Genomic DNA, 55,738 nt, shown 5'->3' on the forward strand with positions numbered 1-55,738 from the left:
CCTGCACCCACCGCGGCAACCACTGAAACACCCGCGCCACAACCCCACCCCTTCAACAAAGCGGTGTTGCAACAACCCCATGACCCCAAGGAACCTTGAGGGAATCTGATTCCCTCAAGGTGGCCCTCACGGACCGAAAACTGCCCCACCGCGAGCCCGTGAAGCGCTTCCGCCGCCTCAGCCGGTTTCGGCGACGCGGCACAGGATTTCCCCGTGCGGGATCGCGAACCAGCCGTCTGGGTCGGCCGCCCACGCGCGCCACCCCTCGGAGATGTCGCGGAGGTCTTCGGCGGTCGCGTGCCCGCCCGCCACGGCCTGCTCGGCGATCTTGGAATCCAGGATCCGTTCCGCCCACATTCCGCCCCACCACGCACGTTCCCCGGGCGTGGAATGACACCAGATGGAAGCACTCGGCTTGACGTCGCGGGCACCCGCGGCGTGCGCCCAGGCCAGCAGCCTCCGCCCGGCGTCCGGCTCGGAGCCGTTGGCGTGCGCGACCGCGCGGTAGACCTCCCGCCATCGGTCCAGTCGCGAGTCCGCCGGCCACCAGAACGCGGCGGCGTAATCGGTGTCGCGGGCGGCGACAATCCCGCCGGGCTTGGCCAGTTCGAGCATGTGCCGCAACGCTTTCACCGGCTCGGTCAGGTGCAGGAGCACCTGGTGCGCGTGCACGACGTCGAATCGGCCGATCGCGGCCGCCTCCGTGATGTCGGCGCGCTCGAACCGGACGTTGGACACGCCTTCGCGCCGCGCGTTAGCCCGCGCCTGCTCCAGAACGGCCTCCGACACGTCGATGCCGACCACCTCGCCAGGGGCCACTCGACGGGCGATGTCCACCGTGATCGTCCCGGGACCGCAGCCGACGTCCAGCACGCTGCGCCCGGGAAGCAGTTCCGGTGCTAGGTAGGCCGCCGAGTTGTCGACGGTGCGCCAGCGTTGAGACCGCACAACGCTTTCCGCGTGCCCCTGTCCGTACGCGCTCTCCGGAGACATAGTTCGAGACTAGGAGGCGATTCCCAAATACTGCAACGGCCTTCTCAGCGATTGGGAATTGCTGAGGCTCAGCAGACCCGGCGGCGCGGCCTGCCCAGCAGCCGCCTGCCCACCCGGACCAGTTCCCGGCGCAGGGTTTCGTCGTCCACCTCTGCCAGGTCGGGCGCTCCCCCCGCCATCGCGATGCCGGTGAACGCCACGATCGCCGTCACGCGGGCGGTCACGTCCAGTTCCGGCCCTCCGGCCACGATCGAGATCAGCGCCTGCTTGAACCCTTCGACGCCGTGCGCCGATTTCGCGAGGGCCGCGTCGATGCCCGGATCGCTGGAGAACAGCGCGACCAGCACCCGGTGCCGCACCACGAGATCGACGAAACCGTCCAGGAGATGGTCTACTCGCGCGCCGTGTCGCGGGTGCTTCGCGGCCTCGACGACCAGCTGGTCCAGCTCCCGGATGCCCGGCTCCGCGACCGCCTCGGTGATCTCCGCCTTCGTCTTGAAGTGGTAGTAGACCGCGGCCTTGGTGACACCCAGCTCGTCGGCGATCATCTGCAGCGACGTGCCCTCCACGCCGTGCTCGGCGAACAGCCGCAGCGCAGTGGCGAGCAGCCTGGTGCGGGTGTCCGCGACCGGTTCGACGGTCGTCATCGCGCCCTCCTCCTCAAGCGGAGTGCGCTGCTCCGCAGCACATCATGGTACTAGCCGAGCGACTAGGCCGACACTTGCCGTGCGGCTAGTCACATCCTAGCCGATCGGCTTGGCAGCTCCTTGCCGAACGGCTAGCTTCGAAAGGGCGATTCCAGTGCGGAGAGCCCGCTTCGGGCGCGAAACGGAGACGACTCGTGGCACCCTTCCTGTACCGGCTCGGCAGGCTGTCGTTCCGCCGCCGGGCCCTCGTGGCGGCGGTCTGGGCGCTTGTTCTCATGGCGTTGGGCGCGGGCGCGCTCACGCTGTCGGGCAAGCTGTCGGATTCGGTGACCATTCCCGGCACCGAATCGCAGCAGGCGATCGACCGGCTGACCGAGCACTTCCCGCAGGCCGCGGCGGGCGGCGGCACCGCGCGCGTGGCGATCGCCGCGCCGGACGGGCGGAAGATCACCGACCCGGCTGGCCAGGCGGCCGTCGAGGGCGTGGTCGGCAAGCTGAAGTCCGCGCCGAAGGTGGCCGCGGTCGTCGACCCGTTCCAGGCGAAGTCCGTCTCCCCCGACGGCCGGGTCGCGCTCGCGCAGGTGAGCTACCGGGTCAAGGGCTTCGAGCTCGGCGACACCGACCGTGAAGCGCTGCTCGCCACCGGCGACCACGCGAAGCAGCTGGGATACCAGGTCGAGTACGGCGGCGACGCGGTGCAGGGCGTCCCGGCGACCGGGGCCACCGAAGGGCTCGGCGTCGCGGTCGCGGCGGTCGTCCTGATCATCACCTTCGGTTCGCTGCTGGCCGCCGGCATCCCGCTGCTCACCGCGTTGATCGGGGTCGGCGTCGGGATGGCGGGCATCATGCTGGCGTCCGGTTCGATGGAGCTGAACTCCAACACCCCGGTGCTGGCGTTGATGATCGGGCTCGCGGTCGGCATCGACTACGCGCTCTTCATCGTCTCCCGTTACCGGCACGAACTGGCCGAGGGCCGAGAACCCGAGGAGGCCGCCGGTCGCGCGGTCGGCACCGCCGGTTCCGCCGTGGTGTTCGCCGGGCTCACCGTGATCATCGCGCTCGCCGGGCTCACCGTGGTCGGCATTCCGTTCCTCGGCCAGATGGGCGTCGCCGCCGCGGCGACCGTCGTGGTCGCCGTGCTCATCGCGTTGACGCTGCTGCCCGCGGTGCTCGGCTTCGCCGGTGCTCGCGTCGGCAACAGCAAGATCCGGGTGCGCCGCCGCACCGAAGACCCGACGCACGGCGAGCGCTGGGCGCGTTTCGTTGCGCGGCACCGGGTTCCGGTCCTGCTGGCCGCGCTCGTCGGGCTGGCCGTCGTCGCGATTCCCGCGCTGAGCATGCAGCTCGGCCTGCCCAACGACAGCACCGCCGCGCCGGACACCACCCAGCGCAAGGCGTACGACCTGGTCAGCAAGGGCTTCGGCGAGGGCGCGAACGGACCGCTGCTGGTCGTCGTCGACACCGGCCCGAACCACAACCCGGCCGCGCTGAAGCAGGCCGCCGCCGACATCGGCAAGCTGCCGGACGTCGCCGCGGTGACGCCGCCGAAGGTCAACCCGGCCGGAGACACCGCTGTGCTCACGGTGATCCCGAAGAGCGGTCCGAGCAGCACGCAGACCGAGGACCTCGTGTCGGCGATCCGCGCGCAATCGCCTCCGCTGAAGGAAAACACCGGCGGCAGCCTCGCGGTGACCGGCCAGACCGCGGCCAACATCGACGTGTCGCAGAAGCTGTCCGACGCGATGCTGCCCTACCTCGCGCTGATCGTCGGACTGGCGTTTTTGTTGCTGATGCTGGTGTTCCGGTCGGTCGTGGTGCCGCTGAAGGCGACGCTCGGGTTCCTCGGCTCGGTGGTCGCGACGTTCGGTGCGGTGGTCGCGGTGTTCCAGTGGGGCTGGCTCACCGATCTGCTCGGCGTCGCCTCGACCGGCCCGATCATGAGCATGCTGCCGATCCTGCTGATCGGCGTCCTGTTCGGACTCGCGATGGACTACCAGGTGTTCCTGGTGACCCGGATGCGCGAGGAACACGTGCACGGAGCCGAGCCGCAGGAGGCGATGGTGACCGGGTTCCGGCACGGGGCGCGAGTCGTCGTGGCGGCCGCGCTGATCATGATCTCGGTGTTCGCCGGGTTCGTGCTGGCCGAGTCGACGCTGATCCAGTCGATCGGGTTCGCGCTGGCCTTCGGCGTGCTGGTGGACGCGTTCGTGATCCGGATGACCATCGTGCCCGCGGTGATGTCGCTGCTCGGGCGCGGCGCGTGGTGGCTGCCGAAGTGGCTCGACCGGATCCTGCCGAACGTCGACGTCGAGGGCGAGGGCCTGGTCCGCGAACTCGGCGCCCCCGGCGACGACGAGCGCGAACTGACGCGGGTCTGATTTTTGTCGGTGCTGGTTCGTACCATCGGTTCATGACCGCTGGGGGCATGATGATCGAGGACACGGTACGGACCTGGGTAGCGGGATGGGCGTTGTCGCGGCAGACACCGCCGCCGGTCGAGAAGCCATGGGGGCTTTTCGTCGAGGTCCCGGACAATCCCGCCGAGGTGGGCAGGCACGTCCTGCCGGAGCCTGAGGAATCGCTGGTCCGCGCCGCCGTGGGCGCGGTCAGCGAACCTCGGACGTGGCTGAAAACGCCTGCCGAGCCGGAGACCCTCGAGCCGTGGATGCCGGAGGGATGGGTCGTCGCCTGGCAGGACACCGGGCATCTGATGGCGACGGATCTGCTGGCCACGAACCCGGTCGCGCCGGAGGGCTACACCGTGACGGCGGAGATCAGCGGAGCCGTCACGTTCCTCCGGGTGCTGGACGCGACGGGCGAACAGGCGGCGAAGGGCCAGATGGCGAGGGTTGGCGACGCGGTGATCGTGGACCGGGTGGCCACCGAGGAGACACACCGGCGACGCGGACTGGGCGGGTTCGTGATGCGCACCCTCGCCGACCGCGCACTCGCGGACGGTGCGATGCTCGGCATTCTCGGGGGTACGGATGCCGGGCGGGCGCTGTACGAGACGTTGGGGTGGAAGAAGCACGCGACGCTGGCCGAGTGCATTTATCAGCCGCTGGAGTCTTCTTGATGGGGATGGGCGCGGTTAGGTGAGGAGAGGTTCGCCCTTGGTCGCGGGGGGGTTCGCGTTGGTCGCGGGAAGGGCGCGCATTGGCGGCGGGATGGCCTGAGTTAGGCGCATCGGCGGTGGGAAGGTCGTTAGGGTGCGTAGGGGCGCGCGTTGGGGGCGGGAAGACCCGCCTCAGATGCGGAGAAGCGCATTAGCGGCGGCAAGATCGACCCTAGGCGTGGAGCGGCACGCATTGGGGGCGGAAAGCTCCGTTCGATGCGGGGAGATCCGCGTTAGTCGCGGGGAGGCGCAGGTCAGGCGGGGACGCGGCATTAGCCTCGGAGAAACGCGCGTCAGGTGGGGGCCCCGTGAGTCGCGGAGAAGCGCGTCAGGTCGGGAGGCCAGCGTGAGTCGCCGAGAAACGCGCGTCAGCTTCGGGAAGCTGCGGGGAGATCCGGGCCGGTCAGCTGACGAGCCAGGCGATGGCCCCGCCGATCGCCAGCACCGCCGCGATGCCCAGCACCACGGCGAAGAACTTCGCGGTCTTCCACAGCGAGTAGACCCCGCCGGCCAGGAAGCCGCCGAGGGCCAGCAGCAGGACCGCGATCAGCTCTTTGCTCACAGGGGTTAGCGTGCCACATGGCCTTCACCGTGACGGTACTGGGCAGCGCGACGCCGTACCCGCGCCCGGACGCTCCGTGCTCCGGGTACCTGGTGCGCCACGAGGACACCGCGATCTGGCTCGACGCCGGGCCCGGCACCCTCGCTGCGCTGCAGGAACACGCCTCGCCGGCGGAGCTGGACGCGATCTGGATCTCGCATCTGCACGCGGACCACGTCGCGGATCTGTTACCGGCGGTGTACGCGCTGTTGTTCGCGGATCTGCGCCTGCGACGGCCGATCCCGTTGTACGGCCCGCCCGGGACGGCGGCGCGGATCTCCGCGTTCCTCAGCAACACGGGACGCGCGCCGATCGAGGAGGCGTTCGCGGTCCGGGAACTGCACGACGGGCATCAGATCCGGGTCGGCGGCCTGCGACTGGAGACGGTGGCCGTGTCACACGGGTTTCCGGCGTTCGGGGTGCGGATCACTGACGGGGCACGGACTTTCGCGTACTCCGGGGATACCGGACCGTGCGAGGCGCTTTCGACGTTGGCGGAGGGGACGGATCTGTTCCTGTGCGAGGCGGACAGCATCGAGCCGTCCACGGAACATCTGACGCCTGCGGAAGCGGGCCGCGCGGCGGCGGGAGCGGCACGGCTGGTGCTCACGCATCTCGGCCACACAGTCACCGCGCGCGACGCGGTTCGCCTTGCGGCGGAACACTTTCCCGGGCCGGTGGCTTACGCCGCGCCGCGTACGGTGTTCCGCGTGTGAACCGCTGAAGCACGGGCCACAACCACGTGACGGTTCGGCGACGAGGCCGGGGTCGGTCATGGCCAGTGCCGCGCGGGAGAGGCGGCGAGGTGAAAGGCGCGGATTTGCTTGTCGGTGGACAGTGCCTCGGCCAGGAACGCTCGCGGCGGCACGGGTCGGGCAGTGCGGCGATCTCGAAGTAGTACTGCACCGGGCGCAGTGACACGTCGGCTTCGTCGGCGACCGCGCGCATGGTGACCGCGTGCAGGCCGTCGTGGGCGGCGATGCGGACGGGAGCGTCGGCGAGCTGTGCACGGCGTTCTGCGTGGTCGGCAGTTCGCGGCACGACGTGATCTTTTCCCGGATGGCGGCGACGTCATTGTGATACAGCTGTATATGGGAAATGGGGGCAACTGGTTTATGAGCCGCTGGGGTGGGACTGTCGCGCCGAGCGTGCGGGACGGCGCGGCGTCACGGATCGTGTTGCCGCTGGCGTGCGCGGCGCAGTTCATGGTGGTGCTGGACATTTCGGTGGTGAACGTCGCGCTGCCCTCGATCCAGCGGGCGCTGGAGCTGAGCTCGGCCGGGCAGCAGTGGGTGGCCAACGCCTACGCCCTGGTCTTCGCCGGACTGCTGCTGCTGGGCGGGCGGCTGGCGGATCTGTTCGGCCGCAAGCGAGTGTTCGTCGCCGGGCTGGCGGTGTTCGCCGCGGCGAGCCTGGCCGGCGGCCTGGCGGGCTCGGCCGGGCTGCTGATCGCGGCCCGCGCGGGACAGGGGCTGGGCGCGGCGGTGCTGGCTCCGGCGACGTTGACGCTCCTCACCGCGACCTTCCCCGAAGGAGCCGCACGCACACGCGCACTGGCCACCTGGACCGCGGTCGGGGTCGCCGGCGGAACGGCCGGGAACCTGCTCAGCGGGGTGCTGACCGAGTACCTGTCGTGGCGGTCCACGCTGCTGATCAACGTCCCGATCGGCCTGGTCGCGATCGCGCTGGCGGTCCGGTTCGTGCCCCGCGACCGCGACCGCGACGGCGCGCGGCGGCGGAAGCTCGATGTCCCCGGCGCGGTCCTGGCCACGACCGGCCTGGCGGCGCTGGCCTACGGCGTCTCCCGGGCGGGCAGCGCCGGCTGGGCCGAACCGTCCACAGTGGCCGGCCTCGCCGTCGGGGCGGTTCTGCTGGGGCTGTTCGTGCTCGTCGAGGCACGGTTCGCGGAGACTCCGCTGATTCCGTTGCGATTGTTCCGGATTCGCGCGGTTTCCGGCGGGAATGCCGTGATGCTGCTGGTCGGCGCGTGCCTGAATCCGTTGTGGTACTTCCTCACCCTGTCCATGCAGAACGTGCTGCGATACTCGCCGGTGCAGACCGGGCTCGCGTTCCTTCCGCACACCCTGGTGGCCATTCTCGTGGGCGCGCGGCTGACTCCGCGGCTGATGCGGCGGGTCGACGGGCGGATCCTGATCGCGGCGGGCGCGCTGCTCGCCGCGGCCGGGTTCGCCTGGCAGACCCTGCTGATGCCCGGCAGCGGTTATCCCGCCGGGATTCTGGGTCCGGCCGTCGTGTTCGCGATCGGCGGCGGGCTGCTCACCACCCCGATCACGGCCGCGGTCACCTCGGGCGTGGCCCCGTCCGAGGCCGGGGCGGCTTCCGGGCTGATGAACACCGCGAAACAGGTCGGCGGAGCCCTCAGTCTCGCCGTGCTGGTCACCGTCGCCGCACCGCGCAGCCCGGCCCCGGAAGCCCTCGCCGCCGACTACGGACGCGCGTTCCTGGTGATCGCCGTGCTCATGGTGATCGTCGCCGCGCTGGCGTTCCTCCTGCCCGCACAACGGGACCAGCCGCGGCGCGCCTAGCGATTCGGCGGGCCCGGCTGTCGTCGCAGGCCGGATCCGGTACGCGTGGCACGAGCCGAACCGGTCGCCCAGATCGCAGCCGCGCGAACGAGCCGGTGAAGTCCGGCGGCACGTCGAACATGCCCAGGCGGGTCACGAACAAAGATCCAGATGCTCGGCGGTGGGTGGCTCCGGGACCCAGTCGGCACTGCTTCAGCGTCATCGTTTTCGACAAAGCTCGGCGAGCACACCGGCCAATCGCCGCAGACTCGCGGGGTCGAGGTCGGGGACCACGTCGAGAACAGCGGAACCGCAGGCACTCAGCCGGGACCACCCGGCGGGACAGGCGGGCGACGACGGTCGTTCAGGCGTCCTGATCTGTTGTCGCCGCGCCGCGTGTTCCGCGCGCGAACCGCTAAAGCACGCCCTTCGTGGACGGAATCCCGCCAGCACGCGGATCCGGCTCCGTCGCCGCCCGCAGTGCTCGCGCCACGGCCTTGTACTCCGCCTCCGCGATGTGGTGCGGGTCGCGGCCGTGGACGACCCGGACGTGCAGTGCGATCTGCGCGTGGAACGCCAGCGAGTCGAAGACGTGCCGGGTCAGGACGAACGGGTAGTTGTTGCCGATGGTGAACGTGTTGTACTGCTCCGGTTCCCCGACGTGCACGCAGTACGGGCGGCCGGAGACGTCGATCGCGGCGTGGGCGAGCGTTTCGTCCATCGGGATCCACGCGTCGCCGAATCGGCGGATGCCGCTTTTGTCGCCTAGGGCCTGGCGCAGCGCCTGGCCGAGCACGATCGCGGTGTCCTCGACGGTGTGGTGCGCGTCGATGTGGACGTCGCCGGTCGCCTCGACCTTCAGGTCCAGCGAGCCGTGCACGCCGAACGCGGTGAGCATGTGGTCGTAGAACGGCACGCCGGTGGCGATGTCCACCTGCCCGGTCCCGTCGAGGTCCAGCTGGACCAGGATGGACGATTCCTTGGTGGTGCGCTCGATCTTGCCGACGCGGCTCATCGCTTGATTTCCTTACTCGCCTCGAGGAAGGCGTCGTTCTCCTCCGGGGTGCCGATGGTCACCCGCAGGTGTCCCTCGATGCCCACGTCCCGGATCAGCACGCCGTGGTCCAAATAGGACTGCCAGCTGGCAGGCGCGTCGCTGAACTGTCCGAAAAGGACGAAGTTGGCGTCGCTCGGAACCGGGGTGAAACCCAGTCCCAGCAAGGCTTCCACGACGCGGTCGCGTTCGGCGGAGAGCCGGTGCACCGACGCGAGGGTGGCGTCGGCGTGCCGGAGGGCGGCGCGGGCGGCCGCCTGGGTGATCTTGGAAAGGTGATACGGCAACCGGACGAGCTGCAGTGCGTCCACAATGGCCGGTGCGGCGGCGAGGTAGCCCAGCCGTCCGCCGGCGAAGGCGAACGCCTTGCTCATCGTGCGCGACACGATCAGCTTCGCCGGGTACTCCGCGATCAGCTCGATCGCGCTGGCCTGCGAGGAAAACTCCGCGTACGCCTCGTCCACCACCACGATCCCCGGGGCCGCGTCGAGCACGCCGCGCAGCTGGTCCAGCGGGATCGACCCGCCGGTCGGGTTGTTCGGGCTGGTCACGAACACGATGTCCGGCTTGCGCTCGGCGACCGCTTCGGCCGCTCGCGCGGTGTCGAGCGTGAAGTCCGCGCGGCGCGGCACCGGCAGCCAGTCGGTGCGCGTTCCGGTCGCGATGATCGGGTGCATCGAGTACGACGGCTCGAAGCCCAGCGCGGTGCGGCCGGGACCGCCGAACGCCTGCAGGATCTGCTGCAGGATCTCGTTCGACCCGTTCGCCGCCCACACGTTGGACTCCGACAGCACCACTCGCGTGGACACCGTCAGGTAGTCCGCCAGATCGGTGCGCAGCGCCACCGCGTCGCGGTCCGGGTACCGGTGCAGCGACGCCGCTTCGGCACGCACGGCCTCGGCGACGTCGTCGACCAGCTCGGGCGGCGGCGGGTACGGGTTTTCGTTGGTGTTGAGCCGGATCGGGACGTCCAGCTGCGGCGCGCCGTACGGGGTGCGGCCACGCAGGTCCTCGCGCAGCGGGAGTTCGGCGAGAGTGACCTCGCCGCCCGGGATCGCTTCGTTCATCGGCCGTCTCCTTCGAAACGCGCGGTGACGGCTTCGCCGTGCGCGGGCAGGTCTTCGGCGTCCGCGAGGGCTACGACGCGGGGGGCGATCTCGCGCAGGGCGTCCTCGGAGTAGTCCACGACGTGGATCCCCTTCAGGAAGCTCTGCACCGACAGACCCGAGGAGTGCCGGGCGAACCCGCCGGTGGGCAGCACGTGGTTCGAGCCCGCGCAGTAGTCGCCCAGCGAAACCGGGGCGTACGCGCCGACGAAAACCGCCCCGGCGTTGCGCACCCGCGCGGCCACTTCGCGGGCGTTCGCGGTCTGGATTTCCAGGTGCTCGGCGGCATACGCGTCCACGACGCGCAGTCCGTCGTCCACAGTGGACACCAGGATGATGCCGGACTGCTTGCCGCCCAGCGCCTGGCCGACCCGTTCGGAGTGCTTCGTCGCGGCGACGCGGGCGACGAGCTCGGCCTCGACCGCGTCGGCCAGCTCCTCGGAAGTGGTCACCAGGACACTCGCGGCCAGCGGGTCGTGTTCGGCCTGGCTGATCAGGTCGGCGGCGACGTGCACCGGGTCGGCCGTCTCGTCGGCGAGGATCGCGATCTCGGTGGGACCGGCCTCGGAATCGATGCCGATCACGCCGCGGACCAGGCGCTTGGCCGCGGTGAGGTAGATGTTGCCCGGCCCGGTCACGATGTCCACCGGGGCCAGCTCGGCGCCGTCGGTGTCGACGCCGCCGTACGCGACCAAGGCGACCGCCTGCGCGCCGCCGACCGCCCAGACCTCGTCCACGCCGAGCAGCGCGGCGGCAGCCAGGATCGTCGGGTGCGGCCGCCCGCCGAACGCGGCCTGCGGCGGCGAGCACACGACCAGCGAGCGCACGCCGGCCAGCTGCGCCGGGACGACGTTCATCACCACGGTCGACGGGTACACCGCCAGCCCGCCCGGCGCGTACAGGCCGACGCGGTCGACCGGCACCCAGCGCTCGGTGACCGTGCCGCCGGGGACGACCTGCGTCGTGACGTCCCGGCGGCGCTGGTCCGAGTGCACCTTCCGGGCGCGCTTGATGGACTCCTCCAGCGCGGCGCGGACCTGCGGGTCCAGCTCGGACAGCGCCTTGGCCAGCTCCTCGGCGGGCACCCGGACCGTCTCCGGGCGCACCTTGTCGAACCGCTCGGTGAACTCGAGGACCGCCTCGACCCCGCGGTCCCGGACGGCCTCGACCACCGGCCGGACCTGATGCAGGGCCGCGTCCACGTCGTACTCGGCGCGCGGAAGCGCGGCACGGAGCTCGGCAGCGGAGGGGACCTGCCCGCGCAGGTCGGTGCGGTTCAACATGGACACCAGGGTACGAGGTGGCCCGCGAGCTCCCGGCAGGGATACTCGGTGACGACCCGCTGTCCCCGGACCAGGGAGGCTCGTGTGCCCCGGATCGCGTTGTGCCAGCTCAACTCGGGCGACGACCCGGAAGAAAACCTGAAAACGGTTCGCTCCGGCGTGGAGGCCGCGGCGGCCGCCGGAGCCCGGGTGGTGGTGTTCCCGGAGGCGACGATGGCCCGCTTCGGCCGTCCGCTGGCCCCGGTGGCCCAGGCGCTGGACGGCCCGTGGGCGTCGGCGGTGGCCTCGATCGCGGCGGAACACGACGTGCTGGTGATCGCGGGAATGTTCACGCCCGCCGATGACGGACGGGTGCGGAACACGCTGCTGGTCACCGGGCTGGGGCAGCATCTCGGATACGACAAGATCCACCTGTACGACGCGTTCGGGTTCGCCGAATCGGACACTGTCGCGCCGGGGTCGGAGGTCGTGACGTTCTCGGCGGAGGGGACGGTGTTCGGCGTCGCCACCTGCTATGACCTGCGGTTCCCGGAGCTGTTCCGGCGACTGGCCGACGACGGCGCGGACGTGGTGGCGGTTCCGGCTTCGTGGGGCGCGGGGGCCGGGAAGCGGGAGCAGTGGGAGGTGCTGGTGCGCGCGCGGGCGCTGGACTCCGGCTGCTGGGTGGCGGCTTGCGGGCAGGCTGATCCGTCGGCGACCGGGGCGGAGGTCAATCCGAAGGCGCCTACCGGGATCGGATACTCGCTGGTGGCGGACGGTTTCGGACGGGTGGCGGAGCAGGCCGGGGCCGGGGTGGAGATGCTGGTGGTGGAGGTGGAGCCGGAGGTGGCGGGGAAGGCTCGGACGGCTACTGGGGCGTTGGCGAACCGGCGGCTCTGACCAGGTCGTCAGGAGGGCCCCGCACTGATGGAGATCAACCCAGCAGGTGCCGATTAAAGGCTTCAAGCGCCCGGGAAAACCGCGCTGAGTCCTCGGAGGAAATGTCCAGCTTAATGGTTGTCTCGATTTCGATCTGCTCGCCGTTGGCGAGCTTTTCGTGCATGAACAATCCGCGGCACGTCCCCGCACGTCGCCGGGCGATCCGAACGCCGTCGCTTGAGATTCTCCGGAAAAAGCGCGGAAAAATTCCTCGCCGCGCTGATAACTAATGCCCGCTCTCGCAATGAGGCACGCTTCGGCGCTCGAATCTCGTCCACGGCTTGGCCGCCTAATGCCGGGAAACGAACATCACGACGAAGCGCGTTCCTCGTAAATCTTCGGCAGGTACTCGGTCAAGTCTTCCCCGGCGAACGACACCGCGACGTCGTAGTCGAACACCGCCGTGTCCCGAACCGTCAGCGGAGCAACCCTTCCCGAATCGCCACCCGCACAAACCCAGCCCGCCGCCGCTCCCCCGTCTTGTCCCGGATCCGGTCCAGGTACGACCGCACCGTCCGGACGCTGATGTCCAGGATCTCCGCCACGTCGACGTCCCGCTCCCCCGCCGCGACCAGGCGCAGGACCTGTTTTTCCCGCTCCGACAGCACGATCTTCGGTCCCGCGTGCCGTTCGTCGCTGTCCTGGATGATCATTCCGGCCAGCGTCGGCGAGACGTACGCGTTGTCCTCCGCGATAGTCCGGATCGCGCGCAGCAGTTCGTCCCCGTCGACGTCCTTCGACAAGAACCCCTTGGCCCCGGCTTGCATCGCGCCGAGGACCTCGGGCTGTTCCGCGTGCGCGGACACCACGAGCACCTTGTGCCCCATCTGCCCCACCTCGAGCACTGCCGCCGCGTCCTGGACGCCGCGCAGTTTCAGGTCGAGCACCACCACGCTGCCCGGCGGCTGGTCCTGTACCGCGAACCGCGCCACGGAGTCGGCTACCGCGCCCAGTTCGATGTCCGGGGCCTCGTACAGGACCCTGGCGACCGCGTCCCGGTACAGCGGGTGGTCTTCGATCACCCCGACCTGGATGGGTCCGCTCCGGCGCCGCCCCTCGTCGGCTTTCACGTCACTGTTTCCTTCCCCACCAGCCCGCGGCGGATCGCTTCCTTCACGAGGCCGGGGCGCCGCCGTTCGCCGGTCTTGTCGCGGATCCGGTCGAGGTAGCCGCGCACGGTGCGGACGCCGATGCCGAGGATCCGCGCGATGTCGACGTCCCGCTCCCCCGCCGCGACGAGCCGCAGCACCTGCACTTCGCGCGGCGACAGCTCCATTTCCGGCCGCGTGACCGGGCGGTCGGTGTTGTCCTTGATGATCATTCCGGCGACGACGGCCGACACGTACGCGCCGCCGCCCGCGACCGCGCGGATGGCGATCAGCAGCTCGTCTACGTCGACGTCTTTCGACAGGAATCCCTTGGCGCCGGCGGCGATCGCGGCGAGCACCGTCTCCGGTTCGGCTTGCGCGGACACGACCAGCACGTGATGGCCCAGCTCCGCGACCTCGAGCACCGCCGCCGCCCCGGCGACGCCGGGCAGGCCGAGATCGAGGAGGACGACGCTTCCGGCCGGCTGGCGCGCGACGTGGAAGCGGGCGACCGAATCGACCACCGCGCCCAGTTCCACGTCCGGGGCCTCGAGGAGGACGCGTTCCACCGAGCGGCGGTAGAGGGGGTGGTCTTCGATGACGGCCACCGGGATGTTGCCCGGGGCCCAGGAATCCGGCTGTTCCGGGTCTCCCGCGTCGCCGATCCGCTGCGCTGTCGTGGTCACCGGCTCGCTCACCCCGTTCCCGCAGGCTGCCCGGCCGCGGCGGGATCGAGCGCGGGACCGGTCGGCATCAGCGCGAGAAGCCCGCCCGCGACCGGATGCCCGGACCCAGAACCGTAGCCCAGCGACGTGAGCGCCGTCCCGTTCGCCACCGGATATTTTCGGCCTGTGTCCGTGACGAGATAAATCGTTCCGGACCCGGCGTCCGTCGCGACCGCGCCGCGCGAGGGCGGAACGTAGACGACGTCCGCGACCCGGGCGTCCGTCCGGCTCTGCACCGGCAGCGCGCGGCCGCCGGACGGGACCGGCAGATCCGCCGAGACGGTCACGCGGCCGTTCTGCGCGCACAGGGTCACCGCACTGCCGGTGATCGGCGCTTTGCCGGGGATCCGGTCCGGATAGGCCGCCGGATCCGCGCCGCCGGAGCGGGATTCGCTCACCTTCTTCACCGCCGCGACGTCCGCGGCGCGCACCCGCGCCGGTTCCGGACGGCCCGAGTACGCCGATTCGTTCGCCGGGGTCGTGACGAGCAGCGCGGCCTGGGTCTGGCCGACGGGTTCGAGACCGTCCGGGCGGACGAGGTAGTACGTCGAGGCGGTGGCCGCCCCGGCCATCGGGTCGACGACCGACAGCACCTGGCCGACGCGCGTCTCCTGCGTCCCGACGCGCGGGCCGCGGTTTCCGGCGCCGTCGACTGGTATCTCGCCGAGGTCGCGTCCGGCGGGCACGGTGTCGATCCAGCGCGCGGACACGGTGATCGTCGGGTAGCTGTCGAATTGCAGTGCCGCCGCGGCTTCGTCGCTCAGCCGGTACCGGTGGCCGCCAGCGAGCAGGAACCGGCCGCCCTGCGGGACGCGGACGATCACGCCCGAATCGCGCGGCAGCTCGACCCCGGACGCCGCCGCTTCCAGCAGCACGGCGACGAGCGGTTCCGCCGAGGCGGGCGCGTCCTGGGTGGTGCGGCTGCAACTGGTCCACGGGGTGGTGATCAGCGTGCTGGGCAACGAATCCGGCGCGCCGACGATGCCGATCTGCGTGCCGCGCGGGGCGGTGCCGAGCTTCTCGGCGGGCACCGTGACGGTCTCATGTCCGTTGCCGCCGGCCAGCAGCCGCGCGGACGCGTAGTTGAGCACCGGGTGCACCGCGCCGTCCGCGCCGAGCACGAACCTCGCCCCGCTGTCCGCTTCCACGATCACTTTGCCGCCGGCCAGCCAGTCCTTCCCGCCGGACGGGCTGACCAGGCCGATCACCCCGAACACCGCGGTCACGAGCAGGGCCGCGCCGACGCCGAGCACCGTGCCGAGCACGAGGCGGCGGCTGGGCGACACCGGATGGTTGGCGTCCGCGGCGACGAGCGCGGACACGAGACGGCGGCGCAGGAATTGGTATGCCTGGATCTGGTCCCGCTGCGTCCACACGCTGTCCCGGCCCCCTGGAGATCACATCCGCTTCTCGCGCAGGCTAGACAGCTCCTCCGGCGCGCACGAGGGTAATTTTTACGCCCACGCGCCCGCGCGGGGACGCTAGCGTTCGCGGGGCCGGGTCGCTGCCCGGGGAAGAGGGGAATGCGTTGTCCGTGTCCGCGCCGCCTGCCCCGGCTCACGCCCGCGCTCCCGGGACCCCCGGGATTTCGGGCACCGCGCCGTGGCCGTGGCTGCTGCCGATCCGTCCGCTGCAGGCGGCCGGGTGGGAGATCGCCGCGCTGGCGATCCTGCTGGCGTTCACCGTGCACGGTCTGGCCCAGCCGGTGCGGATCACCGTCGCCGCGCTGGCCGGGCTGCTGGTGGTGACGACGTCGGTGCGCGTCGCCGGACGGCATTTCGCGGGCTGGGCGTGGACGTGGCTCGCACATCGCCTGCGTCGCCACGACAGCCGCCGCTACAGCCCGGACGCGCTGCTTCGCGTCGCCGGTCCGGTGAAGGTCCGCCAGCACGTCGACCGCGCGGGCAACCGGTTCGGCGTCGCCGAGGTCGACGGCGACTGGAGCGCGATCGTCCGCCTCACCCCTGGCGCCGGCGAGCCGTCGACCGACGAGCTGCTGGCGATCCTCCGCACGACGTTCCAGAACACGGACATCCCGCTGGCCGCCGTGCAGTTGCTGACTTGGGCGGTGCCAAGGGATTCGCGGGTGTACCGGGTGCGCTGGCTCGCGGTGCGCTACCGGCCGGAAGACGCGCCGATCGCCGCCCTCGCCCGGGGCGGCGGTGAGCTGGGTGCGTTGCGGAGCACGGCGAGTGCGGCGTTGAGCTTGATGGTGGCGCTGGCGGAGACGGGGTATCCGTCGACCGTGCTGGAGGCCGGCGAGCTGACCAACGAGCTTCGGGTGGCGCTGGGTGTTTCGACCGGTGCCCCGGAGTCCGACGGGGATTTGTGGCGCGCGTGGAAGTGGGGCGGGCTCACGCAGACGTGCTACTCGCCGCGGTCTGCGCGAGGTCTTGCCCGCACGCTCGGGGTGGCGGTGCCGGGGGCGGCGTTCACCGCTACGTCCGCGACGTTGCGGCGGACTCCGGGCGGGCGGGAGAAGCTGGAGCTGACCATCCGGGTGGGGGCTCGGGCGGAGGAAGCGCCGGTGCCGCAGGGGGTTTCGGTGGTTCCGTTGCATGGGGAGCACGGGGCCGCGGTGCGGAGGACGTTGCCTCTCGCGCTGACCTGAGCGCACCCGACGCCCGACGGCTGGCTTCCGCGGCTGCCAGCCGTGCGGGCAACGGGTGACTCAGCGCGAAGAAGTTCATTCCCCCTGGCGAAGCAGCCGCTCCAGTTCGCTCTCCGCCGCACCGCTCCCCGCGTCCGAAAGCCGCTGCAGCTCCCGCAGATCGCGCTTCTCCACCGCCCGCCGGGTCAGCAACCGGCCCGCGCGTTCGCTGCCCTCGTCCAGCAGCTCCGACAGCTCGGCCAGGTCGTCGCGGCCGTCGGCGAGGTCGGCGAGGCGGTCCAGTGCGGTCTCGTTCCCCTCGTCGGCAAGCGCGCGCAGGGTGTCGTAATCAGCCATGCCGCCAGCTTCCAACCTTGCCCCAGGGACAAGGTCAAGCGCGATACTGGAGCATGCTCACCATCGGCCAGCTCGCTCGCCACGCCGGGGTTTCGGCCAAGGCTGTCCGCGTCTACCACGCCAAAGGGCTCCTCCCCGAGCCGGAACGCGACGCCTCCGGGTACCGCCGTTACGACGCGCAGGCGGTCATCGACCTGGCCCGCATCGTCACGCTCGCCCAGGCCGGCGTCCCGCTGGCGCGCATTCCCCAGGTGCTGAACGCCGACGAGACCTCCGCCCAGCTGGACCGGATCGACGCCGAGTTGCGCGAGAAGATCCGGCAGCTCGAACAACGCCGCGTCCGGCTGCGGGACCTCGATCGACCTGATCGGCTCTGCCTCCCGCCCGAAGCCGTCGCGTTCATGGAGCGGTTGAAACCGGTCGGGCTGTCCGAACGCCACGAGCGCGCGATCCGCGACGGCTGGATCCTCGCCTGCGCGCTGGCCCCGGACATCAGCCGCGCCATCCTCGCCAGCCGCGTCGCGCTGCTGGACGACCCGGAGTACGTCGAAGTCCTGCGCGGCTACGACGAGGCGATCGACTGGAGTCCCGACGACCCGAGGCTGGCCGCGATCGCCGGCACCGCCGCGGCACTCGCGCAGCGGATGACGTTGCCGTCTGATCTGCCGGGCTTCCGGGAAGTGCCCCGCCAGGTCGTCGAGCTTCTCGCCGGGCATCTCGACAGCCCCGCGTGGAACCGCCTCGATCAGCTGGTCGCCCAGCGGGTCAGCGAAGCGAAGAACGCGCCGTCGGAGCCAAGCGAAGCCGCTGCACGCCAGGCATAGCCAACCTGCGTTCGAACGTCCGCAGTGCGGCGAGGTCGGGGAAAACCCAGACCCCCACGCGGACGTTCTCCCCTTCCCGCACCGGCAGCGCGCGGAAGGTGTTCTCCGCTGGCTCGGTGACGAAGGAAGCGAACGGCTCAGGGAAGTCGCTAGAAGCCGGGCCGATGAGGACCAAGATTCGCGATGCCGGTGCCGCCGCGTCGAGCGGCCGGGACAACGGCGGGAAGTCGGCTTCGGGGCGGAGCAGCAGGACGTTGTCGCTGTCGAGCATGGTGGCGTTCGCGGCGTCGCGGTGTTTCCGCCAGGCCTCGCCTTCGAGATAGAACGCGGTCAGCGCGGCGTGCCGGGCCGCCAGGTCCGGGAAGGAACGGAACCACACGAACCGGTCCGGGTCGTCCTCGTCGCGGAATTGGCCGACGACCGCGCAGCCCGCGGCCTCCTGCGGTTCCAGCAGCTCGCGGTCGAACAGGTCGATCAGGACGTCCCGGTGCCCGGGCCGGAGGGTGTACTGGCGGAGTTCCACGGCGGTCACCGCAGCGAATCTGCCATCCGGCCGGAATCAGAGCGAGTGGCAGGACTGACTCCTTTCGCAAAATTCCTACCGTATCCTCGAACCCATGCGAACCGTCGCGGTCGCGCTGGTCGACGACATGCCGCTGTTCGAGCTGGCCATCGCGGCGGAGGTGTTCGGGCCGTCCCGGACCGACCTCGCCGACCCCTGGTACGAGCTGCGGTTCTGCGCGGCGAAGCCGGAAACCCGCACCGAGTTCGGCTTCCGGCACCACACCAGTCACGGTCTCGACGCGCTCAAGGACGCCGACACCGTGCTGGTCCCCGCCTTGCCGTACACGTATGTCCAAACTGGACAGACCATCCCAGCGGCTCTGGTCAACGCCGTCCAAGACGCGGCGGAGGCGGGTGCGCGGATCGTTTCTCTGTGCACCGGCGCGTTCGCACTCGCGGCGGCGGGGCTGCTGGACGGCCGGCGCGCGGCGACGCATTGGATGTACGCCGCCACGCTCGCCATGCTGCATCCGCGGGTCCAGGTCGACGCGTCGGTGCTGTACGTGGACGACGGGCAGGTGCTCACCAGCGCCGGGCGCAGCGCGGGAATCGACCTCTGCCTGCACGTCGTGCGCAGCGACCTCGGCGCGCACGTCGCCAACGAGGTCGCGCGCCGGATGGTGCTGCCCGCGCATCGCGGCGGCGGCCAGGCGCAGTACGTCTCCGCGACAGTGCCGGAGACCGACGACGCCGGGCTCGGCCCGGTGTTGCACTGGGCGACGCGGCACCTCGACCAGCCGCTGACCGTCGAGCAACTGGCCCGCCAAGCCGGAGTCAGCCCGCGCACGTTCGTCCGCCGGTTCCACGAGGCCACCGGGACCACGCCGCTGCAATGGCTGCTCGACCAGCGCGTCCTGCACGCTCGCAGCCTGCTGGAATCCACCGACCTGCCGATCGGCCTGATCGGCGAACGCAGCGGCCTCGGCTCGGCGGCCAACCTCCGCCGCCATTTCACACTCCGGCTCGGGACGGCTCCGACGGACTACCGGCGCGCGTTCCGCGAATGAGCCCGATCGCGGTCAACCCGGCCGCGACGGTCAGGCCGACCGCCGTCCAGCACGCGGCTTTCAGGTCCGTGGCAAGGAAAACCGTGGTCAGCACCGCGACTCCGATGGTTCCGCCGAGTTGCTGCACGGCGTTCAGCAGCCCGGCCGCCGAACCCGTCTCCGAGGGGCGGACCAGCGCCAGCGCGGCGGTGAAGAACGGCACGGTGAACAGCCCGGTCCCGGTTCCGGCGACCGCGAGCGGGAGCGGGAGCGGGAGCGACAGCGGCCAACCCAGCGCGATCCCGGCAATGCCGACGGCCAGAAAACCCACGCCAGCAAAGAGAATCCGGGTGCCATGGCGCGGGACGAGCCAGCGTCCGGCCACAAAGGACGATACGGCCAAGCCGCCTGACCACGGCAGCAACGAGAGTCCGGCGGTCCGGGCGTCGGCGTGCTGGGTCAGTTGCAGGAACAGGACGACAACCTGGGTGAGGCCGGTCATCACGGCGAAGAACAGCACTGACGTGACCAGCCCAGCGGGGAATCCCAGGCCGTGCAACAGGCTGCGCTCGATCAAGTTGCCGTGAAAGCGTTGCTGTAGAGCAAAAATAACGAGCACCACCACTCCGGCGGCGACGAGGTAGCCGTTCCGGCGGGTGAGCAGCGGGTAGACCACGAGCCCGGCGCCCACGACGACCAGGCCGGTCCCGAGCAGGTCGAGCCGCGGCCGGGCGGCGGACCGGTCTTCGGCGAGCAGCCCGGACGCGGCGAGCACGGCGAGTCCGAGCGGGACGTTCACCAGGAACACCGACCGCCACGTCCAGGCGTCGGTCAGCAGTCCGCCCAGGACCGGACCGCTCACCGCGGCCAGTCCCATCACCGGGCCGATCATGCCGAGCGCCCGCGCCCGGGCCGCGCCGTCGAACAGGACGCGGATCAGCCCGATCGTCTGCGGGATCACCAAGGCCGCCGAAGCTCCTTGCAGCGCGCGGAAAACCAGCAGGAACCCTGGCGTGGTGGCGGCCGCGCACAAAGCCGAGGCGACTACGAAACCGGCGACGCCGAGCTGGAACGTGCGGCGGCGGCCGAGGATGTCGCCGAGGCGTCCGCCGGTGATCAGCAGGAGCGCGAAGGGCAGCGTGTACCCGGCGGTGGAGAAGGAGATCATGCTGGGCGCGCCGCCCAGTTCGGCGTGCACCGCGGGCGCGGCGACCTGGACGATAGTGGTGTCGAGGAGGTTCATCGCTTCCGCGACGAGCAGGACCGCGAGCGCGGCCCAGCGGCGTGAATCGTTCGGCATGCGGCCAGCCTGGGCAGCTTCCCCACCGGATTCCAGCCACCGGGCATAACGAGCGAAAATCTTCCACCCAGGACAGTCTGGTGCAGAATCAAGCCATGCTCGACGACCTCGATCACGCCCTCGTCCACGCGCTCCAGCTCGACGGCCGCGCCCCGTTCGCGCGGATCGGCACCGTCCTGGGCGTCTCGACGCAAACCGTCGCCCGCCGCTACCGACGGTTGCGCGCCGAAGCCGGACTGCGCGTCGTCGGGCTGGCCGCACCGCATCGCGCCGGACAGACGCAGTGGCTCGTGCGGCTCACCGTGGTCCCGGCAGTCGCGCAACGGGTCGCCGACGCGCTCGTCCGGCGCACCGATACGACCTGGGTCAAACTGGCCGGTGGCGGTACGGAAATCTGCGTCATCGTCCACGCTGCCAACGACTCCACGCCGGAACACGGCCTACTGCTGCACGACATCCCGCGCACGACCGGCATCACCGCGGTCTCCGCGCACCAGCTGCTGCACCTGTACCACGGCGGCCCCACCGCCTGGCAAGGCCGCGCCGACGTCCTGACCGACGCCCAGCGCCGCCAGCTGGAACCGGAAACCCGCGCGACCCACACAAACGCGACCCCGGCCGACGAACCGCTGCTCACCGCGCTGCAGCGGGACGGCCGCCTCGGGCAAACCGAACTGGCGGCCGTCACCGGCTGGTCCGCCGCGACCGTCGCGCGCCGGATCGCCGACCTGCGCGCGGCGGAAGCCCTTTATTTCGACGTGGAAATCGACGCCCGGCTCTTCGGCGCGACCACGCAAGCTCTGCTGTGGATGGCCGTAGCCCCCGCCGATCTCGACGCCGTCGCCACCGAACTCGCCACCCACCGCGAACTAGCTATCGTCGCCGCGACCACCGGGCCGACGAACCTGCTCGCGCACGCGCTCTGCGCCGATCCCCCAGCGCTGCACCGGTATCTCACGCACCGACTCGGCGCGCTGCCCGGCATCCGGTCCTGCGAAACCGCACCGGTCCTGCGCACGCTGAAAGCCGCCAGCCCGCTCAGCCGCTGACCGCCTCGTACACCCCGGCGATCAACGCCACGAACGGCACCAGCGACAGCAGCACCAGGAATTCCGAGATATCCAGCAACCGCGACCAATACGGCGACCGCACCCCACGCGCGACCCGCGTCGCGTAGAACAGCGACACCACCGCGGCCAGCACCAGCGCCAGCCCGACGGCGAGCAGCGCGATCCGCTGGTTGTCCGCGATCAGCCAGAAACCCGCGATCAGCAGGGTGACGAGGCCGAAACCGACCAGCACCAGCCGTTGCGTGCGGCCCGCGTACGAGCGCGACCGCTGGATCCACGCCGTCCCCAGCAGCGCGGCCAGCCCGGCTTCCCACGCCCCGCCGGTGGCGAGCACGATCGACGAACCGATCACCACCAGCCCGAGCGCCACCAGCAGGCTGGTGAGCAACGCCTGCGCATACGTGGTCCGCCCGGCCATTTCCACGCCGAGCGACGGTTGTTCGTTGGCACGGAAGGATTCCATGTCGTCCGGCACGCGCGGGAGCGGCATCCGGCCCAGCCGCAGCGCGAGCATCGGCGCGACAGCCGCCAACGCCGTCGCGAGCACTGCCGCGACAGCCGCGGCGGCAACCGGCTTCGCACCAGTCAGCAACACCACGCCGGTCGCGATCGCGCCGATCCCGGCCGAACCGACGACCGCGACGAAGAACGGCAACCGATCCGCGACCGAAACCGCCGCCAGAACACCGTAAACAGTCACCGCGGCCAGCCCGGCGGCAAGCGGCCCGGCGGAGAGCGAGAACATCGAATGCGGTGGCAGCAAAGACATTCCGGCCAGGAACGCCACCCCGACCCCGGCCAGCGCACCGGCCGCGCCCGCGCCCGAATCGCCGTACGCCCGGCTCAACGCGCCGCCGCCGAGCAGCAGCACGATCGCGAGCAGCCCGGTGCCGATCGGCGCGAGCACGCTGCCCGCCAGCGAGGCCTGGATCAGCAAACCGCCCGCGAACAAGAGCACCGCGGCCGCCGTGATCCCGGCCCGCCGGGCGATTTTCGGCCCCCACGCGGTCGACGCGGATTCCCCGACGCTCGCGATCGAGTCCACCACGTCGTCGAACAGCAGCGGACCCCGCGGACGTTCCCGCGGGGTCAGGTGCAGCACCTCTCCGTCGCGCACCTGCGCGGCGGCCACGGTGAGCCCGAGCGCGAGCGGCGCGCCGCCGAGCCGCGACAGCACCCAGCCCGGATGCTCGGCCGACGCCTGCCCGGCCGCCCCGGCGAGCCGGACCAGCTGCGGCACCAGTTCGGCGAACGTGCTCTGCTGCGGCAGCGCGACGTCCACCCTGGCGCGCGGGGTGACGATCGTGACGCGCCGGGTCGACCCGGCGACGGCCGGCGCGCTCACTGCTGGGACCTGGACGCCTCGATCACCGGGGCGAACTTCGCGCTGCTCGCCTCGGCAAGCTTCCGCAGGCCCGCGTTCACCGCTTCGAGGACGATCTCCGACAGCGTGCGCGCGTCGTACTCGCGGATCGCGCGCTGGTCGATGTCGACCGAGGTGAACCGGCCGTCGCCGCGCAGCGTCACGGTCACCTCGTTCTGCCGCGAGGCGGCCTTGACCTCCATCGCCTCGACCGTGCGCTGGATCCGCTGCACCTCTTCGGTCTGCTTGCGGACCTGCGCGAGCAGTTCGTCCATGTCCGGCACGGCATACGGTTCAGTCACCGTCGTTCTCCTTCTCCTGCGGGGTTTCCCGGCGGACGTGCACGCTGGCGACGAACTTCCGGAAATCGGGGACGAGCGTGCGCGCGTCCTGCGGATCGGCCGTGCAGACCAGCTCCAGCACGACCCGCCCGGCCGGACCGGGCACGGTCAGGAACACCTGGATCTGCAGCAGGTCCTGGCCCTCGCCGGTACGCATCCGCACCGTCTGGGTGCAGCCGGGCGCGGCGGGACTGCCGACCTCCTTGCGGTCGAGGACGTCCAGCAGCGCCATCGTCCGGCCGAGCCGTTCGACCGCCTCCTCGGCGATGTCCTTCATCGGCGGGGAATCCTGGCGCTGCTGGATGCCGAGCGTGATGTTCGGCGTGAAGTCCGCGACCGGTTTCGGGTGCACCGCGACGAAAACCAGGCCGGGCGCGATCGGCGGCACCGGCGTCCAGCCCTCGGGGACGTCGAAGCCCAGCGGAAGCGTCACCAGGTCCGCCATGGCGCTCACCACGAACCCACATACTGCACGGCGTCGTCCCAAGCCCCGCCCAGCGCGTCCGCCGCCTCGCTCGCCGTGTGGCCGACCGCGTCGACCGCCGCGCCGCCGTATTCGCTGACCGCCGCACCGACCTTCGGCAGGTCGATGTCGATCTTCGCGCCGAGCCCGGCGCCGAGCCCCAGCGCGGCACCGGCCTTGAAGTTCATCTTCAGATGGCCGTTGTCATACACGAACTGCCCGTCGAGCTGAGCGCCGATTCCATACTGGACACTCCCGCTCGCGCCGACGCCGACACCCGCGACATCCGCGGCGACCTGCCCCTCCAGCTTGCCGCCGGCGAACGCGTTGGCATGCACGCCAAGCCCGTGCACCCCAAGCTGTCCCGAAGCGCTGACCTCGCCGCCGGCGAACGCGGAACCGCGAGCACTGCCGTGCGCGACGCCGTAGCTTCCGCTGGTCCCGATGTCTTCGCGGAAGCCCAGTTCGGCATGGCCGGACGCCTTCGCGTCCCAGCCCTGCGAGGAGATTTTCCCGTCGTACTCCGGAATGAAGCCGTCTTGCTCGTGCGCCGTCTTGTAGTAGGTGATCTCGGTGGCGCGGGCGATCTCGCTCTTCTGCTTCGGCTGCCCGAAGGGCGTGTCGGCCTTCTTCGGCGCGCGAGTGCCTTCCAGCCCGTTCCAGGTCAGCTTCTTCCAGCCGGAATTGCCGAACCACGACGGCGCCGACCGTGGCCGCTTCCGTCCGTCGAGCGTGTCGCCGTTGACCCAGGACAGCGGACCGTAATTGCGTTTGCCCAGCTTGCCCGGCTTGCTCATCGGCCCGGCCCACGGCGCGGGTAACAGCTCCGCCAACGCGTCCGACAGTTCGTCGGCGACCTGACCGGCCGCCGCGACCGCCTGCTCGCCCAAATCCCTTGCCGCGGCGATAAAAGCGCCCACCGCGTTCGGATCCGCCGAGCGCGCCTGGTTGATGAGCTGCGTGCCGTACTGCTCGAACTGCGAGAGAACCGAGTCAACGCCAGAGCGCGCCCACCGCAACAGTTGTCCGGCCATCGACAACCGCTTGCCCTGATCGGCCAGCTTCGTGCCGTCCTCCGTCAGCGCGTGCGCGACATCGGATGCCGCTGTCGCGTATGCGGTGTACGCAGCGCCGTCCCAGTCTGCGTGCAATGCCGTGGCAGCGTCCGCGATTTCAGTGGCTTTGCCGGTAATCGTGGACGCGTTGGTGCCGCAGCGGTTCGCCGCCGCTTCAAGCGCCGCCGGGTCGCCAGTGACCCGGCGCTGGTATTCGACCAGCACCTGCCGGTAGTTCGACAGCACCGAGCTGACGACTCCGGACGCGTCCACGGCCATCGGCTACGCGCCCTTCGCGTCGATGTCGACGTGCTGCTGGAAGTGCTTGCCCTGGTAGGTGACGTCGACATCGATGTCCACGTCCTGCCCGGCCGGAGCTTCGACAGTCGACTGGCCGGTGTTCAGGTCGGTGTGGATCACGACCTCGTGCGCGCCGGTCGACTGTCCCGGCACCGACGGCACGGAAGGCACCGAAGGCGCGGGAGCCGGGGCCGGAGCCGGGTGGTCCACGGGGATCCAGCTGTTCCCCGGATTCGCCCCCGTCCCGGCACCGCCGCCGGACGGCCAACCGCCTGCGCCAGTGCCGCTGCCCGACGGCCAGCCGCCGTTGGACAGCGCGGGCGGCGTGTAGTTCGTGAACGACGGGTTGCCTCCAGGCACTCCCCCGCCGCTGCCGCCGATCGCCGCCTGCCCGGACGCGCTCGCGACCGGCGCGGGCATCTGCGGCGCGGTGACCGGAGTGCCGGACACCGCCGCGTTGCCCGCCGCGCCGTTGGCGTCGGAAGAACCGTGGTGGAACAGCTTTTCGAGGTCGCCGATGATCGTCGCGACCTGGGTGATCTGGTTGGCGAGGTCGCCAGCGCCGAGCGCCTTCAGCAGACCGCCCACCGCGGTGATGAATCCGCGCAGCGTGGCGCTGGTGGCAGTGGAAAGCGCGACCGCGGCACCGTAGGTCCACCAGTTCGACATCAGCGACGCGACGGTCGGGTTCACCGCCGCGACCACCGACCGGTACGCCTCCTGTGCCGTCTTCACCAGCGTGCCCGAGACGCCGAGCAGCTCAGCGCCCTTCTCGATCACGTTGATGATCTTGGTGAGCTGCTCGAGCGAATGGGAGATCTTCCGCAGCGCCGATTCCGACGCCCCGCCGGACCAGACCTTGCCGAGCTGGTCGGCGGCCTTGCTCAGCTCGGTGTAGAGAGAGGTCAGCTCGGCGGCCTTGTGCAGCAGGTCGAGGACGTGCTTGGCGATCTGCTCGGGCTGGCCGGTGACGATCTGCGGCAGCACGGTGATCGGGCCGCCGCTGGTCGCGGTGGCGTCCATCGCGCTGGAGTTCGGGAAGAACATCGGCTTCGGACCTCACTTGGTCGGGGGGTCGGGGTCAGACGGAGGCGGGCCGGTACACGCTGACCTTGGCCAGTCCGCCGAGGCCCGGGTCGAGCAGGCCGTGGTTGTAGAGGGCGCCGCCGTCCCCGGCGACTCCGATCACGGGGTGGTGGTCGGGCAGCAGAAGCGGCTCCACCACGACGACGTCGCCGCTGTGCACGCCGCCGGGCACGTCGCCGAAGGTGCGCGCGGTGCCCGAATACACCTCGATCAGGCCGACGCGCGCCTGATTGTCGGCGTCGCCGGCGAGCCAGTCGTTGAAATCCGCGACGCTGTGGAACCGGGCGTCGGTCAGCGGATGCTCGGCGAGCCTGCCGAGCTCCGCGTCGCCGAGGTAGCGCAGCACGTTGCCGACCGAAGACGGTTCGCCGTGTGCGCCGGTGCTGTCGGTGATGGCCGCCGCGGCCAGGTGCGCGGCGTGCGGGGCTCCCCAGATCGACGTCAGCGATGACGTAGAAGACCCAGCAGACCGACCGCCGCCATAGCCGTCGGAAACTGCTTCGTCGGCGCTTTGGTAAGCGTCCGCGCTGTGCTTGACCAGGCCGTTGATCTCCTGCAGCAGCTGCAGCAGCGAACGCACCGCGGTCACCTGTTGCGAGTGCAGCGCCTCGTTCGCCGCCGCGACGACGCTGCCGAAACTGGCGAACGTCGTCGGCTGCAGGACGAGTTTTTCCAGGTCCGCGACGGCGTTGATGCCGTGGGCGATGACGGCGCCCACGTTGCCGACGGTGGAGCGCATGGCCTCCGGCTCGGCCCGGTACTCGCCGGTCGTGCCCATGGCTCTCCCTCCCGGTCTGCTGCGAACGACGCACCGGTGCGGGGCGTCTGCGCAGAGCGTAAGTTCGCGCCGCCGGGCGAGCGGACGGCAAAAGTACCCACCGCGACCGGACAACCGGCGGCCAAAATACGGGGCATGAGTTCCACGCGCGACCGCCTTGGCCTGCTCGGCGAGCAGCCCGGGGAGATCATGCTGCAGTCGCCGCCGATGCTGCCCAAGAGCGGCTCCGGCGGCGTGATGCAGCTCATGATGTTCCTGCCGATGATGCTCGGCATGGGCGCGATGTCGTTCGTCTACATCGGACGCGACGGCGGGGTGATGACCTGGATCTTCGGCGCGCTGTTCGTCACCGCGATGGGCGGCATGATCGTGATGTCGCTCGGCCGCGGCGGCATGGCGAAGAAGGCGCAGATCAACGAGGAGCGCCGCGACTACCAGCGGTATCTCGCCGGACTTCGCACGCGCGTGCGCGCGGTGGCCGACTCCCAGCGCGCCACGCTGATCGCGCAGCAGCCGGATCCGGCGGACCTGTGGGCGTACGTCGAAACCGACCAGCACTGGGACCGCCGCCGCGGCGACCGCTCGTTCGCGATGGTGCGCGCGGCCACCGGTCCGCAGCCGCTCGCGACGCCGTTGCGCGCTCCGCAGATCGCGCCGCTGGAGGAGCTGGACCCGGTTTCCTCCACCAACCTCAAGCACTTCATCCAGACCTTCTCGACCGTCGAAGGACTGCCGGTTTCGGTGTCGCTGCGCTCGTACGCGGCCGCGACGCTGTCCGGCCGCCGCTTCGACGTGCTCGGGATGACCCGCGCGGTGCTGGCGCAGCTGGTCACTTTCCACTCCCCGACCGACCTGCGCGTCGCGTTCTGCGTCGCCCCGGACCGTTCGCACGACTGGGAATGGGCGAAGTGGCTGCCGCACGCCACCGCGCCGGTGCTCGCCGACGCGACCGGCCCGCGGCGGCTGTTCGCCGACAACGCCGCGGAACTGGCCAAGCTGCTCGGCCCGGATCTCGGCGACCGCCCGGCGTTCTCGCGGCGCGGCAACGCGGCGGACCTGCCGCACATCGTCCTCGTCGTCGACGGCGGCGACTCCCACGGCGAACCGCGGCTGCTGGCCGAAGAAGGCCGGCTGGGCGTGACTGTGCTGGAAGTCGGCGGCGACCAGCCGCGCGCGACGTCGTCCGAACGGTTGCTGAGCCTGCACATCGCACCTGACCAGCTGGGCATGGTGGTGCTCGACGGCACCGAAGCGCGGCTCGGGTTCCTCGGCATGCCGGACCGGCTCGACCACGGCGCGGCCGAAACGCTGGCCCGGATGCTGACGCCGCTGCACCACGGCGGCGCGGTGGTCAGCGAACAACCGATGTCCTCGACGTTCGGCCTGGCCGGGCTGCTCGGCATCGGCGACCCGCGCGACACCGACACGACCGTCACCTGGGCCCCGCGCCCGGCGCGCGACCGGCTGCGGATCCCGTTGGGCGTGAACCCCGACGGCCGCCCGGTCGACCTCGACCTCAAGGAATCCGCCGAGGGCGGCATGGGCCCGCACGGGCTGGTGATCGGCGCGACCGGGTCCGGCAAGAGCGAACTGCTGCGCACGCTGGTCACCGCGCTGGCCGTCACGCATTCGTCGGAGAAGCTGAACCTCGCGCTGATCGACTTCAAGGGCGGCGCGACGTTCGCCGGCATGACCAACCTGCCGCACACCTGCGCGGTGATCACGAACCTGTCCGACGACCTCGCGCTCGTCGACCGCATGGCGGACGCGTTGAACGGCGAATTGCTGCGGCGGCAGGAACTCCTGCACTCAGCCGGGAATTACGCGTCGGTGCGCGACTATGAGAAGGCGCGCGCGGACGGTACTCCGCTGCAGCCGTTGCCGTCGCTGCTGGTGATCATCGACGAGTTCTCCGAGTTGCTGTCTTCGCGGCCGGAGTTCATCGACCTGTTCGTCGCTATTGGACGGCTAGGCCGCTCCCTGGGAATCCACCTGCTTTTGGCGTCGCAACGTCTTGAGGAAGGACGCCTGCGCGGACTCGACTCGCACCTGTCGTACCGGATCGGCCTGCGGACGTTCTCCGCCGCGGAAAGCCGCGCGGTGCTGGGTGTCGCGGACGCCTACCAGCTGCCGCCGGTGCCGGGTTCGGCGTATCTGAAGTCCGACAACGACACCCTGATCCGGCTGAAGGCCGCGTACGTCTCCGGCGAACTCCCGCCACGCAGCCGGATTGTCCGCTCGGACGGACAACAACTGGGCGTTCTGCCGTTCACCCTGGGACCGGTTGAAATACCAGTCTCCGAACAACCCGCCGCCGAGGCCCCGGCGAAGGGCACCGGCGAAACGATCATCGGCGCGATGCTGTCCCGTTTGGAGGGACGAGGCCCGGCCGCGCACCAGATCTGGCTGCCGCCGCTGGCCGAACCGCCCACTTTGGACCAGCTGCTGCCCCCGATCGGCGAAGACCCCCGCCGCGGTTTGTGCCCGCTCGGCTGGGGAGGCAACGGAAAGCTGACCATCCCGGTCGCGTTGGTGGACAAGCCTTTCGAACAGCGCCGCGACATGCTGTGGGCGGATTTCTCCGGCGCCGCGGGCAACGCGGTGATCGTCGGCGCACCGCAAAGCGGCAAGTCGACATTGATGAAGGACATCGCGGCGATGCTCGCGCTGACCCACACCCCCGCCGAGGTGCAGTTCTTCATCCTGGACATGGGCGGCGGCGCGCTGGCCCCGATCGCCGGCCTCCCGCACGTCTCGGGCTACGCCACCCGCCGGGACCCGCAACGCTGCCGCCGGGTCGTCGCGGAACTGGTCACCTTGCTGGAACAGCGGGAAGAATTCTTCGCCGCCCACGGGATCGAGTCGATGGCCGCCTTCCGCAGCCGGCGCGACGAATTCACCGAAAGCAGCGACGACCGCGAGTTCGGCGATGTGTTCCTCTTCGTGGACAACTGGACCACCATCCGCTCGGAGTACGAACGCCTCGAAGAGCAAATCACCGCGCTCGCCCAGCGGGGTCTGGGCTTCGGCATCCACGTCCTGGTCTCGCTGAACCAGTGGATCGGCGCCCGCGCCCAGCTCCGCGACGCCATCAGCACCCGCTTCGAACTGCGCCTGGGCGACCCGGCGGATTCCTCCATCGACCGCAAGGTGGCCCAAAACGTCCCCGCCGACCGCCCCGGACGGGGTCTCACCGCGGACAAACTGCACTTCCTCGCGGCCCTCCCGCGCATCGACTCAGACCAACGCCCGGAAACCGTCGGCGCCGGCGGCCTGGACCTGGTCCGCCGGGTCTCCGCGTCCTGGACCGGCCCCCGAGCCCCTCAGGTCCGCCTCCTTCCCCCGGAGGTCCCGCTGGACTCCTTCCCCGTTGCCCCGCGCGGCCGGATCACCCTGGGGCTGGCGGAATCGACCCTGCGCCCCGTCCACCTGGACTTCCGGACCGACCCGCACTTCCTGGCCTTCGGCGACGTCGAATCGGGCAAGAGCTCGCTGCTGCGCGCCCTCGTCACCGGCATCTGCCAAACCCACACCCCCGACGAAGCCCTGATCCTGGTCGGCGACTACCGCCGGGGCCTGCTGGGCGTCGTGGACCAACCGCACCTGCTCGGCTACGCCGGTGCGGAGAACACGCTGACGGACTTGGTGAACCAATGCGCGACCGCGATGCGCAACCGGCTCCCCGGTCCCGATGTCACCCCCGACCAACTGCGAAACCGCTCCTGGTGGCGCGGCCCGGACCTGTACGTGGTCATCGACGACTACGAACTGGTCGCCACTGCCGGACGGAACCCGGTGCTGCCGTTGCTGGAATTCCTGCCGCAGGCCCGGGATATCGGCCTGCACCTGATCCTGGCCCGGTCCTCCGGCGGTGCCGGGCGGGGCTTGTACGAGGCGGTGATCCAGCGGGTGCGGGAGCTGGGGTCGCCTGGCCTGGTCATGTCCGGCGGGAAGGAGGAGGGCGCGCTGATGGGCGATGTGAAGCCTTCGCCGCAACCCGCCGGGCGCGGGACGTTGGTGTCCCGACGACATGGGACGGAATTGGTGCAGGTTGCGTGGACTAAGCCGGTGGAGGACTGAGCGGGCTCACGGGATTTCGATTTCGGTGTTGGACAGGCAGCTGAAGTAGCTCACGTCCCATTCCTCGGGGACTTCGCTCCGGAGCCGCCGGGCCAGTGCCCAGCCGCGCTCGTCGAAGCGACGTTCGGCCTCGTCCGACGGGAACGCGGACGAGGCCGGGTCGGCCCAGTTCATGGTGGCTTCCCATTCGTCCTGCCACGCGGAGAGGTCGCGAGCCAGTTCCGCGCTCAATCCCAGCTCCGGCGAAGCCGGGTCGACAGGGGTGGGCACGTCGTGGGTGTACGGATTGAAGTACCACAGCGGGCCGGCGCTCCATTCCGCCATGACCTTGATCGACCGCCACTGGATCTCCGGCCGTTCCGCGGGAAGCGACTTCCGGCGAGTGGGCCAGGAGAACATGTCCGAGATCCGGTGCCAATCCCAGAAACTGACGGGCCGCTGAGGCTCCCGCGCATTCACTCCGGCAGGCCTTCCTCGCCGATGTGCTCGTGCGGGAAGAATTGGCGCTGCGGAGGAGGGGGAGGCGGCGGGAGCGTCAGCTGCCGTGCCTCGGCCAGGAATTTCCTCACCGGCACGAAGAACTCATCGGTCTTGCCTGTTTCGTCTTCCCCGGGACGCGACCATTTTCGGCACTTGATCGGACCAGCCGAGGAAGTGAACGCGTCGGCCACGCGTTCGTGCTGACTCAGCGTTCCGGCCTTTCTCAGGGCAGTTTCGGAACAGCGGGTCCCAGCTGAGCACGACGGCGCGCATCTCCGGATCGACGAGGTGCTCCCGCACCTCCCCGGCGAGCTTGATCAGCTGCCTGACCCGATGCGGCCGGGCGATCTCCGGAGTGGACAACCTCGTCCATCCCGGACTCAGCCGCTCGCACTCCTCGATCCGCGCGGGCGTGAGCACAGCCGCGATCCGCCGGATGGCGTCCTCCGGAGCATACCCGTTGCCCGGAAAGGGGAATCCGGATCCCGCGAGCCCGATCGACAGGAACAACTGCCGGTTCAGCAGCTCGTCCGCCTCGATCAGGCTGTGTTCCTCCACGTGCGAAAGCACGTCGCGGGCCGCGCGCAGATACCGTTCTTTCTCCTCCTCCGACCAGGGCGGGTGGTCGAGCCCGTGCCCATCGGAACCGAGGAGGCTCCACAGCCCGTCGAACAGCAGCGTGAGCAACCCGCTCCAGCCCCAAGGATGTGTTCCGTCCGGCAGCCGTCCCCCGCCGATCCGCCACTCGAACCGCTCCCGCGACGACAACCGGCTCAACCGCGGGAGCTCCGGCCAGCTCAACTCGGGATGTTCCGCATCGAATCCCGGCAGCCGGCCACGTCCGGCGGCACGTCGTCGACCGGCAGGCCGGACCGCTCCAGCAGAACCAGGCAGACCCCGAGAAACCCGCGCGCCAACTCCCGGTACACATGATGAGTCATCACCGAGCCGTCGAGCTCGTCCGGACGAACACGGCGAGCCGGGGCGGATCGACGTAGTAGTAATCGGCGGCCATCGCACTCAGCCCGGCATCGCTGATGTTCAGATCGAAGTTGTCCGCGAGCGTCACCGCCATGTTCACGAACAACCGGCCGACCCGGAGCGCCGGACTCCAGACGACCTCGTCGCCGACAGCGAAGATGTAGCTCATTCGGTCCCCCAGCAAAGTTCGCCGACGCCATTGTGGTACGGAACCAAGTCCCACAACGACTTCGCTGCGCGCCGCACTGCCGTTACCGTCGGCCGCAAGACATCTCCGCTGAGCCTGAGCGTCACGATCGCATCGGCAGCGGCGACGCGAGCTCGCTCGTCGCCTGGAGAGCTTTTCAGGATTGTCTCCAAATAGGACTCCGAAATCAGCGGGGCGACTACGGAGAACTCAAGCTGACAGCCCACGTTCGCGGACACCCAGCCTTCGCCTTCGCGGCGGTCCCCAACCGGCAACGCCGCGGTCAGCGCTTCGAATCCGGCGGCAGCGCTCAGTCCGCCGGTCCGGCAGTACAGCTGGATTTCCCGCGCCATCGGACCGCGGGCCGAGAAGCCTTCCGCCGCCGCCAGCCGCCGCAACGCCGCACGCACCTCGGCGAGCAGCTGCTCATCCGTCACGTCGCCAGGATCGCGCAGCGCCGGATCGATCGGATAGTCCTCCAGCACGAAGAACAAGTAGTCCAAGACCTCGTAGAACGGGGTCTGCAACCGTTCCCCTCGTTCGGTGGACAGCCGCCAAGCCGCACCCCAGGTCCGGGAGAACTCCGGCCCGGACAACTCCCGGCGGACCAACGACTCCATCGCGGCCAGCTGCCGCGCCACGCCGGAATCAGCGGGCACTTCGCTCCGCTTGGCCCATACCGGCGCCAGGGGCGGGTATTCCGCCGCGATGCCGGGCAGCTCCGGATACCGCCCGGCATCGCCGTGCCACGCGCCCGAACCCGGCCCGGGCACGGTCGACACCGCCGGGAGCGGCACCGGCGAGGAACGACGAGGTGCCCGCCACCAGCACGTATCCCCCGCCGCTGGCGAGAACCGCGCCGGACAGGTCAGGAACGGCGAACAGCACCGGGACCCCGCCCGGTTCCAGCTCCGAAACCGGCAGCCGTACCGGAACCGCTCCCGGATCGAGACCGCAGCGCAGCACCTCGTCTGCGCCCACGAGCCGCGCGCCCGCGCGCAACCGGTCGAGCACCACATTGTCCACTCCGGACGGAGCAACCACCGGAATGACGGCTTTTCCTTGCGCGGCAAGCCATTCATCAGCGAACCGCCGGGGTCCGGCGAGGACGAGAGCCACCGGGATGCTCTCAGCCGCGAAGCCGGGAGCATCCCCGCCGTCACCGGTCACAACGCGTCGAGGTCCACTGCGAAACCGGAACCGTCATCGTAGGGAACCACGTCCCACAACGACTTCGCCGCGCGCCAGACCGCCGACACCGCCGACCACGAGACTTCCCCGCTCAGCGTGAGCGTCGCTACCGCGTCCGAGGCGCCGACCCGGCCCGACTCGTCGCTCGGAGCCAGCTCGGCGATCATCGCGGCAACCACCGGAGTGCCCGCGGAGAACTCGAGCTGACAGCCGTCGCCCACCTCCGCGGAAACCCAGCCTTCTCCGCTGTGCCGGTTCTCGACCGGCACAGCCGCGCCCTCGGTCAGTGCCGCGAAGCCCGCGGCGGCGGCCACCCCGCCGGTCTTGCAGTACAGGTGGATCTCATACGCCATCCGCGCACCCCGCCGTCATGGAGCGTTCCTCACCACATTGATAATGAATCCGTACGTCGCTTGCAGGTAGGCGTCTTTGGCCTGCTGCGCGGCATTGTAGGACGAACCGCCGGTCTTGGCTTCGACATAACCGAGCAGCTTGCCGTCCTTGTCCCAAACCCCGAGGTCGAACGTCCGCGTGCCGTACGGGGTCGTGAACGTCAAGGCCGCCTTGTTCTCGCCGTCGGTGACGACGGTCCGGCCCTTGCTCCGGAGGAACGCCGCCACGTCGTCGCGGAACCCGTCGCCGACGGCCTTGTTCAGCAGAACCTGGACCTGCGGCCCGTCGAGGTCCTTGATCACGCCCTTCGCGTCGACGACGAACCGGACGCACGCCGCGTTGTGCACCAGCACCGGCTTGTCGCCGGCGTACACGAAGTAGGTGTGCAGGCCGTCGACGGTGAGGTTGTAGACCTTCGCCTCCGCCTGGCGGACGGCGATCCCGGTGACGGGCACCGTCGTGCCGTCCGCGACGGTCAGCCGGTCGCCCGGAGCCAGGTCCGCGGCGTCGCGCCAGCGCTGTGCCGCACCGACCCAGAACGGATGGGTCGCCGTCGCCTCGACGGTGCCCCCGCCCGCGGAAACCGAGACCAGGTCCTTGCGTCCCTCGCCGACGATGAGACCAGTGACAGTGCGATTGCCGGCACGTCCGGTCAACGGGTCGGCGGCGCGCACCGAGTCGCCGACGCGCACCTGGCCGATCGGTCTCTTCGACCCGTCGCCCATCAGCACCGGCGTGCCGGGAAGGAAGCTGTTCGCGCAGGCCGCTCCCGTGCCGAAGAGGACGTCCTTGGCCTTCTGGATGATCTTCTGCGCCCGCTCGGACTCCGCGAGGAACTTGCCGATCCCGCTGCCGATCCGCCAGAGCGCACGGCCGACCTCGAACGCCTTCGTGAAGGCCACCCCGAGCGAGGCGAGGTCGATCGCGCCCATCAGGCAGTTCATGAAGCTCGGATCGCTGATGCACGCCTTGATGCCGCCGATGAACAGATCGACCAGGATCTGGCCGCCGTTCTCGATGATCCAGTCGATGACGCTCTTGTTCGCGGTATCGAGCGCCTGGTGGTACTGGTCGACGAGTTCCTGGCCGCCCGCCGCTCGGAGCGCGTCGTCGTCGGCGGCGCTCGGAGCCCCGCTGGGTCGCTTGTCGTCCTCGGCGCGACGCTGGGCCTCTTCCTGACGCTGCTTCTCCGACGCGATCCGCTTGGCGTCCGCGGCGGCCGCCGCGGCTTCGTCCGCGTCCTTCCCCGCCGCGACCGCTGAGGCCCGGGCTTGTTCGGCGTACTGGTTCGCAGCCGCCGCGGCTTGCCCCGCTCGCGACGCGGAACTGCGAGCCTGCGCCGCTTGGTGCGCCGCCGTCTGCGCGTCCCGCCCCGCGTTCTGCGCCGCCGAACGGGCCTGCCGCGCCGATTCCGCCGCTTCGTCGGCGGACCGCTGAGCGTCCGCGGCCGATTGGGCGGCCTGCGCGGCATAGGTCTTGGCGTCGTTGGCCTGCTTGTCCGCTTCGGCAGCGGCCTTGGTCGCGTCCTCGGCCGCGTTGTTGGCCCGCGCAGCGGCTTCGGCGGCCTTCGCGGCGTTGAACCGGGCGGTGGCGGCGATACTCGCCGCTTCAGTCACGAAGCGGTGGACATCCGCGGCGTGAGTCGTGGTGTCGATATCCCGTTGCTGCGCCGTGAATTTCTCGGTCTGCAAGAACTTTCGCAGATACGACGTCGGACCGGCCAGCGCCGCTTCCGCGGCTGCCTTCACTTCCGGGCCGCCCGCGGTCATCGCCGCGCTCACCGCGATCCGGTCGTCGTGCACCGCCGCGACGTACTGGCCGGTGCGCAGGAATTCCGCGACATCGGCGGGAGTCCCGTTCAGCGCCCGGTTCGCTGCCTCCTTGGTCGCCGGGCCGCCGTTGTTCAGGATCAGCTGGGCCGCGACCCGGTCGTCGTCCGTCTTTCCGGGGTAGTCCCGCGTCCGGAGGAACTCCGCGACGTCGAGCGGCGAACCGGCGAAGGCGGCCGTGGCGGCGTTCTTGAACCGCGTGTTGTCCGAGGCGTCGCCGAGAGTGGCCACGCTCGCCCGGTCGTCCTGCGTCGTCGCGTTAGGCAGGTCTGAGTTCAGGAACTGCCGCAGCCCGGCCTCGTCCCCGCCCAGTGCCGCGGCGGCCGCCGCCTTCGTCCACGGGCCGCCGGTCTCCAGGAGCTCGACCGCGGCCTTCCGGATGTCCAGGACCACCGTGTCCGCAGGCGTTTCCGGCTTCGCGGCCTCGTCGAGCAGACGTTGGGTCTCCGCTGACCGCTTGGCCGCCTCCCCCGCCTTCCACTCCGCCGAGGACGTACGGTCCGCCTCGACGCTCTTAGCTTCTTCCGCATCGGCGACAGCCGCGTCCTTCTGGGCTTCCAACCGAGCCGCGTCCGCATCGCGGGAGGTCTTCTCCAGCTGGGCTGCCTGGTTGGCCGCCGTCGTCGCGGTGTTCGCCGACACCTGTGCGGCATCGGCGTACTTCTTTGCCTCAGCGGCATCCTTCTTCGCCTCGTCGGCCGCAGCCGCGGCCCGGTCGGCCGCTGCTGCCGCCGCATCCGCGTGTGCTGCCGACGCGTTCGCCGCATCACGGGATTCGCGCGCTGCCGCAGCAGCCTCGCCCGCCAACGCTTCCGCTCGGTTCGCCGCGCGGTTCGCCCGGGCCGCAGCGGCTTTGGCAGTCGCAGCCGCCTGTTCGGCCTGGCGAGCGTCAGCCCCGGCCGACCTCGCGTAACCCGCTGCCTGGCTGGCCGCTGCCGCCGCCGCATCCGCGTTGGCAGACGCGCTCCGCGCCGCACCCGAAGCCGTGCCCGACGCCTCTGCCGCACGTCCGGCCGCGTCCGCGGCAGCCGCCGCAGTACGCGCGCCCTCAGCAACATTCCGGGCGTCTACCGCAGCTTTACGAGCCTCAGCCGCATGCGCACCATCGGCCGCCGCGTTCGAAGCCGCGTTGTACGCCCGTGCGCAAGCCTGCTCAGCCAACGACGCGGCCGCCGCAGCCTGTGCAGCCGCATTCGCCGCGACACGAGACGCACGGTTGGCCTCCGCAGCCGCACCGATCGCAGTCTTCGCCGCCTCAGCCGCACCGCGCGCCGCTGAAGCAGCGCGTGCGGCCGCGCCAGCCGCCTGTACCGAAGAATCCTTAGCCTTCTCGGTTTCGTCGCGTGCCTGCTCCGCAGCTTCCCTCGCTCGCTGCGCAGCCTGGATCGCCCGCTCCGCGGCTTCCTGCGCCTGCTTGGTCTGAGCCGCAGCCTGCTCGCCAGCAGCCCGGGCGAGGTCGGCGAGGTGCGCGACAGACGCGGTCTCCTGGTCCCGCTCCGCCGCGAGTGCGTACCCGGTTTCCAGGAACGCCCGCACGTCCTCGACGGTCCCGCTCAGCGCCCGGTTCGCCGCCTTCTTGACCTCCGGCCCGCCGGTGGTCAGCAGCTGGGTGACCTTGATCCGGTCGTCGTCGTTCTGCGCCCGCTGGCGGCCGGATTCGAGGAACTTGCGGACGTCCTCCTCGGTGCCGCTGAGCGCTTGCTGCCCGGCGACCCGCACCCAATGCCCGCCAGTGGAGATATAGCGCGAAACCTGGGCGCGGTCGTCGTCGCGCCACGGACCCTGCCATCCGGTGGCGAGGAACGCGCGCACGTCCGCCGCGGTGCCGCTCAGGGCCGCTTGCGCCGCCCGCTGCAGGCCCGGCCCGGCGACGGTCAGCAGCTGGCTGGTCTTGATCCGGTCGTCGTGTTCGGCGGAGACATCCTTGCCCTTGCCCAGAAAAGTGCGGACCTCGTCGTCCGAACCGGTGAGCGCCGCGGCCGCGGCCTGCTTCGTGGCCGGGCCGCCCGCCTGCCACAGCGCGACGACCTGTGCCCGTTCGCTCGGCCCGGCCGGTTCGGCGGCCCGCGCGGGCACCGTCACCGCTCCCGAAGCCACCGCCGCGACCAGCGTGGTCACCATCGCGGCCCGCGCTCTTCGCGCGGCCGATTTCCAGATTCGCACCCGCCCTGCCCTCCCGTGCGTACGACGAAGTGATTGCCGGACAGGGAACGAAAGGGCAGCGAGAAAGGAAAAGAAAGGCATGCGCCGCACCGCTCGAATCCCCCGAGACTGGACGGAAATTAGCAGAACGCCGATATCGCCGGTAAGCGGCAATCGGGTGTCAGCCGCCTTCGCACCGATCAGCGGGACATCCCGCCGGGCACTCGTTGACCGCCCCCTGGAACCATCGCTAAAGTCCCGTTCGTGTCCGCTCGGGGTCGGACGCACTTTCGTCACTCTAATGCCGCAGTGCAGCGGACTTCGTCACGTCCGATTACGACCTCAGGGGGAATCAATGCGCACGCGCCTGCTCGGGCTCGCCGCCGTCGTCGCTTCAGGGACCGCCTTCGCCCTGGCCGGCACGGCGCACGCCGACGACACGCCGCCGCCGATCGTCGAGGACTACGCCTACCCCGGCGCGGCGCAGATCTTCCAGGACCGGGCCATCAAGCTGATCAGCGGCGACGGGCACATCCTGCTGGCCAAGTGCGGCAGCGAGGCGAACATGGTCGAGGTGCACGCCTACAACTCGGCCGACCACGACGCGGACCCCGGCCACTACTGCTTCCGGATCACCGGCGCCACCGGCCATCTGCGCATGGAGGTGCCCTACGCCTACCAGGCCTGGGCGGGCGGCCACACCGCGCAGGCCACCGTCGCGGCCAGCGGCAAGAACACCACGATCCCGCTGGTCAAAGACGGCTGGACCGGCATCGGCGAGGGCACCGGGACCGATCCGGCCACTCTCTTGGAACTGAACACCTCTTCCTGATGATTCGGACGCCGCTATTCGCCGCCGTCCGCACTCGGGACGACGGCGAATAGCGGCGTACGCCTTTTCTCTTCCGCGCCAGCGCGGCAATCCGCATTCGCGGCGGACCGCCGCGCGCGGCCCCGGTTCCGGAATCTTGAGAGGGAAATTTAGTGCGCCCGAAAAATGGCAGACCCGGCGCGGCGTCCGCAGTCGCCGCGCTCCTCGTGACCACCGCTCTCGGCACCGCCGCCCCCGCCTCCGCGATTTCCGGCGGAACCGCCGTCCCGACGGGCTCCCACCCTTATCTCGCCCGAGTCAGCACCGCGACCAAGGCCTGCTCCGGCGTTCTGGTCGATCCTTCCTGGATCCTGACCTCCGCCACCTGCCTCACCCCTGGCGACCTGGGCAAACCCACTGAGCCCGCGACTGTCGTGGTCGGCGACGCCGACCTCGGCTCCGGCTCCGGGAAGTCCGCCAAGGTCGCGAAAGTCGTCCGCCGGGCCGATCGCGACATCGTGCTCGCGAAGCTCGACGTTCCCGCCACCGGCGTCGCCCTCGCGACCGTGAGCGGCACCGCCGCGCAGCCGGGGGAAACCTTGCAGCTGGCGGGTTTCGGCCGCACCGCGACCGAATGGGTGCCCGCCCGGCCGCGGATCGCGCCGTTCGCCGTCGTCAGCGGCACCGGCTCGACAGTCGTGACCAAGTCCGCGGACGGGGCCGACACGTGCCTCGGCGACGCCGGCGGCCCGGCGTTCCGGACGTCCGGGCAGAGTGCCGAAGTCGTTGCCCTGCACAGTGTTTCCTGGCAGCACGGCTGCCTTACGGTCACCGAAACCCGCCAGGGCAGCTACGAAACCCGCGTCGACGACCTCGGCGACTGGATCCGCCAGCACGTCGTCCCGACCCCGGTGTCCTGCCCGGGCGGCGCGGTCGTCTGGGGCGCCCGGGCCGACGCCACGCTCTGGCGCTACACCCACCACGACCCGATCGGCGGCACGCTCGGCTGGACGGTGCCGAGCAACGACATCGGCCAGGGCTGGGACGGGCGGACGATCGCGGGCAAGGCGGGCACGATCTGGGACATCCACCGCAACCACGGCGCGGGCGACCCGTTCGGCACCGGCATCCTCAAGCGCTGGGTGTACTCGCCTGCCACCGGCTGGAGCGGCAACAACGAGGTCGGCAGCGGCTGGGAGCGCTACCTGACCCCGGAATACCGCAACCGGGTCACCGTGGACGAGCAGGGCCGGATCTTCATGATCGACGACCAGGCCCGGCTGAAGGTCTACGTGTGGAACGACGCGGCGAACACCTGGGTCAACGGCAACGGCGACGTCGTCGACACCGGCTGGGGCGGGTTCGACTCGATCACCGCGGCCGGCGACGGCGTGCTCTACGCGCGCAAGCCGAACGGCGACCTGTTCCGGTTCAAGTACGACTTCGCGACCGCCAAATGGACCCAGCGGAACAAGCCTTCGGGCGTCGGCTGGCAGATCTTCAGCGAGATCTTCTCGCCGGGCGCGGACATCCTGTACGGCCGCGGCAGCTACGGCAAGGACCCATGGGGCAGCCAGGAGAGCCCAGTACTGCGCTGGTACCGCTTCTCCGACAACACCGACACGTGGGCGCCGTCCGGCCCGGACGGCGCGGGCGTCATCGTCGGCTCCGGCTGGAACACCGAGATCCACGTAACCGCGGCTCCCGATTCCTGCAAGCTCGCCAGCTGATCTCTCCAAGGAAGAAACCATGAACCTGCGCTCGAAATCCGCCGCGGTCGCGGCCGTAGTCGCGGCGGCCGGTCTGGCGACCGCGCTGCCCGCGTCGGCCGTTTCCGGTGGCACCACAGCGAAACTGAGTTTCGCGGCCAAGCTCACCGCCGACGGACGCGCCTGCAGCGGCGCGCTCGTGGAGCCCACGCTGGTCCTCACCGCCGCGAGTTGCTTCCCCGAAAACCCCCAAGGCGGCACGCCCACGAAGCCGACCACCGTCACCGTCGGCGGGCACACCGCCAAGGTGGCCGCGCTGATCACCCGGACTGACCGCGACGTCGCGCTGGCCCGGCTCGACACCACGATCACCGATGCCGCCCCGCTGAAACTCCCTGCCACCGCGGGGATCCCGGCCGGCGAGGTGTCCTTGGCTGGCTGGGGCCGGACGTCCACCGAATGGCTTCCGGCCGATGCCAGCGTCGCGAAGTTCACCGTCTCGGCCAGCACCGCGACGTCGGTCTCCCTCACCGGAGCCAACGGTGCCGACGCGTGCAAGGGTGACGCGGGCGGCCCGGTTTACAGTCAGGACAACGTCGCCGTCGCCGTCGCGGGCGCGTCGTGGCAGCACGGCTGTCTCGGCGAAACCCAGACCCGCCAGGGCACGAACGGCGCCCGCGTCGACGACCTGACCGGCTGGATCCACCAGCAGACGATCGTCGGCTCGGCCAAGGCGGTCGGCCACGGCGTGACCGTGTCGTGGACCCCGCTGGCCGCGTCCGACAACGCGACCTACTCCGTCTACGCCAACTCCGCCGGGCCGGCCAAGGCGGTGCCGGAACAACTGGTCGGCACTACCGCCGAAACGTCGCTGGTGCACTCCGCCGCCGCTCGGCGAAACTGGTCGTACCTGGTCGTTTCCTCGACCGGCGTCGCCAGCCCGGCCTTCACCGCGAAGACCGGGAACCGCTCGCTGACCGACTTCACCGGCGACGGCAAGGCGGACATCGCGACCTTCGTCCGGGGCAGCGAAGGCAGCGTCTTCGTCGCGAACTCGGACGGCGGCCAGTTCGTCGGCCGCAGCGTCAAGTGGCACGACCGGTTCTCCGTCGGCGATGAGATCCCGCTGACCGGCGACTTCAACGGAGACGGCAAGGCAGACGTCGCCACCTTCACCCGAGGCGACACCGGCGACGTCTACGTCGCGCTGTCGGACAGCACCAAGTTCAACGGCAACGGCGTGCTGTGGCAGGACGATTTCGGCCACAACGACGACCGCCTCGCAGTCGGCGACTTCAACGGAGACGGCAAGGACGACATCGCCGCCTTCACCACGCGCGGCGCGGTCTACGTCGCACTCTCCGACGGCACCAAATTCGGCCCGGCCCAGGTGTGGCACACGGGATTCGGCTTCGGCGCCGAGGTCCCGATGGTCGGCGACTTCAACGGCGACGGCAAGGACGACATCGTCACCTTCACCCGAGGCGACACCGCGGATGTCTACGTCGCGCTGTCGGACGGGTCGAAGTTCACTGGCGCCAGCGTCAAATGGCACGACAACTTCGCCTTCAACGACGAAATCCCCGCCATCGGCGACTTCAACGGCGACGGCAAAGATGACATCGCCGTCTTCACCCGCGGGGCCGCCGGGGACGTCTTCGTCGCGCTGTCGGACGGCACGAGGTTCACCGGCACCAGCGTCAAATGGCACGACAACTTCGCCTTCAACGACGAAATCCCCGCCATCGGCGACTTCAACGGCGACGGCAAGGACGACATCGCCACCTTCACCCGAGGCTCCGCCGGAGACGTCTTCGTGTCCCTTTCCGACGGTGGCCAGTTCACCGGCATCAGCGTGAAGTGGCACGACAACTTCGCGTTCAACAACGAAGTCCCCGCCCCGAGAGCGATCACCGCACTGTAGACAGTCCGTGAGGGGAACCCTGAGGGAATCAGATTCCCTCAGGGTTCCCCTCACGGCGTTACGGAAGCCCCAGTACGGGAAACTCCTCCTCCGCGGCGAGCAACGCCGCCACCGCCTCCGCCAGCTGCGCGTACGCGATCCCCTCGATCCGGAACAGCAACCGGTTCCCGCTCGAATGATCCGCGACCGCGACGCCCTCCGCCTCGACCCACCCGTCCGCCTCGACGGTCACGGTCAGGTCCAGCCAGTCCTCCAGCGACGTCAGCCGCGCGCTGCCCCCGGATTCCGGGCAGGCAGCCAGCTCCTGCCGAAACGCCTGCAATTCGTTGGCCCGCAACCCGGCGTCCAGCCGCGCGGTGAACCCGCCGGACACGATCTCGATCGGGCTGATCAGCCAGTTCCCGTCCCAGAAATCGTTTGCGCCGGGATGCATCCGCCCGCGCACCGCGATCACCAGCCGGTCGCCGCGAGCCGCGCCGAACGTCACCGTCTGCATCCCACTCCCCGATAGCTCTCGCGTGCCGCTCGCACTGCCAGCATAAGCAGTCCACGAGCGAGGGAGCCCCGATGCCCGGCTTGGTCGAACTGGCCTACACCACCGGCGGAGGCGTCGTCGGCGCCGCGCTGACGAACTACCTCGCCAAGGTCCAGGAACGCCGCCAGCTCCGCGCCGAGGTATACCGCGGGCTCGAAGCGACCTGCGCGATCTCCGGCGGCGTGCACGACATCCGGATCGGCCTGCCTCCGAACACCGCGGCCAGCCGGAAGTCCCTAGCCGACGCACTCGGCATCGTCGCCGTCCTCGAAGACGGAACGGACGCCCACCGCGCCCTCCACGAGGCCCTGTCCGAACTGCTCATCGCGGTCCTGGTCGCCGGAATCCCCCGCCGAGTCGCCGATTTCGCCGGCGGCGCGCACGAACGCGTCTTGGAAAGCGCCGTCGTAGCAACCGTCGACCGACGCCTCGGCGACATCCCCGACGACATCCCCGACCAACTCGCCCAGACGTACCGCGCCGAAACCACCAGCCTCCTGCTCGCCGTCCTCTGGCACCCCTGGCGAGCCCGGCTCCGGGTCCGCGGCCGGATCCGCGAACTCCGCGTCGCCGTGCACGCGCTGCACCTTCAGCAGGAAGCCGCCATCGCCGCACTCACCCGTCCGGAGCAATCCGAGACCCGCCACCGGCGTCTTGACCCGGACGGCACCCTCCGCGAAACGTGGATCGAAGACCGACTTCCGTAGGTTACCAGATTTCCAGATGCCGCCTACGGTCGGGAAATCACCACCGAGGCGGAGGGATTTTCCATGCGTTACGCGAAAGCGGCGGCCGTCGTCGCAGGGGCAGCGATGGCGTTCGGAGCCGGGGCAGCGATCCCGGCGAGCGCCGACACGCACATCATCGGCGGCGACACCGTGAAGTCGGCCCCGTGGGGCGCCCAGATCTTCTGGGACGACGTGACCGACTACGGCGGCTTCGAGTGCTCCGGCACGATCATCGCCTCGCAGTGGGTGCTCACCGCACAACACTGCCTGAACAAGGGCGGCATGCACGTCAAGGTCGGCGACGTCTCTCTGGGCAAGGGAACCGAAGCCGCGGTCGACGAGCAGAAGGCCTCGCCCAACGGCGACATCGCCCTGCTGCACCTGAAGTCCGCAGTGGACACGACGTTCATGAAGCTCGCCGACAAGGACCCGGAAAACGGTGCCACCAACCAGATCTACGGCTGGGGCCGCACCAAGGACCAGAGCCCGCCGTCGGACACCCTCAAGACCGCGGACGTCCAGGTGACCGGCGAGAGCACGGACGCCTTCAACGGCAAGGCAATCGCCAGCAAGGGCGTCACCGGCTCCTCCTGGCACGGCGACTCGGGCGGCCCGCAACTGGCCGACGGCGTCCAGGTAGGCGTCTGCTCCACCGGCGAAAACTCCGGCAGCGACGAACACGGCACCCAGAACTACGCCAGCGTCGCCAACAGCCGAGACTGGATCAAGCAAACCGCAGGCGTGTAACACACAAACGCACAAAGGGCTCCTTGAGGAAATGCAATTTCCTCAAGGAGCCCTTCACGTCTTTCACCACACCCCCACACCCCCCACACCTCCCGCACCCACCCAAGCAGCCACCCCCCACCCTGCACCCCGATACGAAGCCTCCCCTGCGGTCGGCGGGTGCTTGTCAAGGCATCTTTCCCGCCTTGACAAGCACCCGCCGACCGTCAGCACAATAGGCTTCGGGGTGCCCCTACCGAGAACGAGGCGCAACGTCGCCGCCAGGCGACGAGCCGAGAAGAGCAATCTCCCGCAACACCCCCTTATCCGGCTTCCCAGACTCCGCAACAGGAACCTCCCCCACCACAGTCACCGAAGCCGGAACCGCCCCCTCCCCCAGCTCCGCAGCAACCGCCGCTCTCAACTCCCCCGGATCCGGCACACCCCCAGGCGCAGCAACGACAAACGCATGCGCAGCCTCCCCAGTCCGCTCATCCGGCACCGCCACCACATACGCCTGGTCCACAGCGGGCTGCGCGGCAATCACCCGCTCGATAGGCCCGGTGTAATGAATCACCGCATTGACAATCACCACATCCCGGGACCGCCCGGTCAAATACAAAAACCCACGCTCGTCCACCCGCCCGATGTCTTGCGTCCGAACCCACCCGTCCACCAACACCGAACGGCTCAACGACGGATCCCCCCAATACCCCGCGAAAGCCCGTGAAGTACGAGCGAAAACCTCCCCGGAAACCCCCACCGGAACCACCCGCCCAGCAGCGTCGCGCACCTCGAGCGAAACCCCCTCGACAGGCAACCCCACCGATCCGACAACCCCCGGATCCCCCGCCACATCCGCAGCATCCAAAACAGTCAATTTCCCAGTCTCAGTCTGCCCATACCCCTGCCGCAACGCAGACCCGATCCGCTCAAACCCCTCCGCCAGCAACCCAGGCTCCACCGGAGACCCGGCCACAGTCAGCATCCGCACCCCGGAAAGATCAACCTTTTCCCGCCGCAACACATCGAGCATCCGATACAACCGAGGAACCGTAACCAACGCCGCAGTAATCCCCAGCCGAGGCAAAACCCAGGGAAAATCCGGCACCCCCACCGGAATCACCACAGTCCCCCCAGCAAGCAAACAAGCCTGCAAATGCAACACCATCACCGCACTGCTCAAAGTCCCGAACAGCAAAAACCGCCGATACTCCCCTTCGGACTCCCCAGCCCGCTGCTCCAACCCGAACTCCCCCAACGCATCAAACCGATACGCGACCCCCTTAGGCACCCCGGTGCTCCCGCTGGTGAACACCACCCACCCGATATCCCCAGCCGCCCCACAAGGCACCGGCTCCTCGTACTCGGCGAGAAGCTCCGCCCCAATACGCAACACCCGAACCCCGGGCAACTGAAACGAACCATCAGTCACCACCACAACAACCCCGTCCAGCACCGCGGCAAGATGCGCCGACGGCAGCCCAGCCCGCACCCCCACCGCCCGAGCCCCGAGAGTCTGCACAGCCACCTGCGCAGCCCACCCCTCCGGCGTCACCCCAGCGGCAATCCCCACGCCGTCCCCGGCCCGCACCCCAGCCGCCCGCAACCCCGCCACGAACCGCCCGACGAGCTCCAGCACCTCTCCCCGGCGAACCCGCCGCTCCCCGTGCTCGAACGCCACCCCGTCCGGCTCCCGTCGCAACGAATCCAGCAACCCCTGAGGAAATGTCACAACCCCGCCCTCCCGCCGAACCAGCCGACCGCCGGCTGGCCCGGCAAGAGGTACCGGACAGATCTCAGAATCCCCTCAGCGCATGCCGTTCATCGGGAACGCCCGCGGGCCGCACCGCCAGCACCGCACCAAGCGCCACCACCGCGATCAACCCCGCCGTCGCGGCAAGCGTCCAGACGTCCGGCCGCACGATCGACTGCCCCCGCATCGCCTGCCACGCGGTGATCGCGATGACCCCCGCGTACCCGGCCGCCCCCGTCCACACCAGCCGGCGCCGCACAAGTTCGTTCGACAGCACCGGATACCGCCGGGACAACGCGACCAGGGCGAGCGCGAGAAGCGGCAACGCCTGAATCGCGTGGATCCCCACGAAATGCGTGATCCGCAGATCCCCGCCGACCGTGCTCCACCCCAGCAGCGGCAACCCGGGCCCGCCGTCCTCGAGACCGATCGTGTGCCCGCCGATCATCGACGGCGTCCCGCCGCCGTCCAGCACCCGCTGCTGCGCCGGGCTGGCCGAGAACATCATGAGCGCCAGTCCCATCCCGCCGGCCGCGAGCGCGGTTCCCCACCGCAGCGCGGACGTCAGCGCGCGGTCCGGCAGCTTTTGGAACAGCAGCAGGACGACCACCGCCGCGGTCGCGCCCCACGCGGTGAACGCTCCGGTGGCCAGGATGTTGCCGATCGTCACGTCGGCCGGCGTCGCGTGGTTGAAGTGCAGCGGACGGTCCTGGACGAGCACCTGCCACACCAGCAGCGCCATGTCCGTGCCCATGCTGACCGCGAACACCGTGCCCATCCACCAGCCGGCCCGGCGGCCGCGTTTCACGAGCGACAACAGCCACGCCAGCGTCGGCGCGTACAACGCCACGGAAACAGCGAACTTGAACGGTTTGGCCCACAGCGGCGCGTTGACGAGCGTGCGATCATCCAGCAGCAGCCCGAACCCGCACACGACGAGCAGCGCCGCCATCGCCCCGGCCAGCACCCCCAGCGGGCGATGCAGCCGGAACAGTCGTAATCCCCAGGAAGTCATGGGGCCAGCCTGGTGCTCAGCGGGGGGATCGGCACTGGCGTCGTCCCCCGTCTCCGGGGTAGGGCGGGCCCCACCTGTGGGTAATAGTGCCGTCAAAGCGACCGGCAGTTGTGCCGTTTGACCGGACCCGCTCTTTTTCTAGCGTGACATTCACACCGCGCGGCCCGCCGCGCACCGGGATTTTCCACGAGAGGGAAGGAGGTGGCCCGTCAGATGTCCAGTCCGGGATTCCAGGCAGATTCAGCTGCCATGACGCGCGCCGTCCAGGGCTTCGAGGAGACCGCGTCGAGCGCGAAGACGACGATGGCCAGCTTGGAGTCCGAGCTGACCGAGACGCTGCGGAACTACAAGGGCGACCAGGCCGTCGCGTTCTGGGACCTGCAGCGCAGGCTCCAGGAGAAGATGACCGCCGCCGTCCGCGAGCTCGACACCATGTCGCAGCTGGTGCACACCAGCCACGCGAACTACAACTCCGGCGACTCCGACGTGCACCAGAGCTTCCAGAGCGTCAGCCACACCGTCGAGGGCAACGTGATCCCTCGCCTCAACCCCTGAGAGAGGACAAGACACCATGGCTGACGTCGTAGAAATCAGCTTCGGAGCCCTGCAGCACAGCTCCGCGTCGCTCGCCGCCAAGGCGAAGGCGCTGACCTCCCAGCTGGAGCAGCTGCACCAGAACCTGCAGCCGATCACCCAGACCTGGTACGCCTCGGGCAGCTCCGCCGGTGAAGCGGCGCGCGCGTCCGAGACCCGGCTCCGCCAGGCGACCGCCGACATCGTCGCGATCATCGCGCAGTTCGGCACCAAGGTCGGCGACGCCCACGATCTCCAGCACCAGCTGGAGAACCGAAACCAGGGCCTGTTCGCCTGATCCGGCCCCGACGCCGGCCGTCCGGGGCGGGACCACCCCCCGCCCGCTCCGGACGGCCGGCTTTCCCGCGTCCTGCCGCACGAGAGGTCACCGGCCGATGCCCGACCAGTCGTACTACGTCCACCTGGAATCGCTGACGGACTTCGTCCGGGAGCTGGAAACCCAGATCCACGCGATGTCCCGGCCGAACGACTTCCTGCGCACCCTCGGGGAGCATCCGCTGCTGTTCGGGGAGTTCGGGGAAGCCGCTTCGCTCGCCGACGCCCACCGTGCCGCGGTCGCCGAGATGCAGGGCCTGCTGGAGCAGGTCCGCGGGGCGATCTCGTTCGCGCAGGACGTCACCACCACCGTCGCCGACGGATACGCCCAGGCCGACCAGTCGGTCGCGGGCGACCTGCACCAATCGGGTCAGCAGACCGGTCTGCTGGACCCGCTTCTCTCGTTGCTGGGCCTCGATTCTCCAGGGGGTAAGAAGGCATGAGCGGGCCTCGCACCAATTTCGCCGGCTACACCCACCAGCAGCTCTACGCGATGCTGCAGGCGGGCGACCCGACCACCGCGCGCTCCGCGGCCGAACAGTGGGCTTCGGCCTCGCGCGGGCTGTACGACCAGGCCGAGAACCTGTCCGACCAGCTCACCGACTTCTCCAGTTCGTGGACCGGCGGCGCGGCCGATCAGTACCGGACCATGATGACCGACCTGGTCGGCGGCATCCGCAAGGTCGCGGTCACCGCGCAGGGCATGCGCGACATGCTGGAGGACGCCGCGGACGCGCTGGTCAAGGCGAAAACCGAGATGCCGCCGCCAGTCGCGGTGCCGGACGTCTCCCCCGCCGACGTCGCGCTGGCGGTCAACCCGCCGCTGCTTCCGCCGGACACCCCGCCCGCCACCGTCGTCGCCGCGACCCAGCAGCGGCAGCAGGCGATCGCCAACGTCGAGGCGCAGCAACAGGCCGCCAACGCCGCCGGCTCCGCGCACGCGAAGGCGATCGTCGTGATGAACAACCTCGCGACGAACTACGACACCGCCGAGGACGCGATCCCGGTTTCGCCGAACGCGGCCGCCCCGCCGCCCAAGCCGGTTCCCGGCGGCGGCGCTTCCACCGGCGGCACCACCGGCCCGATCGGCAACAGCCCGGACGGCGGCACCGCGGTCGGCGCTCCGGTCGACTCGCACCCGCTGCCCACCGACGGCACGCAGGTTCCCGGCTCCCAGCCCGGGCATCCGGCACAGACGCCGGGCAGCCCGCTGTTCGGCGACATGTTCACCGCCGGTCTCGCGGCCGCGTCCGCCGCCGCGTTCGGCCGCTTCGGCTCGATCATGCCGAAGGTTCCGCCGTGGGCCTCGGGCAAGGACAAAGACAAGAGCGACAAGGACAAAGAGCAGGACACCCCGCCGGGCATGAAGCTCGGCGGCGGAGCCGGTCCCGAGGGCGGGGGCGGCGGCGGGATCCCGGTCGGCGGCGGAGGCGCGCCGTCGATCGACGGCGGCGGCATCCCGTCCGGCGGCGGCCTCAGCGGCGCCGGGGAAGCTCCGGCCGCGCACTCCGGGCTCGCCGGGAACGCGCAGTCGAACGTCCTCAGCGGGCTCGCGGGCGGTGCCGCCGGAGCGGCGGGCGCGGCGGCCAAGAGCGCCATGCCGATGATGCCCATGATGCCGATGGGCGGCATGGGAGCGGGCGGCGACATGGGCTCCGGCAGGCGGATTCCCGCGTGGCTCGTCGAAACCGAGAACGTGTGGGGCCAGCAGGCCCCGGTCGCGCCCTCGGTCATCGGCGAAGAGCCGACCGACCAGCCGTGACCGACGGCTACCGGGTCGCCCCGGCGAAACTCGCCGGCGCGGCGTCCGAATTGGACGCTCGCGCCGGCGCGCTCCGGACCGCGCAGCAGGCCGTGGCGGGCGAACGAGTGCCCGCCGAGGCCTTCGGCCAGGTGTCCGCGTCGGCCGGATGTGCTGCCGGGCTGGCGAAAACGCTCGGCGCGCTCGCCGGGGACGTCGACCAGCGCGTCGTTCGCGTCCAGGTTCTTCGCGACGGCCTCACCGCGTCTTCGGCGGGATATCGGCGCGCCGACGAGCAGGTGGCGGCGATGTACCGCTCGCTGCTGCCCGAAGATCCCGTTCCCTCCGCCGGAAAATCCGCCAGCAGCGGAGGCTGGGCCGGAACCATCGCGGCCAACCGGATGAAGGTTTCCGACGCGCTCGCCGCCGAGCGGACCCGCCTGGCCGGACTGTCCGATCCGGACGCCATCGCCCGCTCGAAGCGGCGAATCGCTTTGTACCAAAGCATTCTCGACGACCACCGGCAGATCCTGCGGTTCGACCCGTCCGGCAACGGCCGGATCGCCGAACTGGTCGGCTCGATCCAGCCGGGCACCCGCAACGTCGGGCTGTTCGTGCCCGGCGTGCACACCCGGATGGACACCTTCCAGTCCTACGCCGACCTCGGCCGCAGTCTCGTCGCCGCCGATCCGAGCGGCCGGACCGCGATGGTCGTCTGGGCCGACGGCGTGTTCCCGCAGAACGTCACCACCGAGGGTTCCGAAGCCAGCTACGCGCAGACGATGGCCCCGAACCTCAAGGCGTTCGGCGACGAACTGCGCGGCCAGGTCGACTCCCAGACCGGCGGAGCGGCCACGATCACCGCGATCGGCCACAGCTACGGCGGCGCCACCGTCGGGCTCGCTGACCAGCAAGGCTTGCCAGTGGACCGGGTGCTGCACGTAGAGTCGGCGGGCATGGGACACGGCGTATGGAGCCCAGCGGACCTGCCGCCGAGCCAAGCCGGCGTGCAGCGGTACTCGATGACCGCCCCGCTGGACCCGATCATCCTCGCCCAGGGCAACGCCGGAGCACTGGAATGGACCGGCATCGGCCACGGAGCCGACCCGGACACCTTCCCCGGCGTCACCGAACTCATCACCGGCCGCGACGCCGCGGGCGATGTGCAATGGGGCCTGTCCTCGCACAGCGGCGTGCTCAAACCGGGTTCGGATTCGTGGGAGAACATCTACGGCGTGCTGACCGGCGGCCACGTCACCGAAGCGCCCGTGCCGGTTCCGGCGGTGCTGCCGTGATCACGCGCGAGTTGAAGGATCTGGCCGCCGAGCTGACGAACGTGATCGACAGCGTGGCCGCGGCGTTCGGTTCGCGCGCAGTGCCCACAGTGGACGGCGAGCTGGACTGCGATCCCGCGCAGCCGGGGCATTCGGTGTGCTGGCAGTACGGGGTCCGGCTGGAGGACAGCCCGGGCGCTTTGCGGGTGCTGGGCGAAGCGGTGCGGCCGACGTTGGAAGCGGCGGGCTGGGAATCGTACGACCGCAGCACTTACCGCGAAGTGATCGGGCGGTTTTCCCGTGAGGGCGCGGATTTCAGCGTGCACATCGCGCGCGACGGGCGCGGGGTGGCGATCATCGGCTCGACCCGCCTCGTGAGTGTTGATCCCGGTTAGCACCGCGATCGCCGCTCACGAGCCCCCGCTGTCTCGTGAGTGTCCGATCCGGTCAGAACCGCGATCGCCGCTCACGAGCCCCAGCCGCCGCGCTCAATCCGGCTAGAAGCGACTTCCGCGCGCACGAGGCCCGGCCACCACCAACGCGCTTAGGCCCGAAACCGCGACGGCCGCCACCCGCGCCGCCGACCCCGCCGGAACGCCGCCACCCCGATCCCCGCCGCAGCCGCCACCGCGACCCCGCCCACCGCGACGACTCCGGCCGCGACATCCGACGTCGGCCGGGCCTGCGCAGCGGCCGGAACCACCGCGGGCAGCTCAGACCGCACCGCCACCGCACTCGGACCGGGCGCGGTGGCGGGCAACGTCGACGACACCGCGGCGTAAGCGTCGAGCATTCCCCAGCCCCGGCGCGGATCGTGCGCCCCGGACGGCGGGCGGGAAGCCGTCAGCAGCAACCGGTTCACCACCTGCTCGCCCTTCAGTTCCGGATGCGCCGAACGAACCAGCGCCGCCACCCCGGCGACATACGCCGCGGCCAGGCTCGGGTCGGTGATCGGCCACCGATGCGCGACCGCGCCCCCGCCGCCCGCCGACGTGCTCACCAGATTCGCGCCTGGCGCGGCGATTCCGAGGTAATCCCCGGCTTCGGTCTGCACCGGCGCGCCGGATTCGTCCGTCGAGCCGACCGCGAGCACGTCCTTCGAAGCGGTCGGATACGTGTGCGCCCCTTGCTGAGTGGCCGCCGCGGCCGAAATCACCACGGCCCCGCGCGACTTCGCGTGGTCGAGCGCCGCGCCGAGCGCCGGACTGTCCGAACCCGCCGGGACCGCCACGAGAATCACTCCCGCGCCGCGGTCGACCGCCGTGTCGATCGCCCCGGCCAGCGCGCCCGGATCCCCGCCGCCGTCCGAGGACGAACCGTTGCTTTCGGTGTAGCGCAAGGGAAGCAGCTTCGCCCCGGGCGCGACCCCGGTGAACGTGGTCTGATTCGCCGGCTGCGCGCCGACGATGCCCGCGGCTATCGTGCCGCGGCCGTCGCAGTCGGAATCCGCGGTGCCCGCGCCGCCGAGCACCTGGCCGGGCCCGAATTGCGCGTTCTGCTTGTCGACGCCGGTGCCGATCACCGCGACGGTCTGGCCCTCGCCCCTGGTCAGCGCCCACAGCCGCGGCGGGTTCACCAGCCGCTGGCCCCACGGCACCGGCCCGGTGTACGGGTCGGACGGATTCGCGCACGCGGCCGCCCCGGCCGAGGTCGCCGTGATGGGCAGGCCGAGCGCCACGAGCGCGGCCACCGCTCCGGCGGCAATTCCCCGCACCGCGGCCCCCTCCCCTTGTCGGACAAGGAGATTCTAGTGGAGAGCGGGCCGCGGCGACAGGGTTATCGCAGGTCCATCCCGAGATCGAGAGCGGGCGAGGAATGCGTGAGCCCGCCGACGGAAAGGTAGTCCACACCGGACTCGGCGTACACCCGCGCGCGGTCGAGCGTGAGCCCGCCGGACGACTCCAGCCGCGTCTTCGGCGACACCTCGTCGCGCCGCGCGACTGCCTTCACGCACTCCTCCGGCGTGAAGTTGTCCAGCAGCACCTCGTCCGCCTCGGCGGCCAGCGCCTCGTCCAACTGGGCCAAGTCATCCACCTCGACCTCGCACGGCAGCTGCGGCGCGTGTTCCCGCGCCGCCGCCAGCGCCGCGCCGACCGAACCGGCCGCGACCACGTGGTTGTCCTTGATCAGCACCGCGTCGCCGAGGCCCATCCGGTGGTTCACGCCGCCGCCGCACCGCACCGCGTACTTCTGCAGCAGCCGCAACCCCGGCGTCGTCTTGCGCGAATCCCTTACCGCAGCACCGGTTCCGTCGATCGCGGACACCCACGCCGCGGTCGCCGTCGCCACTCCGGACAGCAGGCACAACAGGTTCAACGCCGTGCGCTCCGCGGTCAGCAACCCACGCACCGGACCGCGCAGCACGAGCACCGGCTCCCCGGGGACGGCGGGCGAGCCGTCTTCGTGGATCGAGACCACTTCGCAATCGGCACCGAGCACCTCGTCGAAAACCGCCAGCGCCACCGGAATCCCGGCCACGACACCGGCGACGCGCGGCGTCAGCTCCGCCACCGCGCGGGCGTCCGCCGGAACCGTGGCCGCCGTCGTGGCGTCCGGCCCGTACCGCAAATCCTCTTCCAGCGCGGTGGTCACGACCCGCCGCACATCGGCGACGTCCAATCCGTCCACCACCAGCGACCGCACGACCGATTCGGAGAATTCCCCGCTCATGCCACCCCTTCCAACGACGTCGCCTCGACCAATACCGGCTGTCCCGACGGGCTCAGCCGGATCAGCTGACTCCGCCGCAGCCCCTCGTCCCGCTCGGGGAAGTCCGTCCGCACGTGACATCCCCGTGATTCCGTCCGCCGCTCCGCCGCCGCGAGCAACGCCTGCGCCGCCACAGTGAGCGCCGCGTCTTCAACCGACCTGTGCGTCCACAACGGACTGTCCGTTGTCGACAAATCGAGCGCCGAACCCGCCGCCGCGAGCCCGTCCGCGTCCCGGCCGATCGCCGCGTACCGGCTCATCACCCGTTGCAGCACATCACGTTCCGCCGTCGGCGCGACTGTCCTTTCCGGAAGCCGGCCGCGCGACGGATCCGGCAGCAATCCGGCGGCCAGATCCGCGGCGACCGCCTCCGCGGTCCGCTGCCCGACGACCAGCCCTTCGAGAAGACTGTTGGACGCCAGCCGATTCGCCCCGTGCAACCCGGTCCGAGCGACCTCGCCCGCCGCGTACAACCCGCGCACGCTCGACCGTCCGTCCACAGTGGCCACTACGCCGCCGCACGCGAAGTGCGCCGCGGGCGTCACCGGAATCGCGTCCATCGCCGGGTCGATACCGAGCACCGCGCACGCCGCGTGCACCGTCGGGAACCGCTTCGCGAACCCGGAAATGCCAGTGGCGTCAAGGAAAACGTGATCGTCGATGCCGCCGGGAGCCAACAGTTGCCGACGAGTGATCGCCGCCGCCACGACGTCGCGCGGAGCGAGATCGCCAAGCGGATGCACCCCGGCCATCACCGACGCTCCCGCGCCGTCCACGAGCGTCGCGCCCTCGCCGCGCACTGCCTCCGTCACCAGCGGACACCGCCCGCGCGCACCCGGCGTGTACAGCACCGTCGGGTGGAACTGCACGAACTCGATGTCGGCCACCGTCGCCCCGGCGCGCAACGCGAGCGCCAGCCCGTCGCCAGTCGCGATCTCCGGATTGGACGTCGCCTGGTACAGCTGTCCGAACCCGCCGCTGGCCAGCACCACCGCGGACGCGCGCACCACACCCGGCACCCCGTTGCGGTCGAGCACCGTCACTCCGGCCACCTCGCCCGCGGGCGTGCGCAGCGCGTCGACCGCGATGTGGTGCTCCAGCACCGGAATCCGCCGTTCGCCGGCCTGCGCGACCAACGCGCGCTCGACTTCGGCACCGGTCGCGTCGCCGCCCGCGTGGATCACCCGGAACGCGCTGTGCCCGCCCTCGCGAGCCCGCGACAGCAGCCCGCCCGAGCTGTGGTCAAACACCGCGCCGTTGTGCCGCAGTTCGGTGACAGCCGCCGGACCGCCGCCGACGATCGACCGCACCGCCGCCTCGTCGCAGATCCCGGCTCCGGCGGTGAGCGTGTCGGCCGTGTGCTTCTCGACCGTGTCGCCCTCGTCGCGCTCGCCGTCGAGCACCACGGCCACGCCGCCCTGCGCCCACCGCGTGTTGCCGTCAGCGACCGCCGCCTTCGTCACGACCAGCACGTGCAGCCCGAGTT

General features: G+C 70.4%; 55 protein-coding genes (1 of these 55 cut by a window edge). 22 read left to right on the plus strand and 33 right to left on the minus strand.

Annotated elements, in window-relative coordinates:
• Positions 1 to 177 precede the first annotated feature (177 nt).
• Together ACZ7SW_RS43885 and ACZ7SW_RS43890 are read right to left on the minus strand one after the other, a co-directional pair.
• Entirely contained in the window at positions 178 to 993 is an 816-nt protein-coding gene (locus ACZ7SW_RS43885) for a class I SAM-dependent methyltransferase (protein ID WP_470236296.1), read from the minus strand.
• 68 nt (positions 994 to 1,061) lie between these two features.
• The gene (locus ACZ7SW_RS43890) at positions 1,062 to 1,640 is read right to left on the minus strand and encodes a TetR/AcrR family transcriptional regulator (protein WP_470236297.1); all 579 of its coding nucleotides are present in this window, start codon (positions 1,638 to 1,640) and stop codon (positions 1,062 to 1,064) included.
• A gap of 194 nt (positions 1,641 to 1,834) precedes the next feature.
• On the opposite strand from ACZ7SW_RS43890, the gene ACZ7SW_RS43895 reads away from it, so the two are divergent.
• On the plus strand, positions 1,835 to 4,018 hold the full coding sequence (locus tag ACZ7SW_RS43895; protein WP_470236298.1) for an MMPL family transporter: 2,184 nt from the start codon (positions 1,835 to 1,837) through the stop codon (positions 4,016 to 4,018).
• A 32-nt stretch (positions 4,019 to 4,050) separates the two neighbouring features.
• Positions 4,051 to 4,716, plus strand: a complete 666-nt coding sequence (locus tag ACZ7SW_RS43900; protein ID WP_470236299.1) for a GNAT family N-acetyltransferase — start codon at positions 4,051 to 4,053, stop codon at positions 4,714 to 4,716.
• A 442-nt stretch (positions 4,717 to 5,158) separates the two neighbouring features.
• Here the strand turns inward: ACZ7SW_RS43900 and ACZ7SW_RS43905 are convergent, their stop codons facing one another.
• Positions 5,159 to 5,317, minus strand: a complete 159-nt coding sequence (locus tag ACZ7SW_RS43905; protein ID WP_162836028.1) for a hypothetical protein — start codon at positions 5,315 to 5,317, stop codon at positions 5,159 to 5,161.
• Positions 5,318 to 5,334: 17 nt separating this feature from the next.
• Here ACZ7SW_RS43905 and ACZ7SW_RS43910 point away from each other — a divergent pair, with 17 nt between their 5' ends.
• From ACZ7SW_RS43910 to ACZ7SW_RS43920, 3 genes are all read left to right on the plus strand, one after another.
• Positions 5,335 to 6,072, plus strand: a complete 738-nt coding sequence (locus ACZ7SW_RS43910) for an MBL fold metallo-hydrolase (protein WP_470236300.1) — start codon at positions 5,335 to 5,337, stop codon at positions 6,070 to 6,072.
• Positions 6,073 to 6,313: 241 nt separating this feature from the next.
• Positions 6,314 to 6,436 carry a hypothetical protein gene (locus ACZ7SW_RS43915; RefSeq protein ID WP_470236301.1) on the plus strand — a complete coding sequence of 41 codons (123 nt, stop codon included), beginning with the start codon at positions 6,314 to 6,316 and terminating at the stop codon, positions 6,434 to 6,436.
• A gap of 35 nt (positions 6,437 to 6,471) precedes the next feature.
• A complete protein-coding gene (locus tag ACZ7SW_RS43920) occupies positions 6,472 to 7,902 on the plus strand; it encodes an MFS transporter (protein WP_470236302.1) in 1,431 nt (476 codons plus the stop codon).
• 394 nt (positions 7,903 to 8,296) lie between these two features.
• On the opposite strand, the gene hisB is transcribed toward ACZ7SW_RS43920, so the two are convergent.
• From hisB to hisD, 3 genes are read right to left on the minus strand one after another with little or no spacing between them, the layout of a single operon-like run.
• Positions 8,297 to 8,896 carry an imidazoleglycerol-phosphate dehydratase HisB gene (gene hisB, locus ACZ7SW_RS43925; RefSeq protein WP_470236303.1) on the minus strand — a complete coding sequence of 200 codons (600 nt, stop codon included), beginning with the start codon at positions 8,894 to 8,896 and terminating at the stop codon, positions 8,297 to 8,299.
• Positions 8,893 to 10,002, minus strand: a complete 1,110-nt coding sequence (locus ACZ7SW_RS43930; RefSeq protein WP_470236304.1) for a histidinol-phosphate transaminase — start codon at positions 10,000 to 10,002, stop codon at positions 8,893 to 8,895. Before ACZ7SW_RS43930 ends, hisB begins: the two co-directional genes overlap by 4 nt.
• Positions 9,999 to 11,324 (minus strand): histidinol dehydrogenase, encoded by a 1,326-nt coding sequence (gene hisD, locus ACZ7SW_RS43935; protein ID WP_470236305.1) that lies wholly within the window; start codon positions 11,322 to 11,324, stop codon positions 9,999 to 10,001. The genes ACZ7SW_RS43930 and hisD overlap by 4 nt, the downstream gene beginning before the upstream one ends.
• An 84-nt stretch (positions 11,325 to 11,408) precedes the next feature.
• On the opposite strand from hisD, the gene ACZ7SW_RS43940 reads away from it, so the two are divergent.
• Positions 11,409 to 12,203: a carbon-nitrogen hydrolase family protein gene (locus ACZ7SW_RS43940; RefSeq protein ID WP_470236306.1), complete on the plus strand. Its 795-nt coding sequence runs from the start codon at positions 11,409 to 11,411 to the stop codon at positions 12,201 to 12,203.
• A gap of 34 nt (positions 12,204 to 12,237) precedes the next feature.
• Here the strand turns inward: ACZ7SW_RS43940 and ACZ7SW_RS43945 are convergent, their stop codons facing one another.
• From ACZ7SW_RS43945 to eccB, 4 genes are all read right to left on the minus strand, one after another.
• Positions 12,238 to 12,366: a hypothetical protein gene (locus ACZ7SW_RS43945; RefSeq protein ID WP_470236307.1), complete on the minus strand. Its 129-nt coding sequence runs from the start codon at positions 12,364 to 12,366 to the stop codon at positions 12,238 to 12,240.
• Positions 12,367 to 12,658: 292 nt separating this feature from the next.
• On the minus strand, positions 12,659 to 13,312 hold the full coding sequence (locus ACZ7SW_RS43950) for a response regulator (RefSeq protein ID WP_470236308.1): 654 nt from the start codon (positions 13,310 to 13,312) through the stop codon (positions 12,659 to 12,661).
• Complete coding sequence (locus ACZ7SW_RS43955; protein WP_470236349.1) at positions 13,309 to 13,995, minus strand: response regulator; 687 nt, start codon at positions 13,993 to 13,995, stop codon at positions 13,309 to 13,311. Before ACZ7SW_RS43955 ends, ACZ7SW_RS43950 begins: the two co-directional genes overlap by 4 nt.
• A gap of 29 nt (positions 13,996 to 14,024) precedes the next feature.
• Positions 14,025 to 15,431 (minus strand): type VII secretion protein EccB, encoded by a 1,407-nt coding sequence (gene eccB / locus ACZ7SW_RS43960; protein ID WP_470236309.1) that lies wholly within the window; start codon positions 15,429 to 15,431, stop codon positions 14,025 to 14,027.
• 152 nt (positions 15,432 to 15,583) lie between these two features.
• On the opposite strand from eccB, the gene ACZ7SW_RS43965 reads away from it, so the two are divergent.
• Positions 15,584 to 16,666 carry a type VII secretion protein EccE gene (locus ACZ7SW_RS43965; protein WP_470236310.1) on the plus strand — a complete coding sequence of 361 codons (1,083 nt, stop codon included), beginning with the start codon at positions 15,584 to 15,586 and terminating at the stop codon, positions 16,664 to 16,666.
• Positions 16,667 to 16,741: 75 nt separating this feature from the next.
• Here ACZ7SW_RS43965 and ACZ7SW_RS43970 read toward each other — a convergent pair whose 3' ends face one another.
• Positions 16,742 to 17,002 carry a hypothetical protein gene (locus ACZ7SW_RS43970; RefSeq protein ID WP_470236311.1) on the minus strand — a complete coding sequence of 87 codons (261 nt, stop codon included), beginning with the start codon at positions 17,000 to 17,002 and terminating at the stop codon, positions 16,742 to 16,744.
• Positions 17,003 to 17,055: 53 nt separating this feature from the next.
• Between ACZ7SW_RS43970 and ACZ7SW_RS43975 the strand changes: the two genes are divergently transcribed.
• Positions 17,056 to 17,826: a MerR family transcriptional regulator gene (locus ACZ7SW_RS43975; RefSeq protein WP_470236312.1), complete on the plus strand. Its 771-nt coding sequence runs from the start codon at positions 17,056 to 17,058 to the stop codon at positions 17,824 to 17,826.
• Here ACZ7SW_RS43975 and ACZ7SW_RS43980 read toward each other — a convergent pair.
• Entirely contained in the window at positions 17,768 to 18,358 is a 591-nt protein-coding gene (locus ACZ7SW_RS43980) for a putative quinol monooxygenase (RefSeq protein ID WP_470236313.1), read from the minus strand. The genes ACZ7SW_RS43975 and ACZ7SW_RS43980 overlap by 59 nt on opposite strands.
• A gap of 85 nt (positions 18,359 to 18,443) precedes the next feature.
• Here ACZ7SW_RS43980 and ACZ7SW_RS43985 point away from each other — a divergent pair, with 85 nt between their 5' ends.
• Positions 18,444 to 19,397 carry a helix-turn-helix domain-containing protein gene (locus tag ACZ7SW_RS43985; protein ID WP_470236314.1) on the plus strand — a complete coding sequence of 318 codons (954 nt, stop codon included), beginning with the start codon at positions 18,444 to 18,446 and terminating at the stop codon, positions 19,395 to 19,397.
• Here the strand turns inward: ACZ7SW_RS43985 and ACZ7SW_RS43990 are convergent.
• Complete coding sequence (locus ACZ7SW_RS43990) at positions 19,342 to 20,676, minus strand: MFS transporter (RefSeq protein WP_470236315.1); 1,335 nt, start codon at positions 20,674 to 20,676, stop codon at positions 19,342 to 19,344. The genes ACZ7SW_RS43985 and ACZ7SW_RS43990 overlap by 56 nt on opposite strands.
• 95 nt (positions 20,677 to 20,771) lie before the next feature.
• On the opposite strand from ACZ7SW_RS43990, the gene ACZ7SW_RS43995 reads away from it, so the two are divergent.
• Complete coding sequence (locus ACZ7SW_RS43995) at positions 20,772 to 21,725, plus strand: Lrp/AsnC family transcriptional regulator (protein WP_470236316.1); 954 nt, start codon at positions 20,772 to 20,774, stop codon at positions 21,723 to 21,725.
• Here ACZ7SW_RS43995 and eccD read toward each other — a convergent pair.
• Genes eccD through ACZ7SW_RS44025 form a run of 6 tightly spaced genes read right to left on the minus strand, consistent with a single transcriptional unit; the run spans position 21,715 to position 27,132 of the window.
• Entirely contained in the window at positions 21,715 to 23,091 is a 1,377-nt protein-coding gene (gene eccD, locus ACZ7SW_RS44000) for a type VII secretion integral membrane protein EccD (RefSeq protein WP_470236317.1), read from the minus strand. The two genes, ACZ7SW_RS43995 and eccD, sit on opposite strands and share 11 nt — an antisense overlap.
• Positions 23,088 to 23,411, minus strand: a complete 324-nt coding sequence (locus ACZ7SW_RS44005; RefSeq protein ID WP_470236318.1) for a YbaB/EbfC family nucleoid-associated protein — start codon at positions 23,409 to 23,411, stop codon at positions 23,088 to 23,090. Before ACZ7SW_RS44005 ends, eccD begins: the two co-directional genes overlap by 4 nt.
• Positions 23,404 to 23,895, minus strand: a complete 492-nt coding sequence (locus tag ACZ7SW_RS44010; RefSeq protein WP_470236319.1) for a hypothetical protein — start codon at positions 23,893 to 23,895, stop codon at positions 23,404 to 23,406. Before ACZ7SW_RS44010 ends, ACZ7SW_RS44005 begins: the two co-directional genes overlap by 8 nt.
• 5 nt (positions 23,896 to 23,900) lie before the next feature.
• On the minus strand, positions 23,901 to 25,247 hold the full coding sequence (locus ACZ7SW_RS44015; RefSeq protein WP_470236320.1) for a WXG100 family type VII secretion target: 1,347 nt from the start codon (positions 25,245 to 25,247) through the stop codon (positions 23,901 to 23,903).
• Positions 25,248 to 25,250: 3 nt separating this feature from the next.
• Positions 25,251 to 26,315, minus strand: a complete 1,065-nt coding sequence (locus tag ACZ7SW_RS44020; RefSeq protein ID WP_470236321.1) for a WXG100 family type VII secretion target — start codon at positions 26,313 to 26,315, stop codon at positions 25,251 to 25,253.
• A 34-nt stretch (positions 26,316 to 26,349) separates the two neighbouring features.
• Entirely contained in the window at positions 26,350 to 27,132 is a 783-nt protein-coding gene (locus ACZ7SW_RS44025) for a WXG100 family type VII secretion target (protein WP_470236322.1), read from the minus strand.
• A gap of 135 nt (positions 27,133 to 27,267) precedes the next feature.
• On the opposite strand from ACZ7SW_RS44025, the gene eccCa reads away from it, so the two are divergent.
• Positions 27,268 to 31,212 (plus strand): type VII secretion protein EccCa, encoded by a 3,945-nt coding sequence (gene eccCa, locus ACZ7SW_RS44030; protein WP_470236323.1) that lies wholly within the window; start codon positions 27,268 to 27,270, stop codon positions 31,210 to 31,212.
• 6 nt (positions 31,213 to 31,218) lie between these two features.
• Here the strand turns inward: eccCa and ACZ7SW_RS44035 are convergent, their stop codons facing one another.
• From ACZ7SW_RS44035 to ACZ7SW_RS44070, 8 genes are all read right to left on the minus strand, one after another.
• The gene (locus ACZ7SW_RS44035) at positions 31,219 to 31,611 is read right to left on the minus strand and encodes a hypothetical protein (RefSeq protein ID WP_470236324.1); all 393 of its coding nucleotides are present in this window, start codon (positions 31,609 to 31,611) and stop codon (positions 31,219 to 31,221) included.
• A gap of 183 nt (positions 31,612 to 31,794) precedes the next feature.
• Complete coding sequence (locus tag ACZ7SW_RS44040) at positions 31,795 to 32,493, minus strand: hypothetical protein (protein ID WP_470236325.1); 699 nt, start codon at positions 32,491 to 32,493, stop codon at positions 31,795 to 31,797.
• The gene (locus ACZ7SW_RS44045) at positions 32,490 to 32,633 is read right to left on the minus strand and encodes a hypothetical protein (protein ID WP_470236326.1); all 144 of its coding nucleotides are present in this window, start codon (positions 32,631 to 32,633) and stop codon (positions 32,490 to 32,492) included. Before ACZ7SW_RS44045 ends, ACZ7SW_RS44040 begins: the two co-directional genes overlap by 4 nt.
• Positions 32,633 to 32,842 carry a DUF6086 family protein gene (locus ACZ7SW_RS44050; protein WP_470236327.1) on the minus strand — a complete coding sequence of 70 codons (210 nt, stop codon included), beginning with the start codon at positions 32,840 to 32,842 and terminating at the stop codon, positions 32,633 to 32,635. The genes ACZ7SW_RS44045 and ACZ7SW_RS44050 overlap by 1 nt, the downstream gene beginning before the upstream one ends.
• A complete protein-coding gene (locus ACZ7SW_RS44055; protein WP_470236328.1) occupies positions 32,839 to 33,519 on the minus strand; it encodes a colicin immunity domain-containing protein in 681 nt (226 codons plus the stop codon). Before ACZ7SW_RS44055 ends, ACZ7SW_RS44050 begins: the two co-directional genes overlap by 4 nt.
• Positions 33,509 to 33,979, minus strand: coding sequence for a hypothetical protein (locus tag ACZ7SW_RS44060; protein ID WP_470236329.1), 471 nt, complete (start codon positions 33,977 to 33,979; stop codon positions 33,509 to 33,511). Before ACZ7SW_RS44060 ends, ACZ7SW_RS44055 begins: the two co-directional genes overlap by 11 nt.
• Before the next feature lie 47 nt (positions 33,980 to 34,026).
• A complete protein-coding gene (locus ACZ7SW_RS44065; protein ID WP_470236330.1) occupies positions 34,027 to 34,404 on the minus strand; it encodes a hypothetical protein in 378 nt (125 codons plus the stop codon).
• A gap of 15 nt (positions 34,405 to 34,419) precedes the next feature.
• Positions 34,420 to 38,436, minus strand: a complete 4,017-nt coding sequence (locus tag ACZ7SW_RS44070) for a polymorphic toxin-type HINT domain-containing protein (protein WP_470236331.1) — start codon at positions 38,434 to 38,436, stop codon at positions 34,420 to 34,422.
• Positions 38,437 to 38,770: 334 nt separating this feature from the next.
• Here ACZ7SW_RS44070 and ACZ7SW_RS44075 point away from each other — a divergent pair, with 334 nt between their 5' ends.
• From ACZ7SW_RS44075 to ACZ7SW_RS44085, 3 genes are all read left to right on the plus strand, one after another.
• A complete protein-coding gene (locus ACZ7SW_RS44075) occupies positions 38,771 to 39,247 on the plus strand; it encodes a hypothetical protein (protein WP_470236332.1) in 477 nt (158 codons plus the stop codon).
• Between the two features lie 152 nt (positions 39,248 to 39,399).
• A complete protein-coding gene (locus ACZ7SW_RS44080; protein WP_470236333.1) occupies positions 39,400 to 40,956 on the plus strand; it encodes a tachylectin-related carbohydrate-binding protein in 1,557 nt (518 codons plus the stop codon).
• A gap of 19 nt (positions 40,957 to 40,975) precedes the next feature.
• Complete coding sequence (locus tag ACZ7SW_RS44085) at positions 40,976 to 42,859, plus strand: FG-GAP-like repeat-containing protein (RefSeq protein WP_470236334.1); 1,884 nt, start codon at positions 40,976 to 40,978, stop codon at positions 42,857 to 42,859.
• 58 nt (positions 42,860 to 42,917) lie between these two features.
• On the opposite strand, the gene ACZ7SW_RS44090 is transcribed toward ACZ7SW_RS44085, so the two are convergent.
• Positions 42,918 to 43,355, minus strand: a complete 438-nt coding sequence (locus ACZ7SW_RS44090) for a WapI family immunity protein (protein WP_470236335.1) — start codon at positions 43,353 to 43,355, stop codon at positions 42,918 to 42,920.
• A 71-nt stretch (positions 43,356 to 43,426) separates the two neighbouring features.
• On the opposite strand from ACZ7SW_RS44090, the gene ACZ7SW_RS44095 reads away from it, so the two are divergent.
• Together ACZ7SW_RS44095 and ACZ7SW_RS44100 are read left to right on the plus strand one after the other, a co-directional pair.
• Positions 43,427 to 44,101, plus strand: coding sequence for a hypothetical protein (locus ACZ7SW_RS44095; protein WP_470236336.1), 675 nt, complete (start codon positions 43,427 to 43,429; stop codon positions 44,099 to 44,101).
• Positions 44,102 to 44,164: 63 nt separating this feature from the next.
• Positions 44,165 to 44,869, plus strand: coding sequence for a S1 family peptidase (locus ACZ7SW_RS44100; protein ID WP_470236337.1), 705 nt, complete (start codon positions 44,165 to 44,167; stop codon positions 44,867 to 44,869).
• 232 nt (positions 44,870 to 45,101) lie between these two features.
• Here ACZ7SW_RS44100 and ACZ7SW_RS44105 read toward each other — a convergent pair whose 3' ends face one another.
• Both ACZ7SW_RS44105 and ACZ7SW_RS44110 read right to left on the minus strand, forming a co-directional pair.
• Complete coding sequence (locus ACZ7SW_RS44105) at positions 45,102 to 46,583, minus strand: class I adenylate-forming enzyme family protein (RefSeq protein ID WP_470236338.1); 1,482 nt, start codon at positions 46,581 to 46,583, stop codon at positions 45,102 to 45,104.
• A 64-nt stretch (positions 46,584 to 46,647) separates the two neighbouring features.
• Positions 46,648 to 47,619, minus strand: a complete 972-nt coding sequence (locus ACZ7SW_RS44110) for a hypothetical protein (protein WP_470236339.1) — start codon at positions 47,617 to 47,619, stop codon at positions 46,648 to 46,650.
• A 213-nt stretch (positions 47,620 to 47,832) separates the two neighbouring features.
• Between ACZ7SW_RS44110 and ACZ7SW_RS44115 the strand changes: the two genes are divergently transcribed.
• From ACZ7SW_RS44115 to ACZ7SW_RS44140, 6 genes are all read left to right on the plus strand, one after another.
• Positions 47,833 to 48,174: a WXG100 family type VII secretion target gene (locus tag ACZ7SW_RS44115; protein WP_093576046.1), complete on the plus strand. Its 342-nt coding sequence runs from the start codon at positions 47,833 to 47,835 to the stop codon at positions 48,172 to 48,174.
• 16 nt (positions 48,175 to 48,190) lie between these two features.
• On the plus strand, positions 48,191 to 48,490 hold the full coding sequence (locus ACZ7SW_RS44120) for a hypothetical protein (protein ID WP_037809581.1): 300 nt from the start codon (positions 48,191 to 48,193) through the stop codon (positions 48,488 to 48,490).
• A 97-nt stretch (positions 48,491 to 48,587) separates the two neighbouring features.
• Positions 48,588 to 48,971: a hypothetical protein gene (locus tag ACZ7SW_RS44125; RefSeq protein WP_470236340.1), complete on the plus strand. Its 384-nt coding sequence runs from the start codon at positions 48,588 to 48,590 to the stop codon at positions 48,969 to 48,971.
• A complete protein-coding gene (locus ACZ7SW_RS44130) occupies positions 48,968 to 50,290 on the plus strand; it encodes a WXG100 family type VII secretion target (protein ID WP_470236341.1) in 1,323 nt (440 codons plus the stop codon). The genes ACZ7SW_RS44125 and ACZ7SW_RS44130 overlap by 4 nt, the downstream gene beginning before the upstream one ends.
• A complete protein-coding gene (locus tag ACZ7SW_RS44135; protein ID WP_470236342.1) occupies positions 50,287 to 51,564 on the plus strand; it encodes an alpha/beta hydrolase in 1,278 nt (425 codons plus the stop codon). The genes ACZ7SW_RS44130 and ACZ7SW_RS44135 overlap by 4 nt, the downstream gene beginning before the upstream one ends.
• Entirely contained in the window at positions 51,561 to 51,938 is a 378-nt protein-coding gene (locus ACZ7SW_RS44140) for a hypothetical protein (RefSeq protein WP_470236343.1), read from the plus strand. The genes ACZ7SW_RS44135 and ACZ7SW_RS44140 overlap by 4 nt, the downstream gene beginning before the upstream one ends.
• A gap of 149 nt (positions 51,939 to 52,087) precedes the next feature.
• On the opposite strand, the gene ACZ7SW_RS44145 is transcribed toward ACZ7SW_RS44140, so the two are convergent.
• From ACZ7SW_RS44145 to ACZ7SW_RS44155, 3 genes are all read right to left on the minus strand, one after another.
• The gene (locus ACZ7SW_RS44145; protein WP_470236344.1) at positions 52,088 to 53,257 is read right to left on the minus strand and encodes a S8 family serine peptidase; all 1,170 of its coding nucleotides are present in this window, start codon (positions 53,255 to 53,257) and stop codon (positions 52,088 to 52,090) included.
• Positions 53,258 to 53,319: 62 nt separating this feature from the next.
• Entirely contained in the window at positions 53,320 to 54,213 is an 894-nt protein-coding gene (nadC, locus tag ACZ7SW_RS44150) for a carboxylating nicotinate-nucleotide diphosphorylase (protein WP_470236345.1), read from the minus strand.
• Positions 54,210 to 55,738, minus strand: the 3' portion of a protein-coding gene (locus tag ACZ7SW_RS44155) for an L-aspartate oxidase (protein WP_470236346.1). Its footprint extends 124 nt past the window's final position; the window shows 1,529 of its 1,653 coding nt (coding positions 125-1,653); its start codon lies off the right edge, out of view — the gene reads right to left on this strand; its stop codon occupies positions 54,210 to 54,212. The genes nadC and ACZ7SW_RS44155 overlap by 4 nt, the downstream gene beginning before the upstream one ends.

It is taken from the genome of Amycolatopsis sp. NPDC114484, assembly GCF_055633755.1.

What these genes read in the sequence shown, in the direction of transcription:
- ACZ7SW_RS43885 (WP_470236296.1), bottom strand. Translation starts at nt 993, where the DNA reads ATGTCTCCGGAGAGCGCGTACGGACAGGGGCACGCGGAAAGCGTTGTG.
- ACZ7SW_RS43890 (WP_470236297.1), bottom strand. Translation starts at nt 1,640, where the DNA reads ATGACGACCGTCGAACCGGTCGCGGACACCCGCACCAGGCTGCTCGCC.
- ACZ7SW_RS43900 (WP_470236299.1), top strand. Translation starts at nt 4,051, where the DNA reads ATGACCGCTGGGGGCATGATGATCGAGGACACGGTACGGACCTGGGTA.
- ACZ7SW_RS43910 (WP_470236300.1), top strand. Translation starts at nt 5,335, where the DNA reads ATGGCCTTCACCGTGACGGTACTGGGCAGCGCGACGCCGTACCCGCGC.
- ACZ7SW_RS43920 (WP_470236302.1), top strand. Translation starts at nt 6,472, where the DNA reads ATGAGCCGCTGGGGTGGGACTGTCGCGCCGAGCGTGCGGGACGGCGCG.
- hisB (WP_470236303.1), bottom strand. Translation starts at nt 8,896, where the DNA reads ATGAGCCGCGTCGGCAAGATCGAGCGCACCACCAAGGAATCGTCCATC.
- ACZ7SW_RS43930 (WP_470236304.1), bottom strand. Translation starts at nt 10,002, where the DNA reads ATGAACGAAGCGATCCCGGGCGGCGAGGTCACTCTCGCCGAACTCCCG.
- hisD (WP_470236305.1), bottom strand. Translation starts at nt 11,324, where the DNA reads ATGTTGAACCGCACCGACCTGCGCGGGCAGGTCCCCTCCGCTGCCGAG.
- ACZ7SW_RS43945 (WP_470236307.1), bottom strand. Translation starts at nt 12,366, where the DNA reads ATGCACGAAAAGCTCGCCAACGGCGAGCAGATCGAAATCGAGACAACC.
- ACZ7SW_RS43970 (WP_470236311.1), bottom strand. Translation starts at nt 17,002, where the DNA reads ATGGCTGATTACGACACCCTGCGCGCGCTTGCCGACGAGGGGAACGAG.
- ACZ7SW_RS43975 (WP_470236312.1), top strand. Translation starts at nt 17,056, where the DNA reads ATGCTCACCATCGGCCAGCTCGCTCGCCACGCCGGGGTTTCGGCCAAG.
- ACZ7SW_RS43985 (WP_470236314.1), top strand. Translation starts at nt 18,444, where the DNA reads ATGCGAACCGTCGCGGTCGCGCTGGTCGACGACATGCCGCTGTTCGAG.
- ACZ7SW_RS43990 (WP_470236315.1), bottom strand. Translation starts at nt 20,676, where the DNA reads ATGCCGAACGATTCACGCCGCTGGGCCGCGCTCGCGGTCCTGCTCGTC.
- ACZ7SW_RS43995 (WP_470236316.1), top strand. Translation starts at nt 20,772, where the DNA reads ATGCTCGACGACCTCGATCACGCCCTCGTCCACGCGCTCCAGCTCGAC.
- ACZ7SW_RS44010 (WP_470236319.1), bottom strand. Translation starts at nt 23,895, where the DNA reads ATGGCGGACCTGGTGACGCTTCCGCTGGGCTTCGACGTCCCCGAGGGC.
- ACZ7SW_RS44015 (WP_470236320.1), bottom strand. Translation starts at nt 25,247, where the DNA reads ATGGCCGTGGACGCGTCCGGAGTCGTCAGCTCGGTGCTGTCGAACTAC.
- ACZ7SW_RS44020 (WP_470236321.1), bottom strand. Translation starts at nt 26,315, where the DNA reads ATGTTCTTCCCGAACTCCAGCGCGATGGACGCCACCGCGACCAGCGGC.
- ACZ7SW_RS44025 (WP_470236322.1), bottom strand. Translation starts at nt 27,132, where the DNA reads ATGGGCACGACCGGCGAGTACCGGGCCGAGCCGGAGGCCATGCGCTCC.
- eccCa (WP_470236323.1), top strand. Translation starts at nt 27,268, where the DNA reads ATGAGTTCCACGCGCGACCGCCTTGGCCTGCTCGGCGAGCAGCCCGGG.
- ACZ7SW_RS44035 (WP_470236324.1), bottom strand. Translation starts at nt 31,611, where the DNA reads ATGTTCTCCTGGCCCACTCGCCGGAAGTCGCTTCCCGCGGAACGGCCG.
- ACZ7SW_RS44045 (WP_470236326.1), bottom strand. Translation starts at nt 32,633, where the DNA reads ATGACTCATCATGTGTACCGGGAGTTGGCGCGCGGGTTTCTCGGGGTC.
- ACZ7SW_RS44050 (WP_470236327.1), bottom strand. Translation starts at nt 32,842, where the DNA reads ATGAGCTACATCTTCGCTGTCGGCGACGAGGTCGTCTGGAGTCCGGCG.
- ACZ7SW_RS44065 (WP_470236330.1), bottom strand. Translation starts at nt 34,404, where the DNA reads ATGGCGTATGAGATCCACCTGTACTGCAAGACCGGCGGGGTGGCCGCC.
- ACZ7SW_RS44075 (WP_470236332.1), top strand. Translation starts at nt 38,771, where the DNA reads ATGCGCACGCGCCTGCTCGGGCTCGCCGCCGTCGTCGCTTCAGGGACC.
- ACZ7SW_RS44085 (WP_470236334.1), top strand. Translation starts at nt 40,976, where the DNA reads ATGAACCTGCGCTCGAAATCCGCCGCGGTCGCGGCCGTAGTCGCGGCG.
- ACZ7SW_RS44090 (WP_470236335.1), bottom strand. Translation starts at nt 43,355, where the DNA reads ATGCAGACGGTGACGTTCGGCGCGGCTCGCGGCGACCGGCTGGTGATC.
- ACZ7SW_RS44095 (WP_470236336.1), top strand. Translation starts at nt 43,427, where the DNA reads ATGCCCGGCTTGGTCGAACTGGCCTACACCACCGGCGGAGGCGTCGTC.
- ACZ7SW_RS44100 (WP_470236337.1), top strand. Translation starts at nt 44,165, where the DNA reads ATGCGTTACGCGAAAGCGGCGGCCGTCGTCGCAGGGGCAGCGATGGCG.
- ACZ7SW_RS44110 (WP_470236339.1), bottom strand. Translation starts at nt 47,619, where the DNA reads ATGACTTCCTGGGGATTACGACTGTTCCGGCTGCATCGCCCGCTGGGG.
- ACZ7SW_RS44115 (WP_093576046.1), top strand. Translation starts at nt 47,833, where the DNA reads ATGTCCAGTCCGGGATTCCAGGCAGATTCAGCTGCCATGACGCGCGCC.
- ACZ7SW_RS44120 (WP_037809581.1), top strand. Translation starts at nt 48,191, where the DNA reads ATGGCTGACGTCGTAGAAATCAGCTTCGGAGCCCTGCAGCACAGCTCC.
- ACZ7SW_RS44125 (WP_470236340.1), top strand. Translation starts at nt 48,588, where the DNA reads ATGCCCGACCAGTCGTACTACGTCCACCTGGAATCGCTGACGGACTTC.
- ACZ7SW_RS44130 (WP_470236341.1), top strand. Translation starts at nt 48,968, where the DNA reads ATGAGCGGGCCTCGCACCAATTTCGCCGGCTACACCCACCAGCAGCTC.
- nadC (WP_470236345.1), bottom strand. Translation starts at nt 54,213, where the DNA reads ATGAGCGGGGAATTCTCCGAATCGGTCGTGCGGTCGCTGGTGGTGGAC.